A 57,384-nucleotide genomic window follows, 5' to 3' on the forward strand; every position below is an offset into this window, starting at 1 on the left:
TGCGGACGCTGGCCGGTGCTGAGGCGCTGCTCGCCACGTCCGATGACATCGCCACCCTTCGCTTCCTCCTGGGGCTGACGGCACGTCACGCCGAGGCGGCCATGATGCGCGCCCGGCTCGTGCTCGCCCGGACCAAGGAAGGGGACGGCTGATGCCTGCCTCTCTGGTGGTCTGGGTCCTGACGGCGCTGCTCCTAGTCGGCGTGATGACACAGCGCTGGTGGGAACCGCGTCTTGCGACTCGGGGCATCCCGGTGCGGCGCTGGCCGTGGCGGTGGTGGCTGGTCGGCTACCCCGGCACCGCGCTGCGGATCTTCACGACCTGGCGGCGACTGACCCACCTCAACGGGTTGTCGGTGAGCACTGCGCCGGACCGCCGGATCGTCGGCCGTGATCTCGTGGTGCAGGGACAGGCGCTGCGGCCCAAGCCTCCTCGGCTGTCCTGGCCGGTGCCGACGAAAACCGGGCTGACGCTGCGGGTGCTCCTACATCCGGGGCAGACCCCGGCGGCCTACTTCACGGCGGCCCGTGCCATGGAACACGCCTGGCACGTGCACCGTGTGCGGGTCACCTCCCCGCGTCGGGGACAGGTCCTCATCCATGTCACGGCCCTGGACCCGTTGACCGGTGACCTTGCGTCGGTCCGTTCGCCGGCTGCGGAGCTGCTGTCGGCCAACGTGGGCCGGATCGAGGACGGCGACCCGTGGGTGATCGACCTGCGGCGCGTGCCGCACTGGCTGATCACGGGGGCGACACAGTCCGGGAAGTCGTCGTTGCTAGCGGCGCTGGTGCTTGCGCTGGCACCTCAGCGGGTCGCCCTGGTCGGCATCGACTGCAAGGGCGGCATGGAACTGGGCCTGTTCGGCGGTCGCCTCTCGGCGCTCGCCACCGACCGGACACAGGCGGCTCACCTGCTGTCCGGCGTGGTGGAAGAGATTCAGGCACGCATAAGCCGTTGCCGCTCGTGGGGCAAGCGGTCCGTCTGGGAACTGCCCGAGGAACAGCGGCCAGTGCCCCTGGTCGTGCTCGTGGATGAGCTGGCAGAGCTGTACCTCACCGATGGCTCTCGGGCCTCGAAGGACGAAGCGGAGCAGTGCGGAACGCTGCTGCTGCGGGTCGCCCAGCTCGGCGCGGCGCTCGGCGTTCACCTGGTCATCGCCGGACAGCGGGTCGGCTCCGACATCGGCACCCGCGTCACCGCGCTGCGGGCCCAGCTCGGCGGACGCGTCGCCCACCGCGCGCACGACGAGGCGTCAGCAGAGATGACCTTGGGCGACATCAACCCGGACGCCGTTATCACAGCCCTGAGCATCACCGAGGACGAACAGGGCGTGGCCGTGGTCGCCATGGGCGGCCGGTGGATGCGCGCCCGCTCCCGCCTCGTCACGACCGCCGATGCAGCCGGAATCGCCCGGATGGACCCCCCGGCGGACCCGTTCCTGACCCAGCCCGACCCCGTGACCTTCGAGAAAGGAGGAGAAGCAACATGACACAGACACATATATGGGTCATCGACTCATTCCTGTTCCTGTACGTGGTCCTTACCGCACGGTCACGGGAAATTAAATGGTATCAGGCAACCCTGATTTCCCTGTTCGGATTCCTGCTGGCAGGAACGCCGTTCTCATATCCCGTGTGGTCAATCGTCCAAGCCATCGGAAGCCTCTTTTTCGGCTGACGAACCCTGAATCAAGAAGGAGAACAAGAATGAACATCACTACGCGCATCGTGGGTGCCGCTGCCTCGACCGCCCTTCTCATCGGAGGCGCCCTGGTCGCTGCCCCGACCGCTTCGGCAGCGTCCCAGAGCGCTTCGGTGTCGTCCCTTCCCAAGGCATGCGACTGGGAATGGGCTTACCCGCAGAAGGAGGACACCACCACGGCCGTGAACCTGCGCAGTGGTCCGGGAACAAAATACAAGTCCCTCGGAACCCTGTATAAGGGCGTGCACTTCACCGAGTACTGCAACAAGAAATTCGACTGGGGATACGGCAAAGTCACCAGCGGACCGAACAAGGGACGGTGGGGTTGGGTGAACCGCTCCTATCTCTGGCCCTGATGGCATCGGTCGTGTCGCACTGCCTACGGGCCCCTCAAAACACACAACACACTTCACAGATAATCAAGCAGAGCTGAAGCCATAGCCCGAGTAGAGACAAAGGCGGAGCCAATCCATGAACGCCGCGCCTATTCCTCGTGAAAGGGGGCCTCCGAATGTCTGTGATGTCGGATGAGGCGCGGCGCTCAGTTCTCAATGAGGCTGAGCGTCTGCGCCTTCTTTCTTCTACCGAGCGTGACCTTATCCGGCTCGTGCATGAACCCGGATTCTCGCGCTGGCTCGATCAGATCAAGTCCATTGGCGGGTGCGCTCACCCGATCTACCTTGCCGGGCACACTACGACCCGTGATGCGGTCACGGGGGAAGTGTTGCGGCACTACGACACCAGCAACGAACCCGGCGGCCGGATGCCGGTACGGTGCCGCAACCGGCGCGAGACGCGCTGTGAGCCCTGCTCGTACCTGCACGCGGGCGACACCTTCCACCTGGTCCGCTCCGGCCTGCTCGGCGGCAAGGGCGTCACGGACGGCGTTCGGCATCACCCCCGGCTCTTCGTCACCCTGACGGCTCCCTCGTTCGGCGCTGTGCACCGTGCTGGCGACGGGCAGGTCTGCCGTCCTCGTCGGGACGGCGGAGTCTGCGAACACGGGCGGTCTCTGGGCTGCGGGCAACGGCACTCGGATGCTGACCCGATAGTGGGCCAACCCTTGTGCCGGGACTGCTACGACTACCCCGGACACGTCCTCTGGCACGCCTTGGCCGGCAAGCTATGGAATCGCTATTGCCACATGCTCAGGCGGCATTTGGCGACGACGGCAGGAATCACGCAAACCCGCCTGCGCGAACACCTGACCCTCTCCTTTGCCAAAGTCGCCGAATACCAGGATCGGGGCGCAGTTCACTTCCATGCGGTGATCCGGCTCGACGGGCCCGACGGTCCCTCGTCGCCCCCGCCCCTCTGGGCTACAACTGACTTGCTGTCAGATGCCGTGCGGTCGGCTGCGGATCAAGTCGAGGTACACACTCCGTATTCCCCTGCCACCGGTGAGCGGGTCATCAAGTGGGGCAAACAGCGCGACGTACACGCGATCCGCAGCGACGCATTCACGGAATCGGCCGTGACCGATAGCGCAGTTGCGGCCTATGTAGCGAAATACGTTTCCAAGAGCGTCGGCGACTCGGGTGGCATCGACTACCGGATACAGGACTTCGACAGCATCCGGCTTGCCCCTGTGAATGCCCACCTGCGGGCGCTCATGGCCACCTGCTGGCGTCTGGGCGGCCTGCCAGAGCTGGAGGCGTTGAACCTGCGGGCCTGGGCTCACACGCTCGGCTACCGGGGCCACGTGCTCACCAAATCACGCCAGTACTCCACCACTTATGGGGCGCTGCGCGCAGTGCGGGCGGACTATCAGGGCGGCGGCGTGCTCGCCCTGGAGGACCGAGAGACCGTCACGGAATCGGCCTGGCGCTACGTCGGCTCGGGACACTCGCCGGCAGAGGCAGAAATCGCATACGGCATAGCCGAAGATATCGCAGCACTGAGAGATATCAAAAGGGAACTGACTGGTGAGGGGTGGGACTATGCTGCGTAAGGAATACGCAGGTTACTTCCACTCGGACCTCATATTCAATGGTCGAACAGAGGCACTGCACGCATGGCGCGTGACGACAGGTTGTCGAGACGTAGCGCAGGTAACCTCTCGCAAACTGGGCGGTGAGGTGAGGGGCAGTAAGGATTTGCCGGAGGGCCGATGGGAAGTGCTGACCAAATCTCCTGCCGTTGAGATCCTGGTGAGGGAGGTTACCGGCGATGGAATAGCTTTCACCCTGCCTGGAGAAACCGCGATAGGAGAATTCTTCTTCAGGTCTGAGATGTGGAATCCTGAAGATATAGCCAAGGTGTCAGCCGATGGTGATTTGCGTTATAGGCCCTGCCAATTGAAGCTAGAGCCTGTGGAATTCAAGACGCGAACGGGCTTGACAATCCTCTACGTTCTGCCGTCGATCCAATTGACCGCTTCGGGCGTTTAGGCTCTAAGGCTGCAAGTGAGCCCCGGCAAGTCCGTATCCTTGCCGGGGCTCACTTGTGCGGCGCTAGGCGGCCTGAGAGCGGATGTCGGCGCCTGTAATCAGAACGCGTTTTTCAGCGCTCGTGGGGAAAATCTCCACGCGTACCTCAAAACCATTCAAGAGTTCGCGCCGGGCTACGTTATCCTTGGCGTTATTCCATTCATCCGCGACTGTCTTTCCCGTGGGTACCAAGCGCATGCTTGCTGGCCGTTCAGGAAGCTTCTTCAATTCGGATATTTCCCGCCCCATTCGTGCGTACTCCTGCCGGTACCATTCCGCGTCGTCTTCGGCGTCGTACAGGCCTGCTGACCGGTCGTCTCGGAGACGCTTACGGTCCGCCTCTAGCCCTGCGATGCGAGCGGCGTACCCGGTGCCAGGATCGTATTGACGCTTCATGAGCTGCCCGCTGCCGTACCTGGAAAGAAACCAATTGGTGACCTCCTGGTCGAGCCGCTCGCAAGTAATTACAGGCGCAGGCTTGCAATCCTTTGAGGCAGGCACTCCGCGAAGACGAGCATTGCAGCAGTATGCACTTTTCTGCATGCTTTGCTTGGTCCTCCTAATGTGGGCTTTCTCGCCGCAATTTCCGCAGAATGTAATCCCTGTAAGGAGGTATGTTCCTTTCGGAGTTCGAGGCTTATCCTGTTTGGGGGTGGTCTTCTTGATCAATGCATCGCGAGTTGCGCGATCCCATAGAGGGGGAGCGAGTCGCGTAGGATGCCCGTCAGGTCCGATTACGGGGCGTCCTTTATGCATCAGGTAACCGAGAGATCCCTCTCCTGTCAGCAACTCCTTTAGTGTGTCCGTACTCCATGGGCTTCCTTTTACTTCACGACCGTTGGCTTTGTTGCGGTAATCCGCCGGCGACAGAATTCCCTCACGGCTCAGTCGTCCGGCTTCCGTGTGCACGGTTATCGTTCCGGTTTCGTCGGCCAAGATCCTTTCTGCGACCTTCCGGAGAATCTTGGCCGGAATGGGGTCGATTTCTACGCGATCAACCTTTCCGGTCGGAGTCAGGCGCACGAAGCGATATCCGTAGCGGTTCTTTTGCTTGGGCTGCCCAGCGGCGCGAGCCCGTACGGTCTCCTCGCGGTTTCTCTTCTGGATGGCCCGCAACTCCATTTGCGCGCCAAATGACTCCATGGAAAGACGCATCTCGTCGTTGGTGTCGTCGAGGTTCCACGGGCCATCGTGGCCGTAGGTGACGAGCAGGCGGCCAGACTCGTGAATCGCGTACGCGGTGTTGAGTACGTCTCGCTGATTGCGGCCGATCCGGTCGACTGCTGCTCCGACGATGCCCGAGTAAGGGCCAGCCTCGCCACGGAGCCAGGGGCCAAGTCCTGGCCTCGTGAAGGGGTCGGTAGCGCCGGATACTTCCCAGTCATCCGCCCATGCGATGACGTGACCACCCACAGCCTCTGTGGCCTTGAGGACCTGCTCTAACTGCTTCTCAGGGCTGTTAGACGCGTCTGACTTCCGCGAGAGCCGGCGCACACCCACCAGGCACCGCCCGCAACCGTCGTACTCCGTGGTGATCACTCGATCCATGATGTCGGGTTCCTCCGCGAATCGCACGTGTGTTTTGGTCTGCTTGCTGGACGGGACCCGGCTGCACGCGGTGCTGCCCCCGGTGGCCGTCGGCTGCACCTGCCTTTCCCTGCGGGTGGTACGGCCCCGGGCGTTCACGCTGGGCGAACTGGTCGCCGCGGGCACGGTGCCGCCCGGCGGGGACCGGATCCTGCGGGCACTGCTGCGGGCGCGGCTGTCCTTCCTCGTCAGCGGCGGCACGGGCAGCGGCAAGACGACCCTGCTGAGCGCACTGCTCGGGCTGGTCGGACCGGAGGAGCGGATCGTGCTCGCCGAGGACTCCGCGGAGCTGCGCCCCGACCACCCGCACGTCGTCCGGCTGGAGACCAGACCCGCCAACCAGGAGGGCGCGGGCCTGGTCACCCTCGAGGACCTGGTGCGGCAGGCACTGCGGATGCGTCCCGACCGGCTGGTCGTGGGCGAGGTGCGGGGCCCCGAGGTCGTGCACCTGCTGGCCGCGCTCAACACCGGCCACGAGGGCGGCTGCGGCACCGTGCACGCCAACGCCGCGGCGGACGTCCCCGCCCGCCTGGAGGCGCTGGGCACGGCCGCCGGGCTCGACCGGGCCGCGCTGCACAGCCAGTTGGCGGCCGCGCTGTCCGTGGTGCTGCACCTGGTGCGCGACCGGACCGGCCGGCGCCGCATCTCCGAGGTGCACGTGCTGGAGCGGGATCCCTCGGGGCTGGTGCGCACGGTGCCGGCGCTGCGCTGGGGCCCGGAGGCGTTCGCGCGGGAGCGGGGGTGGGAGCGGCTGCGGGGGCTGCTGCGGAGTGAGGCCGGTGGCGAGGCGAGTGGCGACAGCGGTGAAGGAGGCCGGTGCGATGGGTGAGGTGTCGATGGGAGCTGTGCCGACGGCGCAGATGTCGATGGGTGCGGCCCTGGCCTGCGTCGGCGCGGCGGTGTGGCTGACCGGAGGGCGGCACCGCGGGGCGCGGCGGGCGCGGCTGCTGCTCGCGGGCGGCGGGGTGGTGGGGACCGGACCGCCCTCCGTCCCGCAGGTCGTCGGTGAACTGCGGCGCCTGTGCGGCCGGTTGGAGGGCGAGTGGTGGTCGCTGGCCGCCGGGCTGGTGCTGGCGCTGCTGGGCGCCTCGGTCGTTCCGGTCGTCGCGGGGGCGGCCGGGGTGCCGGTGCTGCGACGGCTGCGGCTGGCCCGGGAGGCGCGGCGGGCACGTGAGCGGCGCGGGGACGCGGTGATCGCGTTGTGCGGGGTGCTCGCGGGCGAGGTGCGTGCCGGACGGCAGCCGGGTGAGGCGCTGTTGTGCGCCGCGCGGGACTCCGGCGGGCTCGGTGAGGCCCAGGCGGCCGTGCTCGCCGCGGCGAGGTTCGGCGGGGACGTGCCGGGCGCGCTCGCCGGGGCGGCCCGGCTACCGGGCGCCGAGGGGCTGCTGGGGCTCGCGGCCTGCTGGCGGGTGGCCGTGGACCAGGGCGCCGGGCTCGTGGCCGGCCTCGACCGGCTCGACGCGGCCCTGCGCGCCGAGCGGGACCAACGAGCCGACCTGCGTGCCCAGCTGGCGGGGGCGCGGGCCACGACGGTGATGCTCGCCGCCCTGCCGGTTCTGGGGCTCCTCCTCGGTACGGCCATGGGTGCCGACCCGCTGCACGTACTGCTGCACACCGGGGCGGGGCTGGGCTGTCTGCTGGTCAGCGGGCTGCTGGAGGCCGCCGGGCTGTGGTGGTCGGCGCGGATCGTGCGCGGGGCGGAGGCGGTATGAGCACCGATGTCGTCCACAGGCTGGGGATGACCGTCGCGGCGGTCCTGGCTCTCGGATGGCCGGCCTGGCGCATCGACGTGGCCCGGCGCAACCGCCGGGCGCGGCACCGGCTGGCCGAACTGCTGGCCCGGGAGGCCGCGGCACCCCGGCCGTCCGTCGAGGTACGGGGTCTCATGCGGCGGTGGCTGCCCCTCACCGGCGTGGTGGCCGCCGGGTGGGTGCTGGTCGGCGGAGTCACCGGCGTCGCGGTGGGTCTGGGCGCCGCCGTGGGGCTGTGGCGATGGCGGCGCCGGCAGGGGGACGACCCGGGCAGGACGGCGCAGTCCGACGCCGCGCTGGCCGCCCGCCAACTCCCTCTCGCCGCCGACCTCCTGGCCGCCTGCATCGCGGCCGGGGCCGGACCGGTGGTCGCCGCCCAGGCCGTCGGAGAGTCCCTCGGTGGACCCGTCGGGGAGGGACTCGCACGGGGCGCTGCGGAGGTGCGGCTGGGCGGCGAACCGGCCGACGCGTGGCGCCGGTTGGCCTTGCTGCCGGGCGCCGGTGCCCTGGCCCGGCTGCTGGAGCGGGCGGACGAGTCGGGGCTCCCGGCGGCCGCGCCGGTCGCCCGGCTCGCGGCGGACGCGCGCGCGGACTGGGCGCGGAGCGCGACGGCGCGGGCCCGGCGGGCGGCCGTCCTGGTCAGCGCGCCGGTGGGGCTGTGCTTCCTGCCCGCCTTCATCGTGGTCGGTGTCCTGCCCGTGGTGATCGGGCTGGCGAGCGGAGTGGTGGCAGGAGGTGGTGGGTGACGGAGGCGGCCGAATGGATGAAACCGGCGAAGTGATCAGCCGAGCGATCAGACGAGCGACCAGTGGAAGTAGTCGCACGAACAGACCAACGAACCAGAACCTGACAGGGGTTGGGATGAGCAGGAAACTGAAGCACGCAAGGCGACGGCTGCGGGCCCGGTGGGGCCGGGACGCGGGCATGGTCACCTCGGAGTACGCCATGGGCATCGTCGCGGCGGTGGGGTTCGCCTTGCTGCTCTACGAGGTCGTGACGAGCGGGCAGGTCCGGGCGGAACTGCAGGCCATCGTGAAGCGAGCCCTCAGTGCGCGGATGTGAGCGCGTCCGGGGACGGGCGGCGGACCGGGGGTTCGTGACCGCGGAGGCCGCCGTGGTGCTACCGGTGCTGGTGGCGTTCACCATGACGCTGGTCTGGGGGCTGTTCGTGGTGGCCGCGCAGATCCAGTGTGTGGACGCCGCGCGCACCGGCGCCCGGGCGGCGGCCCGCCAGGACGCCCCCGACGCCGTCGTGGCGGTGACCCGCGAGGCGGCACCGCACGGCGCCGGGGTCACCGTCGCCCGCGAGGGAGACCACGTGCGCGTGACGGTCGTGGCGAAGCCGCCGGTGCTGACCGGCCTGCCCTTCGAGGTGCGGGAGGAGGCCGTGGCCGCGGCGGAGGAGACGGTGGGCGCCGGGGCGACGGCCTCGCCCGCAGGGCAGGGAGCGGGGGCGGGGCCATGAGAGGCCGCTTCCCGGGTCCCTTCCGCGGCCGCTTCCCAGACCGCCGCTCCGACCGGGGATCCGCCACCGTCTGGAGCGTCGTCGCGATCGCCGTGCTGTGCGTGGTCTTCGCCGTCGTCCTCGCCCTGGGCCAGGCCGTGGTCGCCCGGCACCGCGCGGCGGGCGGCGCCGACCTCGCGGCGCTCGCCGCGGCGGACCACTGGGCCGACGGCACCACGGCGGCCTGTGCCAGGGCCGACCGGGTGGCGCGGGCCCAGGGGGCGCGGCTGGTGCGGTGCGCGATCGTGGGCGAGACGTCGGACGTGACGGCGGCGTCGGGCCGGGGGCCGTTCGCGGCGGAGGTCAGATCGCGGGCGGGTCCTGCGGAGCCGGCGGGGACGGGTCCTCCACAGAGTCTCCCGTCCCCCCTTCGGCCGGCTTCTCCTGTGGCGCCCCCCGCAACAGCACGGTGAGCAGCCGCACCGCCCCCCGCTTGTGCAGCGGATCATTGCCGTTGCCGCACTTGGGGGACTGGATGCAGGACGGGCAGCCGGCGTCGCACTCGCAGGAGGCGATGGCCTCGCGGGTGGCGGTGAGCCACTCGCGGGCGGTGTGGAAGGCGCGCTCCGCGAAGCCCGCGCCGCCGGGGTGGCCGTCGTACACGAAGACCGTGGGCAGCAGCGTGTCGGGGTGCAGCGGGACCGACACGCCGCCGATGTCCCAGCGGTCGCAGGTCGCGAAGAGCGGCAGCATGCCGATCGAGGCGTGCTCGGCGGCGTGCAGGGCGCCGCCGAGGATCTCCGGGCTGATCCGGGCCTCGTCCAGCTGGTCCTCGGTAACCGTCCACCACACCGCGCGCGTACGCAACGTACGAGGAGGGAGGTCGAGCTTCGTCTCACCCAGCACTTCACCGGTGATGACACGCCGGCGCAGATACGAGACCACCTGGTTGGTGACCTCCACCGAGCCGTAGCACAGCCGTCCCGCGCCCCAGGGGACCTCGATGTCCGTCTCCAGAACGGAGATCGACGTCGTGTCGCGGGCGATCGTCGAGTACGGCGGGTCGGCCTGCTCGACCAGGGCGACGGAGTCCTCCAGGTCGAGGGCGCGCACCAGGTACGTACGGCCCTGGTGCAGGTGCACCGCGCCCTCGTGCACCGTCGAGTGCGCGGCGGAGGCGTCCACCGTGCCGAGGAGGCGTCCGGTGGCGGCCTCGACGACCTGCACCGGGCGGCCGCCCTCGCCGCGGATGTCGGTCAGGTCGGCCGCCCGTTCCCGGCGGGTCCAGTGCCAGGCCTTCGTACGGCGGCGCAGCAGCTTCGCGGCCTCCAGCTGCGGCAGCAGCTCCGCGCAGGCGGGGCCGAACAGCTCGAGGTCGTCCTCCGTCAGCGGGATCTCCGCGGCGGCCGCGCACAGGTGCGGGGCGAGGACGTAGGGGTTGTCGGGGTCGAGGACGGTGGATTCCACCGGCCGGTCGAACAGGGCCTCGGGATGATGGACCAGGAAGGTGTCCAGCGGGTCGTCGCGGGCGACCAGCACCGCCAGGGCACCCTGGCCGGACCGGCCCGCCCGGCCCGCCTGCTGCCACAGGGACGCGCGCGTGCCCGGGTACCCGGCGATCACCACGGCGTCCAGTCCGGAGACATCCACGCCGAGCTCAAGGGCCGTGGTGGCGGCCAGGCCCAGGAGTTCGCCGGAGTGCAGGGCGCGCTCCAGGGCGCGGCGCTCCTCGGGAAGGTAGCCGCCGCGGTAGGCGGCGACACGCCGGGCCAGGGAGCGGTCCACCTCGGCCAGGCGTTCCTGGGCGATCACCGAGATCAGCTCGGCGCCGCGCCGGGAGCGGACGAAGGCGACCGAGCGGACGCCCTGGACGGTGAGGTCGGTGAGCAGGTCGGCCGTCTCGGCGGTGGCGGTACGGCGGACGGGGGCGCCCTTCTCGCCGTGCAGTTCGGTCAGCGGGGGCTCCCAGAGGGCGAAGACGAGCTCCCCGCGCGGGGAGGCGTCGTCGGCGACCTCGACCACCGGCAGGCCGGTGAGCCGGCGGGCGGCCACGGACGGCTCGGCGGCGGTCGCGGAGGCCAGCAGGAACACCGGCGACGCGCCGTAGCGGGCGCACAGGCGGCGCAGCCTGCGCAGGACCTGGGCGACGTGGGAGCCGAAGACCCCACGGTAGGTGTGGCACTCGTCGATGACGACGTACTTGAGCGTCTTCAGGAAGGAGGCCCAGCGGGGGTGGGAGGGCAGGATGCCGCGGTGCAGCATGTCGGGGTTGGTGAGGACGTAGTTGGCGTACTGGCGGATCCATTCCCGTTCCTCGAACGGAGTGTCGCCGTCGTACACGGCCGGGCGAATCGCGGTGCCCAGAGGTTGTGAAAGTTCCTTCACCGAGCGGCACTGGTCGGCCGCGAGGGCCTTGGTGGGGGCCAGGTACAGGGCGGTGGCCCCTCGGCCGTTCGCCGCCTCGGCGCCGTCCAGAAGGGTGGACAGGACGGGGACGAGGTAGGCCAGGGACTTGCCGGAGGCCGTGCCCGTGGCGACGACCACCGAGTCGCCGTCCAGGGCGTGCTCGGCGGCGAGTGCCTGGTGGGCCCAGGGATGCTCGATGCCGCACGCCCGCACGGCCGCGATCACTTCCGAGCGAATTCGATCAGGCCAAACGGCATGGCGACCCGCGCGCGGGGGCAAGTGCTCCGTATGAGTGATGCGCGAAGCCCGGCTCGGTCCCGAGGCGAGCCGGTCCAGGACCGTGCCCGGCGAGAACCGGGATGCGGGCTGCGCCGGGGGTCGATCGGATCGGTGATTCTTGGCCATCGGCACCGAGTGTGTCACTGGCGTGACGGACAATGGAGCCAAGGCGTCGTGCACGCCTGCCGGTAAGTGATTGAATGCCATCGCGGCTGGCGATACGTCCCAGGGGCTTCAAGCCGAGGTGCCTAAGGGACGACCGCTCGATAGCAAGGTGCTGGAGGATCCGTGGACCTGTCCCTGTCGACCCGTACCGTCGGCGATCGTACGGTCGTCGAGGTCGGTGGCGAAATCGACGTATATACCGCGCCCAAGCTGCGCGAGCAGCTGGTCGAGCTGGTGAACGACGGGAATTTCCACCTCGTCGTCGACATGGAGGGCGTGGACTTCCTCGACTCCACCGGTCTCGGCGTGCTGGTCGGCGGCCTCAAGCGGGTGCGCGCCCATGAGGGCTCGCTGCGCCTGGTCTGCAACCAGGAGCGCATTCTGAAGATCTTCCGAATCACCGGCCTCACCAAGGTGTTCCCGATCCACACCTCGGTCGAGGAAGCGGTGGCGGCCACCGACTGACTCGGGCCACCCGGCTGACCTCGGTCACCGACCGATCCCGGGCCGCCGACGCGCTCCGGTCTCGCTGAGGCGAGCTCCGGGGTGGCGGAGGCGACCCCGGCTGCCGACCGGCCCGTGCCGTCGAGGCGAACCCCGGCCGTCGACCGGCGGCCCGGTCGTCCGGTCGGCCCGTGTCCCGGGCGTCGATCGTCCGGGCGGAAGAATTTCATCAGGGGGCCCGGGTTCGGCGGCCCGGCCCCCGACCGCACGCCCGTAGTTCCGAGGGGGATGCATGGCCACCGTTGAACTCCGCTTCAGCGCGCTGCCCGAGCACGTCAGGACCGCCCGGCTGGTGGCGGCAGCGGTGGCGCGCAGGGCCGGAGTGGACGAGGCCGTACTCGACGAGGTCCGGCTCGCCGTGGGTGAGGCCTGCTCCCGTGCCGTCGGACTGCACCAGAGCGTCGGCATCACGGCGCCGGTGAAGGTGTCGCTGATCGAGGAGGAGAAACAGTTCTCCATCGAGGTCGGCGACGAGGCGCCGCACGCGGTCCCAGGCGCTGCCGCGGCCGGCGGAGCCGCCCCGGACGCCGATGTGGAGGCCGAGGAGGACGAGATGGGCCTCGCTGTCATCAGCGGCCTGGTGGACGATGTGGAGGTCACCACCGGGGAACATGGTGGGTTGATCCGCATGACCTGGCCGACCACACCCCCTGCCACCGCACTCGCCTGAACCTGCACCCACCCTCTGCTTCACCCAAAGGGCCCTGCCCAGCAGGGCCCTTTGTCTTATTGTCCGCACGCCCGCAGAATTCGTGAAGGAATTCACGATCGATCACCCGATAATTTGATCAAGCGTCAATGCCTTTGAGGCATTACCGCTTTCGGGTTCAGTGGCGTGACGTCGATCATTTGCTGAAGAGCACGTGAAGGCCGATTCCGTTTACCGCGCTCTGTTTAGATCACGTTCCGGTACCTAGAATCCGTCCACATCTTGAGCTCAGCCCAAGCGTCAAGGAGGACGAATGGCGGGGCTTTCTACCCCTCATCAGTTGGGCCAACCCACAACCTTCGCAGCCGCAGTACTGACCCACGACAATCGGATCATCGTGGCGGCCATCGCGGCCGTCGCGGTGGCCGCGCTCGTGGTCGCAGGCGTCCTGGTGCGCCAGGTGCTGGCGGCGGGCGAGGGCACCGACAGCATGAAAAAGATCGCGGAGGCGGTCCAGGAAGGAGCCAAGGCCTATCTGGGCCGGCAGCTGCGCACGCTCGGCGTATTCGCCGTCCTGGTGTTCTTCCTGCTCATGCTGCTGCCCGCGGACGACTGGAATCAGCGTGCCGGACGGTCCGTGTTCTTCCTGATCGGAGCGGCGTTCTCGGCGGCCACCGGCTATATCGGCATGTGGCTCGCCGTGCGCAGCAATGTGCGCGTCGCCGCGGCGGCCCGGGAAGCGACTCCGGCGGAGGGTGAGCCGGAAAAGGATCTCACCACCGTCTCGCACAAAGCCATGAAGATCGCTTTTCGCACGGGCGGCGTCGTCGGCATGTTCACGGTGGGGCTCGGCCTGCTGGGCGCCTCCTGTGTGGTGCTGGTGTACGCGGCCGACGCGCCGAAGGTGCTCGAGGGCTTCGGCCTCGGCGCCGCCCTCATCGCCATGTTCATGCGTGTGGGCGGCGGCATCTTCACCAAGGCCGCCGACGTCGGCGCCGACCTGGTCGGCAAGGTGGAACAGGGCATTCCGGAGGACGACCCGCGCAATGCCGCGACCATCGCCGACAACGTGGGCGACAACGTCGGCGACTGCGCGGGCATGGCGGCCGACCTTTTCGAGTCGTACGCCGTGACCCTGGTCGCCGCGCTGATCCTCGGCAAGGCGGCCTTCGGCGACTCCGGGCTCGCCTTCCCGTTGCTGGTGCCCGCGATCGGCGTGATCACCGCGATGATCGGCATCTTCGCGGTCGCCCCGCGCCGCAACGACCGCAGCGGCATGACCGCGATCAACCGTGGCTTCTTCATCTCCGCGGTGATCTCGCTCGCGCTGGTGGCGGCGGCCGTCTTCATCTACCTGCCCGGAAAGTACGCCGACCTCGACGGCGTCACCGACACGGCGATCACGGGCAAGAGCGGTGACCCGCGGATCCTCGCACTGGTCGCGGTCGCCATCGGCATCGTGCTCGCCGCCGTGATCCAGCAACTGACCGGCTACTTCACCGAGACCACCCGCCGTCCGGTCCGTGACATCGGCAAGACCTCCCTCACGGGTCCGGCCACCGTCGTCCTCGCCGGTATCTCGGTCGGCCTCGAATCAGCCGTCTACACCGCTCTGTTGATCGGCCTCGGCGTCTACGGGGCGTTCCTGCTCGGCGGTACGTCGATCATGCTGGCCCTGTTCGCGGTCGCGCTGGCCGGCACCGGCCTGCTCACCACGGTGGGTGTCATCGTCGCCATGGACACCTTCGGGCCGGTCTCCGACAACGCGCAGGGCATCGCCGAGATGTCCGGCGACGTCCAGGGTGCGGGTGCGCAGGTGCTCACCAACCTGGACGCGGTCGGCAACACCACCAAGGCGATCACCAAGGGCATCGCCATCGCCACCGCCGTCCTCGCGGCCTCGGCGCTCTTCGGGTCGTACCGCGACGCGATCACCACCGGAGCGCAGGACGTCGGCGAGAAGCTCTCCGGCAAGGGTGCGCCGATGACCCTGATCATGGACATCTCGCAGCCCAACAACCTCGTCGGCCTCATCGCGGGCGCGGCGGTCGTCTTCCTCTTCTCGGGGCTGGCGATCAACGCGGTGTCGCGGTCGGCGGGTTCGGTGGTCTTCGAGGTGCGGCGGCAGTTCCGCGAGCATCCCGGGATCATGGACTACACCGAGAAGCCGGAGTACGGGCGCGTCGTCGACATCTGCACCAAGGACGCCCTGCGCGAGCTCGCCACGCCCGGTCTGCTCGCCGTGATGGCGCCGATCTTCATCGGGTTCACGCTCGGCGTCGGTGCTCTCGGCGCGTACCTGGCGGGCGCGATCGGCGCGGGCACGCTGATGGCGGTGTTCCTCGCGAACTCCGGCGGTGCCTGGGACAACGCCAAGAAGCTCGTGGAGGACGGCCACCACGGCGGCAAGGGCAGCGAGGCCCATGCGGCCACGGTGATCGGCGACACGGTCGGCGACCCCTTCAAGGACACCGCCGGCCCCGCGATCAACCCCCTGCTGAAGGTCATGAACCTGGTGTCGCTGCTCATCGCGCCCGCGGTCATCCGGTTCTCCTACGGCGACGACAAGAACATCGGCGTTCGGATCGTGATCGCGGTCCTCGCGCTCGTCGTGATCGTCGGTGCGGTGTACGTCTCCAAGCGGCGCGGCATCGCCGTGGGGGACGAGGAGGGAAACGCGGAACGGGTGTCCAAGTCGGCTGATCCTGCGGTGGTTTCGTAGGCGGTCGCAGGGATGCCCTGTTCAAGGGGCGGGCGGGTGGCGCGCGTTGACGTGCTCCCGCCCGCTTTCGCGTGCGGGTGCCGCCTCATCGTGAGCCTTCTCTCGCATGGTTCAAATGGTGTCAATACTGCTCTTAACGGATGTTATGCCTGGGGTGTACTCCGTACTGCGTGTAGATTCCGGGGGCCGAGAGCCATGGAAGGGACCAAACCGGTGAACAAGAAGCTCGCGGCCGCGCTGTCCGGCGGTGCGGTACTGGCAGTGGCGCTGACGGGATGCAGCAGCGGCGACAAGGGCAACCCCAAGCTGGATGCCTGGGCCAAGCAGGTCTGCGACGCGGTGCCGGCACAGGACGCCAAGATCAAGGCTGCCAACGCCGCCATCACGAAGACGGCCTCGGACACCACCAACCCGCCGGAGACCATCCAGAAAACGGACTCACAGGCGTTCCAGGACATGTCCGACGGCTACAAGGCGCTCGCCACGGCCATCAACAACGCCGGGGCGCCGCCCGGCGTGGACGACGGCGCCAAGCGGCAGAAGGACGCCGTCAAGAACCTCAACGACCTCTCCGCGGCCTACGCCGACCTGAAGAAGAAGGTCGACCGTCTGGACACGAAGAACCAGGGGAAGTTCGCCACCGGTCTGCACGACATCGCCACCCAGATGACGGACCTGCAGAAGCAGAGCCAGAGCGGCACCGCCGCCCTGAAGAACCTGGAGCAGGGCGACGTCAAGGAGGCGATCGCCAAGCAGGCCAGCTGCAAGAAGGTGTCCACCTCGGCGTCGGCGTCGGCTTCGGCGACAAGCAGCTGAGCCCGGCTCGCGGGTCACAATGGGGGGCGTGAGTAACGCCACTCTGCCCTCCCTTCCGTCCGCCGACCGCCCCGACGTCGCCGCCCGGCTGCGCGACGCCCTGCTCGGCGCCTCCTTCACCGCCGACGGGCTGCTGGAGCTGCTCGGCGCGCCCGCGTACGCGGCGCTGGCCCGCAGCGAGACCGTGCCCGCGCTCCGGGCGACCCGCGGCGACACACCCCTGGAGGCGCTCGTACGGCTCTTCCTGCTCCAGCAGCCCGTGCCGCACGCGCACGTGGCCGAGGTTCTGCCCGTCGAGGAGTGCCTCCAGAGCGGCTGGCTGGTGCGCACGGGCGGTGACGAGGTCGCCGCGACCGTGGACGTACGGCCGTACGGCGGGCCCGGGGGCGAGGACTGGTTCATCGTGTCCGACCTCGGGTGCGCGGTCGGCGGCGCGGGTGGCATCGGCAGCCGGGACGAGGGGGTCGTCCTGGGCGTGGGCGGGGCATCCACGACCCTCGCGGGCATCACCGTCCGTACGCCCGTCGCCTCAGCGCTCGACCTCGGCACCGGCTCCGGCATCCAGGCGCTGCACGCCTCACGGCACGCCACGCGCGTGACGGCGACCGACCTCAACCCGCGCGCGCTGCACATCACCGCGCTGACCCTCGCGCTGTCCGGCGCCCCGGCCGCCGACCTGCGCCAGGGGTCGCTGTTCGAGCCCGTCAAGGAGGGGGAGACGTACGACCTGATCGTGTCCAACCCCCCCTTCGTGATCTCGCCTGGCGCCCGGCTGACGTACCGCGACGGCGGGATGGGCGGGGACGATCTGTGCCGCTCGCTCGTTCAGGGAGCGGGGGAACGGCTGAACGTGGGCGGGTTCGCGCAGTTCCTCGCCAACTGGCAGCACGTGGAAGGGGAGGACTGGCAGGACAGGCTCAGGTCGTGGGTGCCGCGCGGGTGCGATGCCTGGATCGTGCAGCGCGAGGTGCAGGACGTCACGCAGTACGCCGAACTGTGGCTCAGGGACGCGGGCGACCACCGCGGTGACCCGGCCGAGTACCAGGCGCGGTACGACGCCTGGCTGGAGGAGTTCGAGGCGCGGAAGGTCAAGGGGGTGGGCTTCGGCTGGATCACACTGCGCAGGACCGATGCCGCCGAGCCCTCGGTCACCGTGGAGGAGTGGCCGCATTCGATCGAACAGCCGCTCGGTGACACGGTCCGGGCCCACTTCGAACGCCTCGACTACCTGCGGGAGCACGACGACGCGGCCCTGCTCACCGGGCACTTCAGGCTCGCCGCCGAGGTGGTCCAGGAGCAGGTCGGGCTGCCCGGCGCCGAGGACCCGGAGCACGTGGTGCTGCGCCAGCACCGCGGGATGCGCCGGGCCACCAAGGTCGACACCGTCGGCGCCGGTTTCGCGGGCGTCTGCGACGGCACGCTCAGCGCGGGCCGCATCCTGGACGCCATCGCCCAGCTGCTGGGCGAGGACCCGGTGGTGCTCCGCGACCGCACACCGGCGCAGATCCGGCTGCTGGTGGAACAGGGATTCCTGGAACCGGTGGACTGAGGCGCGCAGGGGCGGGGGCCGTCGGCCCAGGGCTGTCGGGACGAGGCCACGTGGTCGGGCGCCGGCCTCGGAGCGCCGGGAGGAGGTCACCCGGGGCCGTGTGCCGGGCCGAGGCCGCCGGGCTCGGGTTCACACCGGGTCCGGGTGGTCGGGCTGGGGTTACGGGGCCGGCGGCTGGGGTGAGGCCGCCCGGGCTGAGTTCTGTGGGGCTGGGTCCCCGGCCGAAGTCGTCGGACTGGACCGTCGGGCCGGGGGCCAGCAGGCCTGGGTTCGCAGGCCGGGGTCGGCAGGCCTGAGTTCGCCGGGCCGGGCCACCCGGCTGAGGGGCGCCAGGTCCGGCGGTGGCCGGATCGAGGGTACGGACCGTGCCGTCGGCGTGCGGGCACCGGGCTGAAGCCCGTTGTCCGAGGGGCGCCTGGCCGGGGCGACCGGGCTGAAGCCCGACGGCTCACGGCCACCCGGCCGGGCCGCTCGGTTCGGGCCGGTAGCCCGCCACGCACCGGCGACCGCCCGCCCGCCCACCACCGCGTCCGCAGGCGTCGGAAACCGGCCAAGAAGCGCGGGAACCGGATGCGCACGCCCGTCGGACGCGCCGATCGCAAGAAATCGACCGGAAAAATACCGGGACCCCACCGATCACCCGGGGGCGCTCGAAGGGGCGTGCGCAGGGGTGCCGGCCCGGCGTTCACCTCGGGTTCGCCCGCCCGCCGCCCGCGCGTGTCAGTCTCCCCGCGCTGGGGACTCGCGGACGGCGGAAAAGGGGCACAAAGGATCATGGAGAGCGGACCGGCGATCTTCGCGGGAGCGGTGTTCGCCCTGCTCGGGGCCGCACTGCTGGTGTGGACCGCCACCCGGGTCCGGCGCGGCGAGCCGGTCGCTCTCGGTGTGAACCAGGTCGCATCGGCGACCCTGGCGGGGCTCGCCGCGGTGATCGCGCTGAGCCTCGGAACGTACTGCCTGACCCGCATCTGAAGGCGGCGCGCGCCATACCGGCGAGTAAGGGGAGCGTCACGCTCCGGACAGGGGCGGACGGGTGGCTGAGGACTCCGGGCGGCAGGAAGGGCGGTAGTCGGGTTACCGTTCGAGTGGCCGTTGCGGGCTTTTCCCGTTTGACACGGGGGCGGGATGTACCGTCACACTCCGCAGCGTCACCAGTACCTCACCCCGGGAGCAAGGCCTGGGGAGGCCCCAGCGTCGACCGGAGAGAAGAGCGAAGTTGTCCCCGACCAGCGAGACCGCACAGGGCGGCCGCCGACTCGTCATCGTCGAGTCGCCTGCCAAGGCGAAGACGATCAAGGGCTATCTCGGCCCCGGCTACGTCGTCGAAGCGAGCGTCGGGCACATCCGCGACCTCCCCAACGGCGCCGCGGAGGTGCCCGAGAAGTACACCGGCGAGGTCCGCCGCCTCGGCGTGGACGTCGACCACGACTTCGAGCCGATCTATGTCGTCAACGCCGACAAGAAGGCCCAGGTCAAGAAGCTCAAGGACCTGCTGAAGGACTCCGACGAGCTCTTCCTCGCCACCGATGAGGACCGCGAGGGCGAGGCCATCGCGTGGCACCTCCTGGAGGTCCTCAAGCCCAAGGTCCCGGTCAAGCGGATGGTCTTCCACGAGATCACCAAGGACGCCATCCGCGAGGCCGTCGCCAATCCGCGCGACCTCAACCAGCGCATGGTCGACGCCCAGGAGACCCGCCGCATCCTCGACCGCCTCTACGGCTACGAGGTCTCGCCGGTCCTGTGGAAGAAGGTCATGCCGCGCCTGTCGGCGGGCCGTGTCCAGTCCGTCGCCACCCGTCTCGTCGTGGAGCGGGAACGCGAGCGCATCGCGTTTCGTTCCGCTGAGTACTGGGACCTGACGGGCGCCTTCGCGACCGGCCGCGCGGGGGACCCGTCGGACCCGTCGTCGCTGGTCGCCCGTCTGCAGACCGTCGACGGCAGGCGGGTCGCGCAGGGCCGCGACTTCGACTCCCTGGGACAACTCAAGAGCGACAGCACCCTGCACCTCGACGAGGCCAACGCCCGCGCCCTCGCCGCCGCCCTGGAGAACACCAGCTTCTCCGTGCGGTCCGTCGAGTCCAAGCCGTACCGCCGCTCGCCGTACGCCCCGTTCCGTACGACGACGCTGCAGCAGGAGGCCAGCCGCAAGCTCGGCTTCGGCGCGAAGGCGACCATGCAGATCGCGCAGAAGCTGTACGAGAACGGCTACATCACGTACATGCGTACGGACTCCACGACCCTGAGCGACACGGCCATCTCCGCCGCCCGCGCCCAGGTCACGCAGCTGTACGGCGCCCAGTACCTGCCGGACTCGCCCCGCACGTACGCCGCGAAGGTCAAGAACGCGCAGGAGGCGCACGAGGCGATCCGCCCCTCGGGTGATCGTTTCCGCACCCCCGCGGAGACCGGCCTGACCGGCGACCAGTTCAAGCTCTACGAGCTGATCTGGAAGCGGACCGTCGCCTCCCAGATGAAGGACGCGACCGGCAACAGCGTGACCGTGAAGATCGGCGGCACCGCGGCCGACGGCCGGGACGTCGAGTTCAGCGCGTCCGGCAAGACGATCACCTTCCACGGCTTCCTGAAGGCCTACGTCGAGGGCGCCGACGACCCGAACGCCGAGCTCGACGACCGCGAGCGCCGGCTTCCGCAGGTCTCCCGGGGCGACGCACTGCGCGCCGAGGAGATCACGGTCGACGGGCACGCCACCAAGCCCCCGGCCCGCTACACCGAGGCCTCGCTGGTCAAGGAGCTGGAAGAGCGCGAGATCGGCCGCCCCTCGACGTACGCGTCGATCATCGGCACGATCCTCGACCGCGGCTATGTGTTCAAGAAGGGCACGGCCCTGGTGCCGTCCTTCCTGTCCTTCGCCGTGGTCAACCTCCTGGAGAAGCACTTCGGGCGGCTCGTGGACTACGACTTCACCGCCAAGATGGAGGACGACCTCGACCGCATCGCGCGCGGCGAGGCACAGGCCGTGCCGTGGCTGAAGCGGTTCTACTTCGGTGAGGGCACGGCCGCGGGCGAGGCCGCCGACGCCGGCAACGGCGACGGGGACCACCTCGGCGGCCTCAAGGAACTGGTGACCGACCTGGGCGCGATCGACGCCCGCGAGGTGTCCTCGTTCCCCGTGGGCGACGGCATCGTGCTGCGCGTCGGCCGGTACGGTCCGTACATCGAGCGCGGCGAGAAGGACACCGAGCAGCACCAGCGCGCCGACATCCCGGAGGACCTGGCGCCGGACGAGCTGACCGTCGAGCTGGCCGAGGAGCTGCTGGCCAAGCCGAGCGGCGACTTCGAACTGGGCACCGACCCGGAGACCGGCCACCAGATCATCGCCAAGGACGGCCGCTACGGCCCGTACGTCACCGAGGTGCTCCCCGAGGGCACCCCGAAGACCGGCAAGAACGCCGTCAAGCCGCGTACGGCCTCGCTGTTCAAGTCGATGTCGCTGGACACGGTCACGCTTCAGGACGCGCTCAAGCTGATGTCGCTGCCGCGTGTCGTCGGCACGGACGCGGACGGCGTGGAGATCACCGCGCAGAACGGCCGCTACGGCCCGTACCTGAAGAAGGGCACGGACTCGCGCTCGCTGCAGTCCGAGGACCAGATCTTCACGATCACGCTGGAGGAGGCGCAGGCGATCTACGCCCAGCCCAAGCAGCGTGGGCGTGCCGCCGCCAAGCCGCCGCTGAAGGAGCTGGGCGAGGACCCGGTCAGCGGAAAGCCGGTCGTCGTCAAGGACGGTCGCTTCGGGCCGTACGTCACCGACGGGGAGACCAACGCGACGCTGCGCTCCGGCGACAGCGTCGAGACGATCACCCCGGAGCGCGGCTTCGAACTGCTCGCCGAGAAGCGGGCGAAGGCGCCCGCCAAGAAGACGGCGAAGAAGGCGACCGCGAAGAAGGCCGCCCCGGCGAAGAAGACCGCTGCCAAGAAGACGGCCGCGAAGAAGACGACGACGGCAGCGAAGAAGACCACCGCCAAGAAGACCACCGCGAAGAAGGCGACGGCTTCCAAGGCGGCGGAGGACTGAGCGGGGCTGAGGACCGAGGATCCGGCACCCGCTGATCCTTCACGTCGGCTTCGCGAAACGCACGCCCCGGCATCACTTTGGTGTCGGGGTGTGCGCACGTTCGGACGGTCGCGTCGGGCTGTCAGCCGCTGCCGATAGGCTGAAAGCATGACGCGAGCCGAGCAGCCCACGGCCCACAACCCGGCCCCCGACGACGCCCTGGTGGCGGACTCCCGTGAGCGCGCCGTCCGTGCGCTGTTGCGACGGCCGCGGCTGAGGCGGCTGTGGAGCGCGCAGCTCGTGAGCGGTGTCGGCGACACCCTCGCCCTCCTCGTCCTGGTCGTGCTCGCCCTCCAGGCGGCGATCGCCGAGGGCTCCTTCGGCGGCGGCTACCGGGGCGTGGCGTTCGCAGTGGCGACCGTCTTCGCGGCGCGCATCCTGGCGACCCTGCTCTTCGGCGCCGTCCTCCTCGGACCGCTCACCTCGCTCACCTCCCCGGACGGCCCGCTCGACCGACGCTGGACCATGGTCGGCGCCGACGGACTGCGCGCCGCGCTGCTGATCGTCGCCCCGCTGTGGATCGACTGGACCCCGGCCGACGCGCTGGCGGTCCTGTTGGTCACCGCCTTCGTCACCGGGGTCGCCGAGCGCTTCTGGACCGTGTGCCGGGAGAGCGCCGCCCCCGCACTGCTCCCCCCGCCGCCCCCGGAGGGCGCGACGGTACGGCCGCTGCCCGACCACATGGACGCCCTGCGCCGCCTGTCACTGCGGACCGGCTTCCTGGCGATCCCCCTCGCGGCCGCCGCCCTCGTCGTCGCGGCGCTGCTCAACAACCTGCTGGGCGCCGGGATCGCCTGGTTCGCCCAGCACCAGGCGGCCCTCGGGTCGTACGTGGCGGCCGGGATGTTCGCCGCATCCCTGTCCGTGCTGACCTCCCTGGAGCTGCCCGCCACCCGCACCCCCCGCGCGCGGTCCCCGCTCGAGGGACTGCGCCGCCCCAGGACCGGCACGGTTGTCGACAAGGGCCGTACGGGGGCGCTTCCGCTGCTCGTCCTGGCCTGCGCCGCCGTCGCCGCGGCGGTCTCCGCCGCCGTGGCCGTGGCCGTGCTGCACGCCAAGGACCTGGGCGGCGGCCCGGTGCTGTACGGGCTGCTGGTGCTCGCGCTGACCGGCGGAGTCGTCCTCGGCATCCGTACGGCGCCCGCCGTCCTGCCCTCCCTCTCCCGCCGCAGGCTGCTGGCGCTGGCGATCGCCTTCGCCGGTATCGCGCTGCTCGCCGCCGGTCTCGTCCCGGACGTCACCACCGTGCTGCTGATCGCCGCGCTGGCTGGCGTCGGCGCGGGCGTCGCCGCCAACACCGGGCACACGCTGCTCGACCAGGAGGCCGAGGACTACCGCCGGCCGCGCACCACCGAGCACCTGCACGCGGTCGTACGGGTCTTCGTGGCGCTCGGCGCGCTCATCGCGCCCCTGGTGGCGGCGCTCATCGGCCCGCACCGCCTGGAGAACGGCAAGTTCGTCTTCGCGCACGGCGGCGCCGCCTTCACACTGATGCTGGTCGGCGCGCTGCTGCTGCCGGTGGCCGCGCTGGTGCTGGCCAAGGTCGACGACCGCTCCGGCGTGCCGCTGCGGCACGACCTGCGGGACGCGCTGCTCGGCGGCGACGACCCCGCGACGGTCCCCGCGGACAAGGGTTTCTTCATCGCCCTGGAGGGCGGCGACGGCGCCGGCAAGTCCACCCAGGCCGAGGCCCTCGCCGAGTGGATCAGGGCCAAGGGCCACGAGGTCGTGCTCACGCGCGAGCCCGGGGCGACGCCGGTGGGCAAACGGCTGCGCTCCATCCTGCTGGACGTGTCGTCGGCGGGCCTGTCGCACCGCGCGGAGGCGCTGCTGTACGCCGCCGACCGGGCGGAACACGTCGACACCGTCGTACGGCCCGCCCTGGAGCGGGGGGCCGTCGTCATCTCCGACCGGTACATCGACTCGTCGGTGGCCTACCAGGGAGCGGGCCGCGACCTGTCCCCGACCGAGATCGCCCGCATCAACCGCTGGGCGACCAACGGACTGGTCCCGCACCTGACCGTCCTGCTGGACGTCTCCCCGGAGGCCGCCCGGGAGCGGTTCACGGAGGCGCCGGACCGGCTGGAGTCGGAGCCCGCCGAGTTCCACGCGCGCGTGCGGGCCGGTTTCCTCACCCTCGCCGCCTCCGACCCGGGCCGCTACCTGGTCGTGGACGCGGGGCAGGAGCCCGAGGCCGTCACGACCGTGATCCGGCACCGGCTCGACACCGTCCTGCCGCTGTCCGAGGCGGAGATCAAGGCCCGGGAGGAGGCGCGGAAGAAGGCCGAGGAGGAGGCCCGCCGCAAGGCCGAGGAAGAGGCCGCCCGCAAGGCCGAGGAGGAGCGCCTGGAGCGTGAGCGCCAGGAGCAGCTGGCCCGGCTGCGCGCCGAGGAGGAGGAGCGCAAGCGGCGCGAGCTGGAGGAGGCGCAGCGGCGCGAGGCCGAACGGCAGGCGGAAGAGGCCCGGCAGCGGGCCGAGGAAGCCCGCAGGCGTGCCGAGGAGGAGCGGGCCCGGCTCCTCGCCGAGGAGAAGGCCCGCGCCGAGGAGGAGGCCCGCCGCAAGGCCGAGGAGGAGCGCCGGCGCCGGCAGGCCGAGGAGGAGGCCCGGCTGCGCGCCGAGGCCGAGGCGCTGCGCCTGGAGAAGCAGCGCAAGGCCGAGGAGGCGCTGCTGCGCGCCGAGGAGGCCCGCAGAGCGGCCGAGCGGGCAGCGGCAGAGGCACAGGCCGGGCCGCGTCCGGGGGTGCCCGACGCCGCCGCGGTCCCGCCGGAGGCGGCGACCGTTCCCACGCCCGTGGTGACGCCGACGAACGCCTCGGGCGGACCGGTGGAGGAGACGGCCGTACTGCGGCCCGTCCGGGACGGGGACGCCGCGGGCGGACCCGGCTCCGGCCCCGACGCCGAGGTGACGGCGGAACTGCCGCAGCCGCCGGTCACCCCCGGCGCGGCGGACGAGACGGCGGTGCTGCCGCCGGTGCCGCCCGGCGCGGCGGATGAGACGGCCGCACTGCCACCGGTGGCTCCAGGCGCGGCGGACGAGACCGCCGTACTCCCCCCGGTGCGGGGCGACGATCCCGCGAACCGGGTGCCGCCGGGGTTCTTCCGGGACGAGCGGGCGGCGGGGCCCGATGGTTCCGAGGGCCGTACGCGGGAGCTGCCGCAGGTCGACGAGGACGGGGCGCCCCGGCGGCGGGAGCGGCCCGACTGGGCCGAGGAGACACCGCTGGACGACCTGCCGACGCTGGCGGACGAACTGCTCGGACCGCACGGGAACGACGAGGAGCCCGGCGAGGGGCGTTGGCAGGGCCGGGGGCGCTGAGCCCCCTTCGCCCGCCGGCCCGGCCGTTGTCAGTGCCGCCCCGCACAATGGATTGCGCAAGGTGAACGTGACGGAAGGGCGGCGTGACCCATGACCGTGTGGGACGACCTCGTCGGGCAGGAGAAGGTCGCCGAGCTGCTCGACGGCGCGGCTCGGGACGCCGACGCCCTCGTCACCGCGGCCGCCGCCGACACGCCCGTGCCGGAGACCTCGCGGATGACGCACGCCTGGCTGTTCACGGGCCCGCCCGGCGCGGGCCGCAACCAGGCGGCGCGCGCCTTCGCCGCCGCGCTGCAGTGCGTGAGCCCCGACCGCGCCCTCGGCGGAGCCCCCGGCTGCGGCTTCTGCGACGGCTGCCACACGGCGCTGGTCGGCACCCACGCGGACGTCACCACGGTCGCCGCGGTCGGCGCCGAGATCCTGGTCAAGGACATGCGGGACACCGTCCGCAAGTCGTTCACCGCGCCGGCGAACGGCCGCTGGCAGATCATCCTCGTCGAGGACGCCGAGCGGCTGAACGAGAAGTCGGCCAACGCCGTCCTCAAGGCCGTGGAGGAGCCCGCCCCTCGCACGGTCTGGCTCCTGTGCGCACCCTCGCTCGAGGACGTCCTGCCCACCATCCGCTCCCGCTGCCGCCACCTCACGTTGCGTACGCCGGCGGTTGACGCCGTCGCCGGCATGCTCGTACGACGCGAGGGCGTCGAGCCCGACGTGGCCGTCGCCGCGGCTCGCGCCACACAGGGCCATGTCGACCGGGCCCGCCGCCTGGCCACCGACCCGGCCGCCCGTGAGCGCCGCGCCGCCGTGCTGCAGCTGCCGCTGCGGCTGGACGAGGTCGGCGCCTGCCTCAAGGCCGCCCAGGAGCTCGTCGACGCCGCGGCGGAGGACGCCAAGCAGCTCGCCGAGGAGATGGACGGCAAGGAGACCGAGGAGCTGAAGGCGGCCCTCGGCGCGCCCCAGGGCGGGCGGCTGCCGCGCGGCACGGCGGGCGTGATGAAGGACCTGGAGGAGATGCAGAAGCGGCGCAGAACGCGTACACAGCGCGACAGCCTGGATGTCGCCCTGGGCGACCTCACCGCCTTCTACCGCGACGTCCTCGCCCTCCAGCTCGGCTCCCGCGTGGCCATCGCCAACGCGGACGCCGAGGACACCCTGGAGCGGATCGCCCGGGGCAGCTCACCGGAGGCCACGCTCCGCCGCATCGAGGCGATCGCCGCCTGCCGGGAGGCCCTCGACCGCAACGTGGCGCCGCTGCTGGCGGTGGAGGCGATGACGATGGCCCTGAGAGCGGGGTGAACCAGCGCACACAGGTTGACGGGCCTCACACGTAAGAGGCACGGCGCACACATAGGGCATTCGAACCATGACACAGCGTTACGATCGCCTGATGCACCTCAGGCGAATCCTCCGCCCGACCGCCCGAACCACGACCTGGGCCCGGCCCCGAAGGGTGGCCGTACCCCTCCTCGCGGCCGCCGCGCTGCTCGTCTCCGCCTGCTCCTCCGGTAGCGCGTCGAGTGCGGCCGAGGCGGCGCTCGCCGCGCTGCCCCGCTCCACCCCCTCCTCCCTCGCGCCGTACTACGCGCAGAAGCTGGCCTGGCGCAGCTGCGGTGTCCCCGGTTTCCAGTGCGCGACCCTGAAAGCCCCGCTGGACTTCGCAAAGCCCGCCTCGGGTGACATCCGGCTCGCCGTCGCCCGCAAGAAGGCCACCGGCAAGGGAAAGCCCCTCGGCTCGCTCCTGGTCAACCCGGGCGGGCCGGGCGGTTCGGCGGTCGCCTACCTGCAGCAGTACGCCGGCGTCGGCTACCCGGCCGGGGTCCGCGCCCGCTACGACATGGTCGCGATGGACCCGCGCGGCGTCGCCCGCAGCGAACCCGTCGAATGCCTCAGCGGGCGGCAGATGGACGCGTACACCCAGACGGACGTCACCCCCGACGACCAGAAGGAGACGAACGCCCTGGTCAAGGAGTACCGGAAGTTCGCCGAGGGCTGCGGGGCGCACGAGCCTGCACTGCTGCGCCACGTCTCCACGGTGGAGGCGGCCCGGGACATGGACATCCTGCGGGCCGTGCTGGGCGACCGGAAGCTGAACTACGTAGGGGCGTCGTACGGGACATTCCTCGGGGCGACGTACGCGGGCCTGTTCCCGGAGCGTGTGGGCCGGATGGTCCTGGACGGCGCGATGGACCCCTCCCTCTCCGCGCGCCGCCTGAACCTGGACCAGACGGCGGGTTTCGACACGGCCTTCCAGGCCTTCGCCAAGGACTGCGTCCGTCACAGCGACTGCCCGCTCGGCCACAAGGGCACGACGCCCGCCCAGGTCGGCGACCACCTCAAGGCCTTCTTCCACAAGCTCGACGGCCACCCCGTCCCGACCGGCGACCGGGACGGCCGCAAGCTCGGCGAGGCCCTCGCCACGACCGGGGTGATCGCCGCGATGTACGACGAGGAGGCCTGGCCCCAGCTGCGGGCGGCGCTCACCTCGGCGATGAAGGGCAACGACGGCTCGGGCCTGCTGGCACTCTCCGACAGCTACTACGAGCGCGACTCCGGCGGCCGCTACACCAACCTGATGTTCGCCAACGCCGCCGTGAACTGCCTGGACCTGCCGGCCGCGTTCTCCACACCCGAGCAGGTGAAGGAAGCCCTCCCCGCCTTCGAGAAGGCGTCTCCGGTCTTCGGTGAAGGCCTGGCCTGGGCCTCCCTGAACTGCGCGTACTGGCCGGTGAAGCCCACGGGCGAACCCCACCGCATCCAGGCCAAGGGCGCGGCCCCGATCGTCGTGGTCGGCACCACCCGCGACCCGGCCACCCCCTACCGCTGGGCCCAGTCCCTCTCCCGCCAGCTCACCTCGGCCCGCCTGCTCACCTACGTCGGCGACGGCCACACCGCCTACGGCCGGGGCAGCGCCTGCATCGACTCCGCGATCAACACCTACCTCCTCCACGGCACACCCCCCGCCCCGGGCAAGCGCTGCACATAACCGGCCCACCGCCCCGGCGCACGCCCCGGAGTCCCCGCTCCGGGGCGTGTACGAAGCACCCCGGGAAACTGTGTAGACTTACCGACGTTGCTGATCGCACCATGGTGCGGACAGCGCGCCGCTTTAGCTCAGATGGCCAGAGCAACGCACTCGTAATGCGTAGGTCTCGGGTTCGAATCCCGAAAGCGGCTCAGTCGAGGACCAGGTCAGAGACTATCTGACCTGGTCCTTTTTGCTTTTCTTAACCTTTCGCGTCACCTTACGGAGGCGCTGGAGTGCAGGCTCGGCCTCGGGTGAGGTCGAGGCGTGGCCATCAGTGCCGATTGCACTGCACCCGTGCGGCCAAGCCCCGGCGATCCTCGGGCAAGTGGTCTGCGGTGGGACTGTAGGACTCTGATAAAGGTGTCACCGCGTGGAGGTTGAGCCGTGCCTGACCCGGCTCAACCTCCACGCGGACTTATCTCTTCGGCGGTCTTGTGGGCGCCGCGGCGGGTGGCGTTCTTGGGGATCTCCTCCAGCGTCGTGACCACGACCGCCTCCACCTGATCAACGCTGATGGTGGGCGGCCGGCCCGGCCGGGGCTCGTCGACCAGGCCGTCCAGCCGCTCCGCCGAAACCGGCGCCGCCACTTGCGGACGGTGTCGGCGGCCACCCGCAACTCGCGGGCGACCACGACGACCGGTGGTACCTCCGGACCCGCGCACGCCAGCACGATCCGCCCGCGCAGGGCCAGCGCCTGGGCCGACGACGCCCGCCGCGTCCACCGCTCCAACACCGCCCGCTCGCCATCAGACAGCAGCAACGGCTCCAGCTTCGGGCCCGACGAGGAATTGGCGCACAGCAGCAGAAGTCACACAAGTACTAACGATCAACTACTGGCGCAGGACACTAGGAGCTCGTGGCCACGGGTTCCGGCTCCCGCTCGCGGGCCGGCTGCGGGAGGTCGACCGGCTTTGCGTAGACGCGGGACAGCAGCGGCCCGGTCATCACCGTCGTCACCACGGCCATCACGACCATCAGCGAGTAGAGCGAGCCGTCCAGCAGCCCGAGTTGGAGTCCGACACCGAGGATCACCAGCTCGGTCAGCCCGCGGGTGTTCATCAGCACGGCGAGCGCCGAGGCCGGCCGGGGCGGCAGGCCCTGGCTACGGGAGCCGAGGTAGGTGCCGCCGAACTTACCGACGAGCGCGACCAGGAGGATCACGCCCAGCTGGGCGAACTCTCCGGAGCCGAGCCCGCCCAGGTCGACCTTGAGGCCGGCCACCACGAAGTACACCGGCAGCAGCAGCGAGGTGACCTGGCCCGTCCGGCCGTGGATCTCGGTGCGGATGGCGTCCGCGCCGGCCCGGGGCATCACCACGCCGAACAGGAACGCGCCGAAGATGAAGTGCATCCCCATCGCCTCGGTGGCCGCCGCGGACAGCAGCGCACCGATCAGCACCACGGCGAACTTCTGCGGGCCGAGCGGAACGGCCTGTCCGCCCGGGGCCAGCAGAGCGCGCAGCAGCGGGCGCACCACCAGCAGCATCACCGCGAGGAACGGCACGGTGAGCACCACCAGCCAGTGCTCCGAGCCGCCGCCGACCGCCGCCTGCACGCCGGCCAGCGCCGTCCAGGCGACCACGTCGACCGCGGCGGCTACGGCCAGCGCGAGGCTGCCGACCGCGGTGTTGCCCAGACCCCGGTCGGTGAGGATCCGGGCGAGCACCGGGAACGCCGTCACCGAGACGGACAGTCCGATGAAGACGACGAACGCCGCGTGGTTGTGGCTGCCGTGGCCGTGCAGCAGGTAGAACGCCAGCGGGATGCCGAGCGCGAAGGGTACGAGGGTGGAGCCGAGCACCGCTCCGGCGGCGACCCGGCCCCGGCCCCGCAGCTTGCCGCTCTCCAGCTCGAGCCCGACCCCGAACATGAACAGGGCGACCCCGACGTCGGCCATCCCGGTGAGCAGCGGGCGGATGCCGACCGGGAAGAGCGCGTCCGACACCGCCCCGTGCAGCAGGGTGGGGCCGAGCAGCACGCCCGCGAGGATCTCGCCCACCACGGCCGGCTGCTGGATCCGGACCGCCAGATGGCCGAGGCCGCGGGCCAGGAAGAGGATCAGCGCGATGTCGACGAACAGCAACTGCACCTGATGACTGGTCATATCCCGTATGCCTCGCTCAGATAATCCGACTAGGGCTCACCGTCATGGTCGAACTGGCGGTCCGGCGCATCGCGGACCTCGCCACCTCGGGGACCCCGCAGATGGAGACCGTGACAAGCGGCTACCGCTTCGCCTTCGTGACCGCCGCGATCGTGCTGCTGGTCGGTGCGCTGGGGCGCGGCTGCTGATGCAGCGCACCCGAGTGCCGTCGAACGAGCAGGGCGCCGACGGGCAGCCGACCGACCTCGGATTGGAGATCCCGTGAACCCTTACCGTGGCTACTGGCTCGGCCTCCTCCCGCAGCTGCCCCCGGCCCCCGCGCTGCCTTCCGCGCCCAGGCCAGCGGGCGCGGAGGGCAACTGGTCAATCGAGAAGCAGGTTTACGTGCCGGCGTCGGAGCGCCGCCGGCGGCTGGAGGAGCGCGAGCGGGCCGCCGGCGCGGATCGGTCGATCACCGCGCCGAACCCCTCGCCCACCGGTGGCCGACTACGGGAGCACCGACGCCGCTTCGTGACCCTGCTCCTGGGAAGTCACGGCCCGAATCCCCAGCCGCGGCTGCATGACCAGATGCAGGCCGCTCACGGCGTCATAGAGGTCATTGGCGTCGATGACCCCCGGTGCCGCGGTGAGACGCGCGCCGGGCGCGGTGTCACCCTGCGCCCGTGCCTGCGCCACCGCCGCGGCGATGAGCAACTGCTGCACCGGTGAGGGCTCTCCGGTCGTCGCCTTCTCGATGATCTCATGGATCGGTCGCCCGCCTCGGCCCGCTGCGTCCGCCGCCTCACGCATGTCGGTCAGGCCCGCGGTGATCTCACCGAACGACTGCGCTGAGGAGTGCCAGTGCTCCGGCTCCTGCCGGGCCAGGGTCTCGGCCAGCGCGAAGTAGCGGTCCTTGCCGGCGTGCTTCTGGTAGAACCCGGCGACAAGAGTGAAGAGTCGCTGGTACGCGTTGCGGAACAACGACTCGTAGAAAGCAAGCGCCTCGCGCTCGCTGACCTCGCCGTCGGCGATTGCCACGACCGAGGCCGCCGCGAGCAACCCGCTGTACATGCCGAGGTGAACACCGGTGGAGAGCAGCGGATCGAGGAAACACGCCGCGTCTCCCAGCAGGAAGTGACCGGGGCCACAGAAGCTGTCGGCGACATACGAAAAGTCCTGTTCCACCCGGGCTCCGGGCTGGAAGGTGCCCTTGGCCAGTATCTCTCGTACGGCGGGCGACTCGTCGACCATCTTCAGGAGCATCTCGTCGAGCGAGCCGAACTCCTTGCGGCGCTCGACGAAAATCGACTTGTGTGCGACGAACCCGACACTGAAGCGGTTGTCCCGCAGCGGGATGACCCAGTACCAGCCCTCGGGTGAGGAGATGACATTGATACCGCCGGACGGGCTGCCGGGCAGCAGTTCACCGCCCTCCCAGTACCCCCAGATCGCCACATTGCGGAAGATCTCTTGGGGTTGCCGGTTGTTGAAGTGCTGAGCGCTGATGAGGCCGGCCCGGCCCGAGGCATCGAGGACGAAGTCGGCCCGCGAGATTTGTTTGGCCTTGTCGCCAGGCGCTGTCCACTCCACACCGGTCGCGCGGTCGCCCTCGAAGACGACCCGGTGGACATGCGCCCCCTGCACGACCTGGGCGCCGCTTTCACTCGCGTGATCCAGCAGCACGGTGTCGAAATCGTCGCGGTCGACCTGCCAGGACCGAATGTCGGGGCCGAACTGTTCGGTCCAGTCGATGGCCCAATCCTTCTCTTGCCCCCATCGCACCAGCAGACCCGTCTTCGACGTATAGCCTCGGGCGTCGACCTTTTCGAGTGCCCCGAGATAGTCGAGAATCACGCGGCAGGAGGTCGAGAAGGATTCCCCGATATGATAACGCGGGAATGTAGCCCGCTCCAGCAGGGTGACCGATATTCCTGCCCTGGCCAGCAGCGCGGCAGCGGTCGAACCAGCCGGACCGCCGCCGACCACGATTACCTGAGTCACAAACTCACCCTTCATTTATCCAAGTGGCGTCCTGGTGTGACCGGCGCTGGGCAAGCAGCGTTCAAGCCGAGTACGGGCCGCTCCTACTTGCCTGGCGTGGGGGCGGCCGATCCGCCGACTGCCGGGCACCTGCCGCCGCCTTGCCTGACTACCGCGGTGTTCCTCATCTTGTTCACGACCACTTCACCGGATGTCATCCAACAGCTTCTTCGTAACTCCAGCGAAGTTCAAGCCGCAGAATTCTACGTTTTCACTAGGTTGCAGCGCGCAAACGCTAACTCCGAATAGCCTCGATTCGTCAGTGGGGTTTGGTTGCTGAGCGGCTCGGCGGTTCGCCCGTTGTGTCCCCTGGCAGTTCGGGTGGGCCGTCGCGTGACGCTGCGGGTCCGCCGGGTTCCACGGGCCCGGAGTGCACCAGCGACGCGGACCGGTCACCCAGATGCCCGGGCACGTACGCCCGCACCTCGTCCAGCAGCGCGTCCGCCGACCACGAGGCCGCATTGAGGAACTAAGGCATCGGGGACATTACGGGCGAACCGCCGGGGCGATTACCGAGCTCAGGCGGATGACGGATCGAGGATGACTGCTTGTCATAATCTAGCGAAAAATTAGAGGATCGCTGCTTGTGCTCTGCGGTAACTCCTAAGAAGCTGTTGCGTAATATCCGGTGAGCTGAGTCTCGGCTGGATGGACGACAACGGGGAGTTGCTTGATGAGCCACAGTGTTCGGCGTATCGCCCTGGTGACGGGCGGCTCGCGCGGAATTGGCCGAGCCGTGGTACTGCGGTTGGTCCGCGATGGATTCGATGTAGCGTTCTGTTATCAGCGTGAATCGGAGGCGGTCACCGACCTGGAGAAAGCCGTGACTGAACTCGGCGGGCGCGTGTCGCACCGTCGGGTGAATGTAGCAGACGCGGCGCTGGTACGGGAATGGGTGCTCGACGTCGAGAACTCATTCGGGCCGATCGACGTGGTGGTGACCTCCGCCGGAATCGTGCGCGACGGGCCGCTGGTTATGATGCAGGACAAGGATTGGCAGGACGTCATCGATGTCAATCTCAACGGCACATTCAACGTCTGTCGGGCCGCGGTTTTCGGAATGCTGAAGCGCAAATCCGGATGCATTGTCAACATATCTTCGGTGGCGGGCGTCCACGGAAATTCGACCCAGGCGAACTACTCCGCCTCGAAGGCCGGAATCATTGGATTCACGAAGGCCCTCTCAAAAGAGGTCGGCCGATATGCGATCCGTGTCAACGCGGTGGCGCCCGGGTTCATCGAGACCGATATGGTCGCCGGGATTTCCGACGGATTGCTGAGCAAAGCCGTGGCCGGCGTCTCACTGGGCCGGATGGGACAACCCGACGAGGTGGCCGACGCAGTCGCGTACCTGGTGACGGCGGAATACGTCACAGGCTCGGTGCTCCAGATCGATGGCGGCCTTTCGATCTGACGTCCTTACACGAGGAGTACAGGTATGAGCCCCACCAAGACACTGCGCACAGAGCGCTCCGCCAGCGAGTCCGTGGACAGTGGCCGCCGTTTCACGAGGTCGGCGTCCCTTCTCGATTCCACGGTGACCTCGAACGACGTCTTCGATCGCTGGTTCGCCGACCAGCGGGTTCGCAACCGGTTCGAGGTCAACCGCATACCGTTCAAGGACCTGCGTGGCTGGCAGTTCCACCCGGAGACCGGAAACCTGGGCCACACCAGTGGTCGGTTCTTCACCGTCGAGGGCCTCCGTGTCGAGACGAACTGGGGTCATCACCCCTCGTGGGCGCAGCCGATCATCAATCAGCCCGAGATCGGCATCCTTGGAATCGTGGTCAAGGAATTCGACGGTGTTCTGCACTGCCTGATGCAGGCGAAGATGGAACCCGGGAATCTCAACACCATCCAGCTCTCACCGACGGTGCAGGCCACTCGCAGCAATTTCACCGGAGTGCACGGCGGACGCGGGATCACCTTCATCGAGTACTTCAGGGACCCGGAGCGCGGTCGGGTAATCGTCGACTCGCTGCAGTCCGAGCAGGCCTCCTGGTTCCTGCGCAAGCGCAACCGGAACATGATCGTCGAGGTCACCGAGGAGGTTCCGCCGCACGAGGACTTCGTCTGGCTGACCCTCGGTCAGATCCATCAGCTCCTCTCCCAGGACAACATCGTCAACATGGACGCCCGGACTGTGCTGTCCTGCATCCCGTTCGACGCACCCAACGGTCCTGCCCGGTGGGGCTCGGCCAGCCCGTTTCGGGAGGGTCTGGTGCGGTCAATGTCGGCCGACCAGGGCTCCTTGCACAGTACGGGCGAGATCCTGAGCTGGCTGACCGACCTCAAGACCCGGCACGCGCTGGTCCAGCGCAGCGTGCCGCTTCACGAGGTCGAACACTGGCATGTATCGGCCGACGAGATCGGCCATGAGACGGGGAAGTACTTCACCATCATCGCGGCCGATGTCCGGGCCCCCAACCGGGAGGTCACCAGCTGGACTCAGCCACTCCTGGCTCCCGTCGAGTGCGGCCGGGTCGCGATGATCGTCCGGCGGATCGACGGAGTACTGCACCTACTGCTCCGGGCCCGACTGGAAGCTGGAGTGCTCAATGTCGCGGAGCTCGGCCCGACGGTGCAGTGCCTGCCGGGCAACTTCCGCGACCTCCCGGAGGAGCAACGCCCGCCCTACCTCGACCGGGTGTTGACGGCCGAACCGGGACAGCTGCGCTACGACGTGGTGCAGTCCGAGGAGGGCGGTCGCTTCTACCACGCCGAGAACCGCTACCAGATCATCGAGGTCGGAGAGGAGTTCGAGCTCGAAGAAGCGCCGGGATATCGATGGATGACAGTGGATCAGGTGACCCGGCTGCTGCCGCACAGCAATTACCTGAACATCCAGACCCGCAGCCTACTGGCCGGCCTGCACACCATCTGGTGACCGCTACACCGCGCCGGCCGACGCGTACGTCGGCGCGAGGGACTGGCTGGCGGTTCCGATGCGGTCACGCGGTCCGAGGCGAGGCCCTGGAGGGCGCCCACTGGCTCCGGTCGATGGGAGCACCTCCCGGCCGAGATCAGGGGAACTTCACTCCCCCATCTCTTCCCTCTGTGACGGCGTGGCGCGAAACATCCCGCTTTGTCGGGTTAGGGGCACGACAGGAGTCCGCCTCGTATGACCAGTAAGAACGCGCCCGACCTCGATCCGGCCGCGCAGCCGAAGCGCCGCACCTTCAGCCCCGAGTCCAAGCTGCGGATCGTGGCTGCGTGTGATGCCGCGCCCAAGGGCGAGAAGGGCACCGTGCTACACCACGAGCGGCTGCCTGACTCGCACATCAAGGAGTGGCGCGCGGCCCGGGGCGTCGGCGCGCCGGCCGCCAGGTCGACCGCCGGAGCTCCCCGGCCCGGCCGGAGAAGTCACCCCAGCCCTCGGAGCTCGAACGGCTCCAGCGCAAGGTCGCCCACCTCGAGAAGGAGGTGGCCTAGCGGGACACGGCGCTTGAGGTGCTGGGAAAAACACGCGCGCTCTTGGAGATGCTCTCCGAGAGAGCGGACTGAAGCCTGCGGACGACCATCTGGCCTCCGGTGTCGACGCGTTGGCCCCGAAATTGGGGATCGTGGAGGCTTGCCGACCTGAGAGGCCGGTCCTGGGTCACCCACCTGCACCCCGCGCCCCCGGCCTAAGACGCCCCGTCCCGCCGGGAACTCCCCGGTGCGGGCAGTCTCGCGCGTGTGCCATTTCGCCCTGAGCCGTGCATGTTCCACGCATTCTCCTTCGCAGGGGCCGGCGACGGCCGTTCCGGACCTGTCAGGACTTGAGAGAGGTACCTCCATGCGCATTCTCGTTACCGGTGCTGCCGGATTCATCGGCTCCAACTATGTACGAAAACTGCTGTCCGCCGCTTATCCCTCCATGCGCGGTGTTCAGGTCACGGTACTCGACAAGCTGACGTACGCAGGCAATCCGGACAACCTCGCGCCCGTGCGGTCGCACCCCGGCCTGACATTCGTCCGGGGCGACATCTGCGACGCCGCGCTGCTCGCCGAGGTGCTGCCCGGCCACGACGCGGTGGTCAACTTCGCAGCGGAGACGCACGTCGACCGCTCGATCGATGGATCCGCCGACTTCGTGCACACCAACGTCATGGGGACGTACGTCCTACTGGAGGCGGTGAGGGCGGCGCGCGTCCCGCGCGTGGTTCATGTCTCCACGGACGAGGTCTACGGCTCGATCGACGAGGGGTCGTGGACCGAGGACAGCCCGCTGCGGCCCAACTCCCCCTACGCCGCATCCAAAGCCGGTGGCGACCTGCTGGTCCGGGCGTTCGCGCGCACGCACGGGCTCGACGTCAGCGTCACCCGGTGCAGCAACAACTACGGGCCCTACCAGTACCCGGAGAAGGTCATCCCGCTGTTCGTGACGAACCTTCTCGACGGTGGGACGGTCCCGTTGTACGGGGACGGTCTCAACGTCCGGGACTGGCTGCACGTGGACGACCACTGCCGCGGTATCCAGCTGGTACTGGACAAGGGCCTCCCTGGCGAGGTCTACAACATCGGCGGTGGCGAGGAACTGACGAACCATCAGCTGACCGGGCTGCTGCTGGAGGCCTGCGGAGCCGGGCCCGAGCAGGTACGCATGGTCGCCGACCGGCTCGGTCACGACCGCCGCTACTCCCTCGACGACAGCAGGCTGCGCGCTCTGGGCTACGTCCCCGAGGTCCCGTTCAGGGAGGGTCTTGAGCAGACCGTCGCCTGGTACCGCGACAACCCGCAGTGGTGGCGCCCGCTGCGCGGGGCCGACGCCGTGGCCAGGTCGTGACCGGCCGCAGCTGCCGGACGCCCCACCAGCAGGGTCCCACCCGTACACCAGTGACGAGGAGTAGCACATGCGTGGAATCATTCTGGCCGGGGGAACGGGCAGCCGGCTGCAGCCGATCACGACCGTCTCGTCCAAGCAGCTACTCCCGGTCTACGACAAGCCGATGATCTACTACCCGCTGTCCGTCCTGATGCTGGCCGGGATCCGCGAGATCCTGATCATCAGCAATCCCGAGCACCTGGAGAGCTACCGGCTTCTCCTGGGCGACGGCGGACAGCTGGGAATCGACATCACGTACGCTGCCCAGGACCAGCCGCGCGGGCTCGCCGACGCGCTCAGAGTGGGGCGGGAGTTCATCGGCGACGAGCAGATCGCCCTGATCCTCGGCGACAACATCTTCTACTGCCACGCACTCACCGAGATTCTTCGCCGGGAGCGAGCCCGGCTCGACGGGTGCACCCTGTTCGGCTTCCCGGTCTCGGACCCCGAGCGCTACGGCGTCGCCACCGTGGACGGGGCGGGACGGATCACCTCGCTGGAGGAGAAGCCGGCCCGTCCCCGGTCCAATCTCGCCGTCACCGGCCTCTACCTCTACGACAACGAGGCGGCGGACCTGGCGGCCGGCCTGGAACCGTCGGCGCGCGGCGAACTGGAGATCACCGATCTGAACCGGATCTTTGTCGACCAGGGCAGGGCCCGGCTGATCGACCTTGGCCGCGGCAGCGCCTGGTTCGACACCGGTACGCACGACAGCCTGATGGACGCGGGCCTGTTCGTGCAGATCCTCGCCAAGCGGCAGGGCATCCGCCTCGCCTGCGTGGAGGAGGTCGCCTTCCGGATGGGCTTCATCGACGCCGGCCAGCTGGTGGTGCTCGGCAAGGCCTTCGTCGCCTCGTCGGCGTCCGACTACGGGATGTACCTGCAGGAACTGGCGGGGGTCTGACCGCACGAGCCGCCGCGCGCCGGCGGCCGGGTACGGTGGGGCTCCCGCCGCGCCCGTCCGTCTGCTAAGGATCACAAGAAGAAGATCGCCGCCGAGGAGAATCTGGACGGCAAGTACCTGCTGCGGAGGCCGACGCCGCCGATCGCCGCGAACATGCCCCCGGGTACACCACCAAGACTGACCCGTTACTGTCCGACATGGTCGCCAAGCTCCGCCGGGTGATCAACCGCCGCCCGATTCCTGCCAACCCGCCCCGGCCGGCTCACCGATCGGGAAATCCCCAGCGTCCATCGGGCGTGGGCCGCCGCCAGCCCCGACTACGGGCACTTGCTGCTTGCCTTTGGCCGTCGCAGGACCGCGCCCGATGCGTTGATCTGCGGGCTGTGGCCGGTCAGGCGAGGCGGGCGAGACTGGCCGCGATGCTGTCCAGCACCCGGGCGAGGCCGTACTGGAAGCGTGCGTCCGGCTCCATGTGCGGAGTCATGGTCTCGGTGAGTACCCGGGTGAACATCGGGTACTTGCCGGTGGCGACCAGCTGCTTCGCATACGGCTTGCTCTGTCGCATCCACTCCTTCATGTCCATCTTGGTCCTGCGCGCTTCCTCCAGCCATCCGACTTCGTTGCGTACGAAGCTCTCGACATAGCTGTTGTACAGGCCGATAAGGCTGAGCAGTTCGTCGACCTGAAGGTCGAACTCGGCGAGCGCGCCGAGCACGAACTCCTGCTGACGCAGCGAGTTGGGCCCCCAGATCGGGTGGCCGTGCGTCCAGGCGGTGGCGAGCCAGGGGTGGCGGAGCCACAGGGCGCGCTTCTCGTTGGCTGCTGCCGCCAGCGAGGCCCGCCAATCGGGGCCGGGTTGTTCCGGGAGCTGGGTCTCGCCGATCACCTCGTCGACCATCAGCTCGATGAGGTCTTCCTTGCTGGGGACGTAGTAGTAGAGGGACATCGCGCCGGCGCCGATCTCGGCCGCGATCCGGCGCATCGAGGCCGCCTCCAGGCCCTCCGAATCGGCGATCTTGATGGCCGCTCGCACGATCTGGTCGCGGCTGAGCGTCCGCTGTGCCCGCGCGGTCCGCCGGTCCGCCGGCTCCGGACGCATCCAGATGCTCACGGGTTTGTTCTCGTTCATCGCACGCTCCACTCCCTATCTGTCGTACAGCGTACCAACTATGCTACGCTCGACTTCGTACGGTGTACGAAGATGCTGGGATCAAGGATGTGAGGCGCCATGTCAGACGGAGATGTCGTTGCGATCGGGGCTCCCGCCATGGCGTCAGCCAGGCCGGTGCCGAAGCACCGCGGTTTCGGCGTGCTGGCGGTGCTGATCGGCCTGACGCTCTCGATGCTGGATCAGGTCATCGTGGGCACGGCGCTGCCGACGATCGTCGGTGAACTCGGGGGACTCAACGAGCTGTCCTGGGTGGTGACGGCCTATCTGGTGGCCAGCGCGGCGGTGATCCCGATCTGGGGCAAGCTGAGTGACCTCTACGGTCGTCGAGGCACCTTCATCACCGCGATCGTGGTCTTCCTGGTCGGTTCTCTGCTCTCGGGCCTGGCGCAGAGCATGACCCAGATCATCGTCTTCCGTGCGCTGCAAGGTTTGGGCTCGGCCGGCCTGATGGTCGGTACCTTCACGCTCATCGGTCATCTGGCGACCGGTCCGGCTGACCGGATCCGGATGCAGACCATGATCGGCATCGTCATGCCGCTTGCCATGGGCACCGGGCCGATGCTCGGCGGCCTGCTCACCGAACACGTCGGCTGGCGCTGGTCGTTCTTCATCAACGTTCCGCTGTGCCTGGTCGCGCTCGCGGCCAGCGCTGTGGGCATCCCGCGCAGCCCTCGCCGTCCGAAGGTCAGGATCGACCTGCTCGGCAGTGTGCAACTCACCGGCGGCGTCGTGGCGCTGACCCTGCTGCTCAGCTGGGCGGGTACCCGGTACTCGTGGGACTCGGCCCCGATCATCGGGTTGGGCGTGGCCGCCGCCGTGCTGCTGGCCACGCTGCCGCTGGTCGAGCGCCGGGCCGTGGAGCCGATCCTGCCGTCCCGGCTCTTCCATACCCGCGACTTCACGCTCTCCCAGGTGTTGGGTCTGCTGGTGGGCGCCGGCTTGCTCGGTGCCCTGGTGTACTTTCCGCAGTACTTGCAGCAGGTACTGGACGTCTCACCCACCACCAGTGGACTGCTGCTGCTGCCGTTCCTGATCGGCATGATCATCATGGAGCTGGTCGTCGCCCGACTGGTCGTCCGGACCGGTCCGCTGAGGCTCTATCCGGTCGTCGGCGCCATCGTTGCGGCGGCCGGCGTCCTGTTGCTGCTGTTGCTGGGTACGGGGACCGGCCTCGTCACCGCCACTCTGCTGCCTCTGCTGGCCGGGCTCGGCATCGGTGTGTTGATGCAGAGTTCGCTGATCATCTCGTTCGCCTGCCAGACGGATCAGCGCGACCTCGGAGCGGCGAGCGGAATGATCAACCTGTTCCGTGCGGTCGGCGGATCGCTGGGCGTCGCCCTGCTCGGTTCGCTCTACACGAACCGACTGGAGCACGTCCTCACCAGCCGACTCGGTGCCAAGGCCGGCCACGCGCTCGCCGCGGCCAGCGGTCAGAGCACTCCCGCCGAGATCCGTGCCCTGCCCGCGCGCACCCGCGAGGCGTTCCAGGCTGCCGTCGTGGCGGGCCTGCACAGCGTGGCCATCGGGATGACCGTGATCGGAGTGCTGGCCCTGGTGACGTCGTTCTTCTTCCGTCGCCGCCTGAACACGCCCGGCCAGCCCGGTGGAAGCCGTGACCGGAATGATGCGCCGTCCGCGCCCGATGCCGGATAGCCGTTGGCGCGCCAAGCCGAGCACGTACTCCCGTCGTAGATCGATCTACGACGGGAGTACGTGCTTCTTGCGGAGGGCGACGCCGCGGGGCCCGGCCCGGCCCGGTCTGCCCCGGCGCCGACGAGGGCTGTCGGCCGGTCCGGGACGGACGCCTGCGGCCGGCCACCGCCGGGCCGGCCGACTGAATAGCGGAGATTTAGCGAAAGCTTAGTCAACGAGTGCTTGAGTTCTTTCGCATATTCGAAGAGGCTGCTCTGCAGGGTGCGCCGAATCTTTGTTTGAATTTGCCGCATAATCCGGGCGTCGGGCAATTCAAGGAGATTCGGTTCCGGCCACTGCGGGAGCGGATCGCAGCTGACCGCATAGGCGTACTCGTCTATGAACGGAGAATATATGAGCACTCGGGTGCGGCTGCGTGAAGCATGGACGATCACATCGGGTAAAGCGCGGGACGCCGTCGTACAGTGCGGCTCGACCGACACGATGTACGTCGAGCGCTATGTGGCGGTTGCGTTTTTCTTCGAGCGAACCGTGAATGAAGAGCGCCTGGCGGACGGGCTTCGCCGTGCGCTCGACCTGGTGCCGGTCTTCGGGGGTCGGCTCCGAGCCGGCGGCGACGCGCTCGAGATCGTCTGCTCCGATGCCGGAGTGCCCATGACGGTCCTCGATGTCGATGCGTCCCTCGGTGACGCCATCCGGGAGGCGACGCATCCGGACTGGGGTCTGACCGACCGGGTCGATGTCATGAGCGAACCCCTGGAAATGCGCCCGCTCCTGACGGTGCGGGTGTGCCGGTTGGCCGACGGTGCCACAACTCTGGGGTGCACGTGGAACCACTCAGTGGGCGACATGCGCAGCTTCATGCAGTTCATTCGCGTCTGGTCGGCACTCGTCGAAGGGACAACACCCCCAGAGGTACTCACAGTTGATGACCGGGAAGGCTATCTGGACCGCGTCCTGCCGCAGGAGGACTCCGGACAGCCGATCTGTCAGCCGCTGAGTCGGGACGAGTCGGCGGGGCAGGTACGCAGGATGCCCTCCATGCGGGAGGCCAACGGAACCGTTCAGATCTACTTCGGCGATGACGAGGTGCGCCGGATGCGGCAGTTGTTCGGCGGCGAGTCCTCGCGACCCCTCTCAACGAACGACGTGCTCTGCGCGCACCTGGTGACCGCGTTCCGGGGTATGGAGGCGCATCCCGTCCCTTGGAACCTGTCGATACCCGTCGACCTCCGTCCTCGTCTCGGCGTTCCGACTGGGTTTCTGGGCAATCTCGTCCAGTCCATGTTCCTCCCGTGTCCGCCGACGGGAACGGCCGGCGTACTCGCGGCCCACATTCGGTCCGGGCTGGATGATTTCATGCAGTCACATCTCTGCATGCGTTCCGATCGCGCCTTTGTCGGACCCGTCGGGCGTTCCCGCTTCCACCGCTGTGCTCCGGTGGCCTTCGACCCTGCGCACCGGACATTCATTGTGACGAACTGGACCCGCATGGGCGTGTACGACGTCGCATTCGACGGGCAGTACCCGGCCGTCTTCAGCCCGGTCGTCAGCTCCCGGGCTCCGCTGTCGTGGTTGGGCTTCCTCAACAGAGGGTTCGGTGATACGGGGTTCCTGCTCACCGCAGTGGTCCCGGCACGGCTCGCCGAACACCTGCGGAGTCCGGAGGGCCGGGCGGCGATCCACCGCTTCGGCGATCCGGCAGCGGAACGTCCGGCCCGTGCCGTGCTCGCGCCAGATGTCATCTGACGGCGAGCGACAGCCGGATTTAGCGTTCGCGCGCTGCAAGCTAGTGAAAACATAGAATTCTTCAGCTTGAACTTTGCTGGAGTTCCGAAGAAGCTGTCGGATGACATCCGGTGAAGTGGTTTCAGTGATTAGAACTGGAGGCGGGCATGGCGGTTGTGACGCCAGACGAAAAGCAGCTCATCAAGGGGATCGTCTGCGATATTCTGGAGCTCGAGGGCGATGAGATCGCTGATGACAGTCTGTTCGTCGAGGACCACGACGCCGATTCGATGAGGCTTATCGAGATTCTCTCCTCTCTCGAACTGAACCTCAGGGTGACCATCGAGCAGTCGGAACTCTCCCGAATGGTGAACCTCCAGGGGGTCTACGAGGTCATCGGGAACATCGATCGATGAGCAAGGTCGATTCGGCGGGTTCCGGCCTCGCCATCATCGGGTGGGCGGTGACCTCGCCCTTCGGCATCGGTCGGTCGGTATTCTCCGAAGGACTGGCCGCCGGGCGTTTCACGGAGCGGGCGATCGAGCAGGGGCAGGGGCCGACCGAGACGGCCTGCCTGGTTCCGGATTTCGACTCGCGGGCCGTCCTGGGAAAGAAGGGCACCCGGATGATGAACCGGGTTACCGGGATGGCGGTCTCGACCATTGGGGATCTGCTCCGGGAATTGAACAGCGACCGGCTTGATCCGGACACGACCGGACTGGTCGTCGGGACGACGGTCGGGAGTGCGCAGAGCACCATCGACTTCACGCGTGGCTCGCTCACCGGCGAGCGGCCTTTCCATGTCGAGCCGGGCCTCATCCCGTACGCGGTGATGAATGGGGCGGCCGGACAGTGTGCCATCTGGCACGGGGTCAAGGGGCCGAACGCCACGCTGGCCGCCGGTCGGTCGGCCGGCCTGCTCGCGCTCAACTACGCCCGCCGACTCCTGCTCACCGGCCGGGCGGGAACTGTACTGTGCGGTGCCGCCGAGGAGTATTCGGCGGCCCGTGCCTGGATCGCCGAGCGCAGTGCCGGAAACGATGCCCCCGGCGCTGTGCTCGGTGAAGGTTGCGCGATGTTCGCGCTGACCGGTGAGCCCACGGACGAGCCGCCGCTCGCCACCTTGCTCGCGGTGAAGGCGATGACCTGCAGTGACGGGGACTGGTATGCGACCGTCCGCCGATGCACCGAGCTGGCGATGGCGGCGGCCGGCGTGCAGCCCTCTGACGTGTGGATGGCCAGCCCGTCCGGCGCCGTCGGTGCGGGTGGGCAGGCCGAGCGTGCCGCGCTAGGTGATCTCTTCGAGGTCGGTGATCGGCTGGTCTCCCTCACCGAGCTGATCGGAGAGACTCACGCCGCGTCGGGGGCTCTGCAGCTCGCGGCCGTGCTCAGCCTGGCCGAGCAGAACCCGGAATCTGCCCAGCGGCTGGCTGTGGTCACCTCGACCGACGAGAGCGGCACTGTGGTGGTTTGCCTGGTGAGGCTGTCCTGAGCTGTTCCTGTGCCGGTGGCCGGGTCCTGCAGCGGTGTCCTGTTGTATCGCGTAGTTCAGATGCCCAAGGGCCCTGCTCGGGGCAGGCATTGGAGGGTTGGAACGGACATGGGTGATGTGCTTGCCGCGCATTCGCGGCCTGCCAGTGACCGGGTGGTGATTACCGGGCTCGGCGTGTTCTCCAGTATCGGTATCGGTGTGGAGGAATTCGCCGCAGGGCTGCGGGAGGGCCGCAACGGCGTCTCGTCGATCTCGGTGTTCGACACGGCCGGGTTTGCGCATGCCAACGGCTGTGAGGTGCCCGGCTTCAAGCCGGAGGAGTGGCTCGAGCGATGCTCCGTGGACGAACTCGGGCGGACCAGTCAGTTCGCTGTTGCGGCGGCCCGGATGGCGGTGCGCGACGCCGGGCTCACGGACGACGGTCTGCGCGAGCGGCGGGTGCAGATCTCGATCGGCACCACCGATGGAGAGTCGCAGGACCTGGACCACTTGGCTCAGACCTGGGTGGAGTCCGGGCCGCAGGATTGGGATCCGGAGGTGACGCGACGGGTCGGAGCCGGACGGCTGTCGGCTGCGGTCGCCAGGGAGTTGGGGCTGTCCGACGCCGAGGCGCTGACCCTGGCCACGGCTTGTTCGGCGGGCAACTACGCGATTGGCATGGGCTTTGACGCGATCCGGGTCGGTGACGCGGACATCGCACTGTGCGGTGGGGCTGATGCGATGTGCCGAAAGTCCTTCACCGCCTTCTACCGACTGGGCACCATCGCACCGGACTTCTGTCGACCGTTCGACCGGGATCGTCAGGGAATCCTGACCGGCGAGGGTGCCGGCGTGCTGGTGCTGGAGCGTCTGGACTCCGCCCTCGCCCGGGGGGCGCGGATCTATGCCGAAGTACTGGGATACGGCCTGAGCTGCGATGCCTACCACCCGGTGCAGCCTGAGCAGTCGAGTATCGCGCGCTGCATGCGCTCGGCCCTTTCGGACGCCGGTGTGCGGCCCGAGGAGGTGGACCTCGTCTCCGCCCATGGCACCGGAACGAAGACCAATGACGTGACCGAGTCCCGGGCGATACGCGAAGTATTCTCCGGGATGCCGCCGCGCACCGTCTCGCTGAAGTCCATGCTCGGCCACACCATGGGAGCAGCCAGCGCGCTGGGGGCGATCGCCTGCTCATTGGCCATCACCCATGGATTCATCCCGCCGACGATCAACCACCGGGAGACCGATCCCGAGTGCGAGATCGACTGCGTGCCCAACGAGTCCGTCCCCGCCGATCTGCGGGTCGTGCAGAACAACGGCCTGGCCTTCGCGGGCAACAATGCGGTTGTCGTGCTGGGCAAGCATCAGCCTTCGGCGTGATGTCCGCCGACGAGTTTCCGGTCGACTGGTAGAGAAGGACATGCCCGATGAAGTATTTCGTACTGGGGAAGACCGGTCTGAGGGTCTCCGAACTCTGTTTCGGCGCCGGCACCTTCGGCGCCGGCGACTGGGGAACGTCGAAGGAGGTTGCCGGCCGACTGATCGATCTGTACGCCGAAGCGGGCGGTAATTTCCTGGACACTGCCAATGTGTACGGGGGCGGTCAGTCAGAGGCGTACCTCGGCGAATTGCTGGCCGGGCGCCGGCATGAGTTCGTGCTGGCAACGAAGTACAACGCGATGACCCGACCGGGAGATGTGAACTCGGCAGGCAACCACCGGAAGAACCTGGTCAACTCGATCGAGGCGAGCTTGCGTCGGCTGAAGACCGACCATGTGGACCTGCTGTGGCTGCACGCGCGTGACGGCTTCACACCGGTCGAGGAGGTCATGCGGGCCCTGGACGACCAGGTGAAAGCCGGAAAGGTGCTGTACGTCGGCGCCTCGAACTGGCCGGCCTGGGAGATCTCCAGGGCCAACATGCTGGCCGACCTCCGCGGCTGGTCGGCTTTCGCGGCTCTCCAGATCCGGTACAACCTGCTCGAGCGCACCCCGGAGCGTGAGCTCCTTCCGATGGCGCGAAGCTGTGAGGTCAGCTCGCTCGCCTGGGGGCCCTTGGCGGAAGGACGGCTGACCGGCAAGTATCTGCGAGGCGAGGCCGGCCGCCTCAGCGCGGAGAACTGGGCAGGAGAGGCCCAGCGCGACGAGGAGATCGTCCGCGAGGTGGTCAAGATCGCTGCCGAGGGAGGGTGGAAGCCCGCCCAGGTCGCTCTCGCCTGGCTGCGCAGTCGTCCCGGAGCGGTGCATCCGATCCTTGGCGCGACCACCGAGGACCAGTTGCGTGACAACCTCGCGTGCTTGGAAGTACGGCTGGGCGAGGCGGAACTTGCCCGCCTCGACGAGATGAGCCGGATCGACCTCGGCGCCCCTCACGAACAGCTGCGCCTCCCCAAGTTCACGACGTCCTGCTACAGCGATCGCTGGCAGGACATCGCCGATCTGCATGGCCGGGGGCTGGCAGATATCCGCTGAGGAGCAGAACGCGAAAGCCGCTCCGGCGGGACGAGCTCCACGGAATCAGGAGTACTGATGCGCATCCTCTTCGTTGCCGCCGGCAGCCTCGCCACCGCGTTCGCGCTCGCCCCGGTCGCGACGGCCGGGCGCAACGCGGGCCATGCCGTCATCATGGCCGCCAACGACGATGTCATACCGGCGATCACGGGCGTGGGCCTGCCCGCGTTCTCGGTCTCGTCGCTGCCGATCGGCCACTTCGTCAACACGGACAGGTCGGGCCGGCCGGCGGAGATCCCCACGGTGCCGGAGGAGCAGATCCCCTTCACGGGACGCTGGTTCGGACGGATGGCTGCCGCCTGGCTGGATCCGCTCAGCGAGCTGGCCCGTGCCTGGCGGCCCGATGTCATCGTAGGCGGCACGATGTCGTACGCCGCCGGCCTCCTCGCCGCTCGGCTCGGCATCCCGTACGTACGCCACGCCTGGGACGCGATCGAGGCAACCGCGATCGACCGCGGAGCGGTTGAGGAACTGGAGCCGGAGCTGGCCGGATTGGGGTTGGAGTGGCTGCCAGAGCCGGAGTTGTTCATCGACGTCTGTCCGCCGAGTCTGCGGCCTCCGGAGTCCCATCCGGCGAAGCGCACCATGGGGATACGGTGGGTCCCCGTCAACGGGCAGCGACGGCTGGAGCCTTGGATGCTCGCCCGGTCCGAAAGGCCGCGGCTGTGCCTGACCACCGGCAGCCGGGTGGCGCACGACGTGGGCGACCACGACATCCGGCGCCGCTCGTACGAATTCCTGCGCTCCCAGGCGGTCGCCCTCAAGGAGCTGGACATCGACCTGGTGGTGGCCGCGCCAGACAAGGTCGGTGCGGCCCTGCGGGCGGAGGTCCCGGGCGTGCGGGCCGGATGGGTACCGCTCGATGTGCTGGCACCTACATGTGACGTGATCGTGCACCACGGAGGGGGCACCACGAGCCTGACGGCGATGACCGCCGCTGTGCCGCAGGTCGCCATTCCCCAGGGCGCCGTGCAGAATCTGGGCGCGCAACGGCTGTCCCGATACGGGGCCGCCATCACTCTCTTCGGCACTGACGGATCACCAGAAGCGATCGTCGACGCGTGCCGGGAGATCCTGGGCGATCCCTCGTACGCCGACCGCGCCCGCGCACTCTCACGGGAGATCGCCGGACTCGCCCCGCCCTCCCAAGCGGTGGACGCCATAGCCGAGTTGGTCTAGGAGATAGCAATGGAGATCATCGGCCGGGGATTCCTCGCCGGGCACCTTGCGCCGCTCGCCCACGAGCACGCCGACGCGGTGGCATTGGCCGCAGGGGTCTCATGGGCGAGCGGCACGTCCACCACCGACTTCGAACGCGAACGCGATCTGTTCCGCCAGGTGCTGGAGCGTTGCCGGGCGTCGGGCCGGACGCTGATCTTCTTCTCCACGGCCTCGGCCGGCGTCTACGGCGCCGATCGACCCGGCCGCGAGGACGACGTGGTCATGGCTCGTAGCGCCTACGGGGAGCACAAACTCGGCATGGAACGGGAGTTGCTCGACTCCGGGGTCGACTTCCTGGTACTGCGGCTGGGCCATCTCGTCGGCCCCGGCCAGCCCGCTCACCAGCTGCTTCCCACGCTGGTGAAGTCCCTCGACGCCGGGCGGATCGCGATTCAGCGCCGTGCTACCCGTGATGTGATCGACGTCGGACATGTGGTCGCCGTCATCGATCTGCTGCTGCGCCGCGGAATCCGGCGGGAGACTGTCAATGTGGCCACGGGCACGGCCGTGCCCGTGGAACACATCGTCGACCACCTGGAGTTCCGGCTCGGTCTCTCGGCCGACAGGCGGTACGAGGACACCGGGACGTCGCACCTCGTGTCGGTCGACAAGCTGCACTCACTGCTGCCCGAGGTCGGCGGGTTCGGCTTCGGCCCCGATTACTACCGGACAGTGCTCGACGGCTACCTGGCCGGGACGCGGGGCAGCGCGGAGCCGACCCCGTGACGTCACCGGTACGGATCGGGATCATGGGCTGTGCGGACATCGCCCGGCGACGGATGCTCCCGGCGATGGCGGCGGCGGACGACATCGAAGTCGTCGCGATCGCCAGCCGGACCGGCCCGACGGCGGAGGAGCTGGCGGGTGTGTACAGCTGCCGCCCGGTCACCGGGTACGACAGGCTGCTGGCGCTTCCCGAGGTGGACGCCGTGTACATTCCGCTGCCCCTGGCCCTGCACGCCCGATGGGTCGAGGCCGCCTTGCGCGCCGGGAAGCACGTCCTGGTGGAGAAACCGTTGACCGCGGATCCCCGGGAGACCCGTCGGCTGCTGGACCTGGCCTCCTCGCGAGGACTGGTCCTGATGGAGAATGTGATGTTCGTCCATCATCACCGGCACGACGCCGTCCGTCGCCTGCTGGAGCGTGGAGCCATCGGTGAACTGCGGTCGTTCCATGCCGACTTCACCATCCCACGACTCCCGGACCAGGACATCCGGTACCAGCCGGAGCTGGGCGGTGGGGCGCTGTGGGACGTCGGTCTCTACCCGGTCCGGGCTGCGATGTACTTCCTCGGCGACGACCTGGAGGTAGTCGGCGCGGTGCTCGGCGCAAGTCCGGGACGTCGGGTCGACACCTCGGGAGCCGTGTTGCTGCGGCGGCGGAACGGCGTCACGGCGCAGCTGACCTTCGGGCTTGAGCACGCCTATGCCTCCCGGTACCAGCTGTGCGGCAGCACTGGGCGCATCCAGGTGGATCGCGCTTTCACACCGCCCGCCGACCACATTCCGGTGATCCGGGTCGACAGCGGCACCGACAGCCGGGAGCTGCCACTCGCACCGGACGATCAGGTGCGCAACAGCCTCAAGGCGTTCACCGCGGCTGTGCGCACGAGGAAGGCGGACGACGCGGTGGTTCACAGCTGCATACGCCAGGCCGATCTGCTGGCACTGGTGAGTGAAGGAGGTTCTTGGAAATGATCACCCTGGAAGCAGTCGAATCCTTCTTCCCCGACCGCACGGTCACGGTGGAGGAGCGAGCGGCTGAACTCGGGCTCAACCCCGCGCAGGAGCACATGTTCCGCAGGATCCACGGGCTCGATCGGATGCACTACGACCCGGATCTGAGTCTGTACGACCTGGTGCTGCCGGCGGCCAGGAAGATCCTGGCGCAGACCGATCCTCGGTCCGTGCGATACCTGATCTACTGCCACGCGCTCCACGGCGGCCGCAGCGTGGGGCCGGAGACCGCACAGAACATCAAGCAGCTTCTGGGCCTGGAGAACGCAACCACGTTTGCACTGACCCAGCAGAACTGCGCCATCACACTCAGTGCGATCGATGTCGCCGGCGCCCTGCTCCAGGCGGACGGGGATCCCGAGGCCCGAGCGCTGGTGGTGACAGGCGACAAGCCCCGCCACCGGGCGGCGCAGCTGGTGATGAACACCTGCGTGGTCGGGGACGGATCCGCTTCCGCCCTGGTGGCCTGGAACGGCTCAGGAACGGCTGTCCGCTCCTTTGTGACGAGGACCAGGGGCGAGTTCTCGGACGGCATGATGAGTTCCCCCGCGCTGATCAGGGCCGAGTCCGAGATGCGGCCGCGCCTCATGCTCGAGGTGATGAGGGAGGCGGCGGATCGGGCGGACTGCACGCTGGACGACATCCAGGTCATCATCGCGCCCAATCCGAACACCACTCTGTGGCAGGACACGATCAAGGATGAGGCTCTGCGCAGCAAGTTCTTCTTCGACAACATCCCGCGCTACAGCCATTGCCTTGCCTCGGATGTCCTCATCAACTACGTCACTCTGGGGGAAGAGAAGCGTTTCGAACCGGACCGTCCCGCCATGTTCGTGGCGATCGGAGTCGGCATGACCTTCTCTGCCATGGTCTTCACACCGTCGTCGAACACGGGGGGACCCCGGTCATGACCTTGCGACTGCGCACCGCTGTGTCTGTGCTCAAGCCACCCGCCCCCGCGCCGGCGTCCCGCCCGGCGGCCTCCGACGGTGGGGAAGACGCCGTCGTCGCGGTCGGCGAGACACCGGACCACGAACCTGACGGGCAGCCTGCTCCGACAGGCCACACACGGCTGGTCGACCTGTTGGTCGATCAGGTACCCGAGACCGCGATGCGGCCGGACCTGGTGCTGCTCACCTACGCGCGGCCGGAGGCCAGCGGCTTCAAGACGGTGGCCTCGTATCTGAACCTGCGGACCGGCGGTGACGCGCACAGCTTCGCACTCTGCGGGCAGGACCTCGGCGCCCCCTTCAGCGCGATGCGGGTGGCCGGCGCGTACGAACGGACCGGACAGAACTCGAAGTCGCTGCTCGCGATCCTCGACTGCGCGCCGGCCGACGCGGCGGAGCAACTGGACGGTTCGCCCGCCGATTCCGGGGTCCTGCTGACCTTCGACACCAGCCCCGGACCTGGGACCGTCGACACCGTCGTCTCCGCCGGTTCCGTCGAACTAGCCGCCCGGCTCACCGAGTTGGTGCCGGACAGTGGGCGGCTCCTGGTGGTGCTTGGGCCGGGAGGCGATCCTGGCGCCGTCCCGGCGCAGGGCGCGGATCTGCACCGCGCCTCCTCGGAGGGCTACGGCACGGGCGTGTGGTCGGCGCTGGCACAGCACTGGACGCAGTGGGAGAGCGCCTATCCGGTGGTCGTCCTCTGCGACACCGAGCTCAGTTCCGATACGAGCCATCTGCTGGTGCTGCGTGCCGCGGCAGAGTAGCGAAGGAGGGGCCATGGAGTTCACCGATGCCCAGCTTGCCGAGCAACCGGTCGGCTACTGGACCGGGGCCGTCCGGACGGCGGTTGTCCAGTACATCAACGACAGGCTGGGGGAACTCGGTCTGACGCAGCCGCATTGGTGGGCGATCTACCAGCTGGGGGAGAGCCGCCGGCGGTTGACTCGCGATGAGCTGCTGACGCTGATCTCGCAGCAGCGGCCGTACGTGGATGTCTCCATGCTGGAGCCGGCCATCGACGATCTGCTCGGCTCTCAGCAGTTCGGTGTGGACGAAGCGGGACGGCTGGGCCTCACCGAGGCCGGCACCACCCTGCGGGACCGGGTACTCGTCCTGCTGCCCGAAGTGCGCGCGCGGATCCATGACGGTGTCAGCGAGGAGGACTACGTCTTCGTTGTCAAGGTGCTGCGGCGCATGCTCAGCAACATCGGCGGCGACACGGGCTTCGATCAGGCGGGATGAGGACGAGGCTGTATGACGATTCTGGTGACGGGAGTCCGTGGGAACGTCGGGAGCCGGGTGGCCCGAAAGCTCGTTGCCGCCGGCCTCCCGGTCAGGGGTACGGCGCGTGACCTGGCGTCGCCCGGACTGCCGGACGGCGTTGAGGTCGTGCACGCCGAACTGACCCGGCCGCAGACGCTCCAGGGCGCGCTCAAGGGCGTCGAGAAGGTGTTCCTGTACACCGTTCCCCAGGGCATCGACGGCTTCATCGACGCTGCCCGCGCTGCGGATGTCCGGCACGTGGTGCTGCTCTCGTCGATCGCCGTGACCTGGGCGGACCGGGACCGGAGCCCGATTGCCCGGATGCACCTCGGTGTTGAGGGGCCGCTCCGGGAGTCGGGGATCGGCTGGACGTTCATCCGGCCCGAGGCTCTCGCCATCAACGCGCTGGCCTGGGCGGCGGAGATCAGGGCTGATGGCGTCGTGCGCTGCCCCTATCCGGGCTCGTACACGGTCCCGATCCACGAGGAGGACATCGCCGATGTGGTGGTCAGGGTGCTCACCACAGACGGCCACCGATCTGCCGCCTACTCGCTGACCGGCCCGCAGACGCTGACCCAGCAGGATCAGGTGACGCTCATCGGGGAGGCGCTGGGCCGCGCTGTGCGGTGCGAGAGGATCCCGGTGGATGCGGCCCGAGCGGCGATGGAGGGCATCTATCCGGCCGATGTGGTGGAGACCATTCTGGCCGGTCAAGCGATGACCGACGGTCGGCCGGCCGCGGTGCTGGACACGGTCGAAGCCGTGACCGGCCGCCCCGCGCGGACGTTCGCGACCTGGGCGGCCGACCATGCCGCCGACTTCCGCTGACGGCAGGCCGGCGCGAATTTAGTGCGGACTGACGTCGACCTAGCGAAAGCTTAGAGAGTTCTCGCTTGTACTTATCCGCGCCCCCGAAGAAGCTGTTCATCAGCGTCCGCTGACGTGATTCCAGAGGCGTTCCGAATTTCGGCCGCTGGTGGGGGCCAACTGCCTGCGATGTCGTCCCTGAATTCCTGGTTCATGGCGATTCCGCATGCCCGCCGCCACCCGGGGACCTCGCTTGCTCGAACGATGGAAGGAAATGGGAATGGACGCGCAGGTCATAGTCGTAGGCGCCGGCCCCGCGGGGCTCATGCTCGCCGGTGAACTGCGACTCGCGGGAGTCGAGGTCGTCGTTCTCGAACGCCTGGCGGAACCCACCGGAGAGTCTCGCGGTCTCGGCTTCACGGCGCGCACCCTGGAGGTGTTCGACCAGCGCGGGCTGCTGTCCAGACTGGGTGACATCGAGATCACCGACTTGGGCCACTTCGGCGGACTGCCCGTGGACTTCAGCATTCTCGGCCCAGCGCACTCCGGCGGTGTCAAGGGTGTTCCCCAGGCGGTCACCGAGACCATGCTCGAGAAGTGGGTGGTCGAGCTCGGGGCGGACCTTCGCCGCGGCCACGAGCTGCTCTCCTTCGCCGACGAGGGCGAGTACGTCGAGGTCGAGGTCGGCTCCCCCGACGGTCCTCGGCGGCTGCGCGCGGCCTATCTCGTGGGCTGCGACGGCGGGCGGAGCACCGTCCGCAAGGCCGCGGGATTCGACTTCCCCGGTACCGACTCCACCATGGAGATGTTCCTGGCGGATGTGCGGGACTGCGACATCACCCCGCGCATGATCGGCGAGACCGTGCCCGGCGGGATGGTCATGGCCGGCCCGCTGGGGAACGGCCTGCACCGGATCATCGTGTGTGAGCGCGGGACCCCGCCGCGCCGGCGAGTCGAGCCGCCCTCCTGGGAAGAGGTCTCCTCGGCCTGGCAGCGGCTGACCGGCCAGGACATCAGCGGCGGCACCCCGGTCTGGACCAGCGCGTTCGGAAACGCTGCCCGGCTGGTGACGCAGTACCGTCGCGGACGCGTGCTGCTCGCCGGTGACGCCGCACACATCCACCTGCCCGCCGGTGGCCAGGGCATGAACACCAGCATCCAGGACTCCGTCAACCTCGGCTGGAAGCTCGCGGCGACGGTGAACGGAACCGCCCCCGAGGGTCTCCTGGACACCTACCACGCAGAGCGGCACCCGGTCGGTCGCCGACTGCTGATGAACACCCAGGCACAGGGCCTGCTGTTCCTCAGCGGAGCGGAGATGCAGCCGCTGCGGGACGTGATGAGCGAGCTGATCGCTTTCGACAACGTCAGTCGCCACCTGGCCGGGATGGTCAGCGGGCTGTCGATCAGGTATGAACTCGGCGACGGGGACCACCCGCTGCTGGGCCTTCGGATCCCCCACGTAGACCTGGTCGGCGAGTCTGGCAGGACCAGCACGACCGAGCTGCTCCACCCGGCACGAGGCGTCCTGCTGGACCTCGCCGACGACGCCGCCCTGCGGGCCGCAGCCGAACCGTGGTCGGACCGGGTGGACGTCGTCACGGCGGTCGTGCACGGGCCGGCGGACCGGAACCCGCTCGCATCGACCGGCGCGATCCTTGTCCGCCCCGATGGCCATATCGCGTGGACCGCCCCCGGATCTGTTCCGCCGGCCGAGGCACTGGCCCGGTCCTTCGGCGCTCCACGTTCGCGTTGACGAGCCTCAGCCCCGGCAACGCATCGGGGCCCAGCCAAGGAGACAACACTATGCACAGCACCCTGATCGTGGCTCGGATGAGCCCCGGCGACGGCAACGACGTCGCCCGGCTCTTCTCGGAATTCGACGCCACTGACATGCCCCACCTGATGGGCACTCGCCGCCGCCAGCTGTTCTCGTACCGGGGCCTGTACTTCCACCTGCAGGACTTCGACACCGAGGCCGGTAGTGAGGCGATCGAGGCGGCCAAGTCGCATCCGTCGTTCGTACAGATCAGTGCCGACCTCAAGCCCTTCATCCAGGCCTACGACCCCGACACCTGGCGCTCTCCGGCGGACGCGATGGCACAGCGCTTCTACCACTGGAGCGCGCAGTGAGGCGACGGGTCGTCATCACCGGCATCGGTGTCATGGCACCGGGCGGTATTGGCGTCAAGAATTTCTGGAGTCTGCTGAGCGAGGGTCGGACCGCCACCCGGGGGATCACCTTCTTCGATCCCGCTCCGTTCCGGTCCCGGGTCGCTGCGGAGATCGATTTCCACCCGGAGGATCACGGACTGACGCCGCAGGAGGTCCGCCGAATGGACCGGGCCGCGCAGCTCGTGGTGGCCGCCACGCGTGAGGCGGTGGCCGGCAGCGGGCTCGATCTGGCCGCTATGGACCCCCATCGGACCGGCGTCACCATCGGCAGCGCTGTCGGCGCGACCACGGGGCTCGACCAGGAGTACCGGGTCGTCAGCGACGACGGCCGGCTGGAGCTGGTCGACCACCGGTACGCGGTGCCACACCTGTACGGGCACTTCGTCCCCAGCTCCTTTGCCACCGAGGTCGCATGGGCGACCGGGGCGGAGGGGCCGAGTACGGTGGTCTCCACCGGCTGCACGTCCGGGCTGGACGCTGTCGGCCACGCCGTGGAACTGATCCGCGAGAACAGTGCCGACGTGATGATCGCCGGCGCGACGGATGCGCCCATCTCCCCGATCACGATGGCCTGCTTCGACGCGATCAAGGCCACCACGCCGTACAACGACGAACCCGGGCAGGCTTCCCGGCCCTTCGATCGGACCCGCAACGGGTTCGTCCTCGGCGAGGGTGCTGCGGTTCTCGTTCTGGAGGAACTCGGCCGGGCACAGCGGCGTGGGGCGCACATCTACGCGGAGATCGGCGGATACGCCTCCCGGTGCAACGCCTTCCACATGACGGGGCTGCGTCCCGATGGACTGGAGATGGCCGAGGCCATCAGGGCCACCCTGGACGAGGCCCGGTTGAACCCCTCGGACATCGACTACATCAACGCCCACGGATCCGGCACCAAGCAGAACGACCGACACGAGTCCGCGGCTTTCAAGCGCAGCCTCGGTGAGCACGCCTACCGCACTCCGGTCAGTTCGATCAAATCGATGATCGGGCACTCGCTCGGCGCCATCGGATCCCTCGAGATCGCGGCCTGCGCACTGGCCATGGCGGAGAACGTGATTCCCCCGACCGCCAACCTGCACAACCCCGACCCCGAGTGCGATCTCGACTACGTGCCGATATCCGCCCGGGAAGCGCAACTCGACCAAGTGCTCAGCGTCGGCAGCGGCTTCGGCGGCTTCCAGAGCGCCATGGTGCTCACCCGTCCCGAGAGGAATACGGCATGACCGCGTCCGCCGTCGTCACCGGACTCGGCATCGCCGCCCCCAACGGGCTGGGGGCGGCGGACTACTGGGCCGCCACCCGGGCGGGCCGCAGCGGCATCGGCCAGGTGACCCGATTCGACCCGACCACATATCCCGCCCGCCTGGCGGGCGAGGTGCCGGGATTCGTCGCAGCCGACCACCTGCCCGGTCGGCTGCTCCCCCAGACCGATCACATGACCCGGCTCGCCCTGGTGAGCGCCGACTGGGCCCTCCTGGACGCCGGGATCCGGCCGGACGATCTCCCGGAGTTCGCCGCGGGGGTGGTCACCGCGAGTTCGGCGGGTGGTTTCGAGTTCGGCCAGAACGAGCTGCGGGCGCTGTGGAGCAAGGGCAGCCAGTACGTCAGCGCATACCAGTCCTTCGCATGGTTCTACGCCGTCAACACCGGTCAGATATCGATCCGGCACGGACTGCGCGGGCCCAGCGGGGTTCTGGTCAGTGACCAGGCCGGAGGGCTGGACGCGATCGCGCAGGCACGGCGCCAGATCCGGCGCGGCAGCCAGGTGATCGTTTCCGGCGGCGTCGAAGCCGCCATCTGCCCCTGGGGCTGGGTGGCGCAGTTGACCAGTGGGCGGTTGAGCACCGACGACGACCCGGCCACGGCCTACCGGCCGTTCGACGCCGGGGCGAGTGGCCATGTGGCGGGCGAGGGCGGCGCGCTGCTCGTCCTGGAGGACGCACGGGCGGCCCGCGCACGCGGTGCCCGGGTCTACGGCCGGATCGCCGGTTACGGCACCACGTTCGACCCCAGGCCCGGAAGCGGCCGCGAGCCGGGACTGCGCCGAGCCATCGAGATCGCGCTCCGGGACGCCGAGCTGACACCTGGCGACATCGACGTGGTCTTCGCGGATGCCGCCGCAGTTCCCGAACTCGACGACATCGAGGCCCGGGCCCTCACGGAGGTCTTCGGTCCCCGGGGCGTACCGGTCACCGCGCCGAAGTCGATGACCGGGCGCCTGAACTCTGGGGCCGGCCCGCTGGACGTGGCAGCCGCGCTGCTGGCCATCCGGGACGGTGCGATCCCGCCGACCATCAACGTCTCGCCCCGCGCCGACTACGACCTCGACCTGGTCACCGGGGAGGAGCGGGTGACACCGCTGCGCTCGGCCCTGGTCGTGGCGCGCGGGTTCGGCGGCTTCAACTCGGCGCTGGTGGTAACGGACGCGCACTGAAGGACCGGACCTCAT

General features: G+C 69.1%; 48 protein-coding genes, 1 tRNA gene and 1 pseudogene. 44 read left to right on the plus strand and 6 right to left on the minus strand.

Annotated elements, in window-relative coordinates:
• Positions 1 to 151 precede the first annotated feature (151 nt).
• The 5 genes from ACIBBH_RS35420 (at position 152) to ACIBBH_RS35440 (ending at position 4,091) form a co-directional block, all read left to right on the plus strand.
• Positions 152 to 1,489 (plus strand): FtsK/SpoIIIE domain-containing protein, encoded by a 1,338-nt coding sequence (locus ACIBBH_RS35420; protein WP_399411893.1) that lies wholly within the window; start codon positions 152 to 154, stop codon positions 1,487 to 1,489.
• Positions 1,486 to 1,677 carry a hypothetical protein gene (locus tag ACIBBH_RS35425; protein WP_399411895.1) on the plus strand — a complete coding sequence of 64 codons (192 nt, stop codon included), beginning with the start codon at positions 1,486 to 1,488 and terminating at the stop codon, positions 1,675 to 1,677. Before ACIBBH_RS35420 ends, ACIBBH_RS35425 begins: the two co-directional genes overlap by 4 nt.
• A 29-nt stretch (positions 1,678 to 1,706) precedes the next feature.
• A complete protein-coding gene (locus tag ACIBBH_RS35430; protein ID WP_399411897.1) occupies positions 1,707 to 2,057 on the plus strand; it encodes an SH3 domain-containing protein in 351 nt (116 codons plus the stop codon).
• Positions 2,058 to 2,212: 155 nt separating this feature from the next.
• On the plus strand, positions 2,213 to 3,652 hold the full coding sequence (locus tag ACIBBH_RS35435) for a replication initiator (protein ID WP_399411899.1): 1,440 nt from the start codon (positions 2,213 to 2,215) through the stop codon (positions 3,650 to 3,652).
• On the plus strand, positions 3,642 to 4,091 hold the full coding sequence (locus ACIBBH_RS35440) for a hypothetical protein (protein ID WP_399411901.1): 450 nt from the start codon (positions 3,642 to 3,644) through the stop codon (positions 4,089 to 4,091). The genes ACIBBH_RS35435 and ACIBBH_RS35440 overlap by 11 nt, the downstream gene beginning before the upstream one ends.
• A gap of 63 nt (positions 4,092 to 4,154) precedes the next feature.
• On the opposite strand, the gene ACIBBH_RS35445 is transcribed toward ACIBBH_RS35440, so the two are convergent.
• Entirely contained in the window at positions 4,155 to 5,678 is a 1,524-nt protein-coding gene (locus tag ACIBBH_RS35445; protein WP_399411903.1) for a recombinase family protein, read from the minus strand.
• Positions 5,679 to 5,721: 43 nt separating this feature from the next.
• Here ACIBBH_RS35445 and ACIBBH_RS35450 point away from each other — a divergent pair.
• The 6 genes and pseudogenes from ACIBBH_RS35450 to ACIBBH_RS35475 form a co-directional block, all read left to right on the plus strand.
• A pseudogene (locus ACIBBH_RS35450) lies at positions 5,722 to 6,546 on the plus strand (ATPase, T2SS/T4P/T4SS family); the annotation flags it as partial.
• A complete protein-coding gene (locus ACIBBH_RS35455) occupies positions 6,539 to 7,429 on the plus strand; it encodes a type II secretion system F family protein (RefSeq protein WP_399411905.1) in 891 nt (296 codons plus the stop codon). The pseudogene ACIBBH_RS35450 and the gene ACIBBH_RS35455, both read left to right, overlap by 8 nt.
• Positions 7,426 to 8,214, plus strand: coding sequence for a type II secretion system F family protein (locus ACIBBH_RS35460; RefSeq protein WP_399411907.1), 789 nt, complete (start codon positions 7,426 to 7,428; stop codon positions 8,212 to 8,214). The genes ACIBBH_RS35455 and ACIBBH_RS35460 overlap by 4 nt, the downstream gene beginning before the upstream one ends.
• A 115-nt stretch (positions 8,215 to 8,329) precedes the next feature.
• A complete protein-coding gene (locus ACIBBH_RS35465; RefSeq protein ID WP_399411909.1) occupies positions 8,330 to 8,530 on the plus strand; it encodes a DUF4244 domain-containing protein in 201 nt (66 codons plus the stop codon).
• 34 nt (positions 8,531 to 8,564) lie between these two features.
• The gene (locus ACIBBH_RS35470) at positions 8,565 to 8,933 is read left to right on the plus strand and encodes a TadE family type IV pilus minor pilin (protein ID WP_399411911.1); all 369 of its coding nucleotides are present in this window, start codon (positions 8,565 to 8,567) and stop codon (positions 8,931 to 8,933) included.
• Positions 8,930 to 9,385, plus strand: a complete 456-nt coding sequence (locus ACIBBH_RS35475) for an Rv3654c family TadE-like protein (protein WP_399411913.1) — start codon at positions 8,930 to 8,932, stop codon at positions 9,383 to 9,385. The genes ACIBBH_RS35470 and ACIBBH_RS35475 overlap by 4 nt, the downstream gene beginning before the upstream one ends.
• Here the strand turns inward: ACIBBH_RS35475 and ACIBBH_RS35480 are convergent.
• A complete protein-coding gene (locus ACIBBH_RS35480) occupies positions 9,276 to 11,804 on the minus strand; it encodes a DEAD/DEAH box helicase (protein ID WP_399411915.1) in 2,529 nt (842 codons plus the stop codon). The two genes, ACIBBH_RS35475 and ACIBBH_RS35480, sit on opposite strands and share 110 nt — an antisense overlap.
• 81 nt (positions 11,805 to 11,885) lie before the next feature.
• Here ACIBBH_RS35480 and bldG point away from each other — a divergent pair, with 81 nt between their 5' ends.
• From bldG to ACIBBH_RS35535, 11 genes are all read left to right on the plus strand, one after another.
• Positions 11,886 to 12,227, plus strand: coding sequence for an anti-sigma factor antagonist BldG (bldG, locus tag ACIBBH_RS35485; RefSeq protein WP_010986038.1), 342 nt, complete (start codon positions 11,886 to 11,888; stop codon positions 12,225 to 12,227).
• A gap of 271 nt (positions 12,228 to 12,498) precedes the next feature.
• Complete coding sequence (locus ACIBBH_RS35490) at positions 12,499 to 12,936, plus strand: ATP-binding protein (protein ID WP_399411917.1); 438 nt, start codon at positions 12,499 to 12,501, stop codon at positions 12,934 to 12,936.
• A gap of 292 nt (positions 12,937 to 13,228) precedes the next feature.
• On the plus strand, positions 13,229 to 15,637 hold the full coding sequence (locus ACIBBH_RS35495; protein WP_399411919.1) for a sodium-translocating pyrophosphatase: 2,409 nt from the start codon (positions 13,229 to 13,231) through the stop codon (positions 15,635 to 15,637).
• Between the two features lie 195 nt (positions 15,638 to 15,832).
• Positions 15,833 to 16,453, plus strand: coding sequence for a small secreted protein (locus ACIBBH_RS35500; RefSeq protein ID WP_399411921.1), 621 nt, complete (start codon positions 15,833 to 15,835; stop codon positions 16,451 to 16,453).
• A gap of 19 nt (positions 16,454 to 16,472) precedes the next feature.
• Positions 16,473 to 18,002, plus strand: a complete 1,530-nt coding sequence (locus tag ACIBBH_RS35505; RefSeq protein WP_399411923.1) for a methyltransferase — start codon at positions 16,473 to 16,475, stop codon at positions 18,000 to 18,002.
• Between the two features lie 774 nt (positions 18,003 to 18,776).
• The gene (locus tag ACIBBH_RS35510) at positions 18,777 to 18,974 is read left to right on the plus strand and encodes a hypothetical protein (RefSeq protein ID WP_399411925.1); all 198 of its coding nucleotides are present in this window, start codon (positions 18,777 to 18,779) and stop codon (positions 18,972 to 18,974) included.
• A gap of 244 nt (positions 18,975 to 19,218) precedes the next feature.
• The gene (gene topA, locus ACIBBH_RS35515; RefSeq protein ID WP_399411927.1) at positions 19,219 to 22,038 is read left to right on the plus strand and encodes a type I DNA topoisomerase; all 2,820 of its coding nucleotides are present in this window, start codon (positions 19,219 to 19,221) and stop codon (positions 22,036 to 22,038) included.
• A 147-nt stretch (positions 22,039 to 22,185) separates the two neighbouring features.
• Positions 22,186 to 25,392, plus strand: a complete 3,207-nt coding sequence (gene tmk, locus ACIBBH_RS35520; RefSeq protein ID WP_399411929.1) for a dTMP kinase — start codon at positions 22,186 to 22,188, stop codon at positions 25,390 to 25,392.
• A gap of 90 nt (positions 25,393 to 25,482) precedes the next feature.
• Complete coding sequence (locus tag ACIBBH_RS35525; protein WP_399411931.1) at positions 25,483 to 26,688, plus strand: DNA polymerase III subunit delta'; 1,206 nt, start codon at positions 25,483 to 25,485, stop codon at positions 26,686 to 26,688.
• A gap of 91 nt (positions 26,689 to 26,779) precedes the next feature.
• Positions 26,780 to 28,375: an alpha/beta hydrolase gene (locus tag ACIBBH_RS35530; protein ID WP_399411933.1), complete on the plus strand. Its 1,596-nt coding sequence runs from the start codon at positions 26,780 to 26,782 to the stop codon at positions 28,373 to 28,375.
• A gap of 117 nt (positions 28,376 to 28,492) precedes the next feature.
• A tRNA-Thr gene (locus ACIBBH_RS35535) sits at positions 28,493 to 28,566 on the plus strand.
• 249 nt (positions 28,567 to 28,815) lie between these two features.
• Here ACIBBH_RS35535 and ACIBBH_RS35540 read toward each other — a convergent pair.
• Positions 28,816 to 29,004: a hypothetical protein gene (locus ACIBBH_RS35540; RefSeq protein WP_399411935.1), complete on the minus strand. Its 189-nt coding sequence runs from the start codon at positions 29,002 to 29,004 to the stop codon at positions 28,816 to 28,818.
• 259 nt (positions 29,005 to 29,263) lie between these two features.
• A complete protein-coding gene (locus ACIBBH_RS35545) occupies positions 29,264 to 30,520 on the minus strand; it encodes a cation:proton antiporter (protein ID WP_399411937.1) in 1,257 nt (418 codons plus the stop codon).
• A 44-nt stretch (positions 30,521 to 30,564) separates the two neighbouring features.
• Here ACIBBH_RS35545 and ACIBBH_RS35550 point away from each other — a divergent pair, with 44 nt between their 5' ends.
• A complete protein-coding gene (locus tag ACIBBH_RS35550; RefSeq protein WP_399411939.1) occupies positions 30,565 to 30,708 on the plus strand; it encodes a hypothetical protein in 144 nt (47 codons plus the stop codon).
• Positions 30,709 to 31,006: 298 nt separating this feature from the next.
• Here ACIBBH_RS35550 and ACIBBH_RS35555 read toward each other — a convergent pair whose 3' ends face one another.
• On the minus strand, positions 31,007 to 32,515 hold the full coding sequence (locus ACIBBH_RS35555) for an NAD(P)/FAD-dependent oxidoreductase (RefSeq protein WP_399411941.1): 1,509 nt from the start codon (positions 32,513 to 32,515) through the stop codon (positions 31,007 to 31,009).
• Positions 32,516 to 33,212: 697 nt separating this feature from the next.
• Between ACIBBH_RS35555 and fabG the strand changes: the two genes are divergently transcribed.
• From fabG to rfbA, 4 genes are all read left to right on the plus strand, one after another.
• Entirely contained in the window at positions 33,213 to 33,953 is a 741-nt protein-coding gene (gene fabG / locus ACIBBH_RS35560) for a 3-oxoacyl-ACP reductase FabG (RefSeq protein WP_399411942.1), read from the plus strand.
• 24 nt (positions 33,954 to 33,977) lie between these two features.
• Positions 33,978 to 35,426: an NDP-hexose 2,3-dehydratase family protein gene (locus ACIBBH_RS35565; protein WP_399411945.1), complete on the plus strand. Its 1,449-nt coding sequence runs from the start codon at positions 33,978 to 33,980 to the stop codon at positions 35,424 to 35,426.
• Between the two features lie 891 nt (positions 35,427 to 36,317).
• Positions 36,318 to 37,307 (plus strand): dTDP-glucose 4,6-dehydratase, encoded by a 990-nt coding sequence (gene rfbB, locus ACIBBH_RS35570; protein ID WP_399411947.1) that lies wholly within the window; start codon positions 36,318 to 36,320, stop codon positions 37,305 to 37,307.
• Between the two features lie 67 nt (positions 37,308 to 37,374).
• Entirely contained in the window at positions 37,375 to 38,250 is an 876-nt protein-coding gene (gene rfbA / locus ACIBBH_RS35575) for a glucose-1-phosphate thymidylyltransferase RfbA (protein ID WP_399411949.1), read from the plus strand.
• Between the two features lie 391 nt (positions 38,251 to 38,641).
• Here rfbA and ACIBBH_RS35580 read toward each other — a convergent pair whose 3' ends face one another.
• Positions 38,642 to 39,379: a TetR/AcrR family transcriptional regulator gene (locus tag ACIBBH_RS35580; protein WP_399411951.1), complete on the minus strand. Its 738-nt coding sequence runs from the start codon at positions 39,377 to 39,379 to the stop codon at positions 38,642 to 38,644.
• A 156-nt stretch (positions 39,380 to 39,535) separates the two neighbouring features.
• Between ACIBBH_RS35580 and ACIBBH_RS35585 the strand changes: the two genes are divergently transcribed.
• The 17 genes from ACIBBH_RS35585 to ACIBBH_RS35665 all read left to right on the plus strand — a co-directional run bounded on the left by ACIBBH_RS35585 (position 39,536) and on the right by ACIBBH_RS35665 (position 57,369).
• Positions 39,536 to 41,074, plus strand: a complete 1,539-nt coding sequence (locus ACIBBH_RS35585; RefSeq protein WP_399411953.1) for a DHA2 family efflux MFS transporter permease subunit — start codon at positions 39,536 to 39,538, stop codon at positions 41,072 to 41,074.
• A gap of 393 nt (positions 41,075 to 41,467) precedes the next feature.
• A complete protein-coding gene (locus ACIBBH_RS35590) occupies positions 41,468 to 42,823 on the plus strand; it encodes an acyltransferase (protein ID WP_399411955.1) in 1,356 nt (451 codons plus the stop codon).
• A gap of 146 nt (positions 42,824 to 42,969) precedes the next feature.
• Positions 42,970 to 43,218 (plus strand): acyl carrier protein, encoded by a 249-nt coding sequence (locus tag ACIBBH_RS35595; RefSeq protein ID WP_399411957.1) that lies wholly within the window; start codon positions 42,970 to 42,972, stop codon positions 43,216 to 43,218.
• Positions 43,215 to 44,294, plus strand: a complete 1,080-nt coding sequence (locus ACIBBH_RS35600; RefSeq protein ID WP_399411959.1) for a beta-ketoacyl synthase N-terminal-like domain-containing protein — start codon at positions 43,215 to 43,217, stop codon at positions 44,292 to 44,294. The genes ACIBBH_RS35595 and ACIBBH_RS35600 overlap by 4 nt, the downstream gene beginning before the upstream one ends.
• Positions 44,295 to 44,402: 108 nt before the next feature.
• Positions 44,403 to 45,653: a beta-ketoacyl-[acyl-carrier-protein] synthase family protein gene (locus tag ACIBBH_RS35605; RefSeq protein ID WP_399411961.1), complete on the plus strand. Its 1,251-nt coding sequence runs from the start codon at positions 44,403 to 44,405 to the stop codon at positions 45,651 to 45,653.
• 47 nt (positions 45,654 to 45,700) lie between these two features.
• Positions 45,701 to 46,744, plus strand: coding sequence for an aldo/keto reductase (locus tag ACIBBH_RS35610; RefSeq protein ID WP_399411963.1), 1,044 nt, complete (start codon positions 45,701 to 45,703; stop codon positions 46,742 to 46,744).
• Between the two features lie 57 nt (positions 46,745 to 46,801).
• Positions 46,802 to 47,962 (plus strand): nucleotide disphospho-sugar-binding domain-containing protein, encoded by a 1,161-nt coding sequence (locus tag ACIBBH_RS35615; RefSeq protein WP_399411964.1) that lies wholly within the window; start codon positions 46,802 to 46,804, stop codon positions 47,960 to 47,962.
• A 9-nt stretch (positions 47,963 to 47,971) separates the two neighbouring features.
• The gene (locus ACIBBH_RS35620) at positions 47,972 to 48,730 is read left to right on the plus strand and encodes an NAD-dependent epimerase/dehydratase family protein (RefSeq protein WP_399411966.1); all 759 of its coding nucleotides are present in this window, start codon (positions 47,972 to 47,974) and stop codon (positions 48,728 to 48,730) included.
• On the plus strand, positions 48,727 to 49,701 hold the full coding sequence (locus tag ACIBBH_RS35625; protein WP_399411968.1) for a Gfo/Idh/MocA family protein: 975 nt from the start codon (positions 48,727 to 48,729) through the stop codon (positions 49,699 to 49,701). Before ACIBBH_RS35620 ends, ACIBBH_RS35625 begins: the two co-directional genes overlap by 4 nt.
• Positions 49,698 to 50,651, plus strand: a complete 954-nt coding sequence (locus tag ACIBBH_RS35630) for a 3-oxoacyl-[acyl-carrier-protein] synthase III C-terminal domain-containing protein (RefSeq protein WP_399411970.1) — start codon at positions 49,698 to 49,700, stop codon at positions 50,649 to 50,651. Before ACIBBH_RS35625 ends, ACIBBH_RS35630 begins: the two co-directional genes overlap by 4 nt.
• Complete coding sequence (locus ACIBBH_RS35635) at positions 50,648 to 51,454, plus strand: hypothetical protein (RefSeq protein ID WP_399411972.1); 807 nt, start codon at positions 50,648 to 50,650, stop codon at positions 51,452 to 51,454. The genes ACIBBH_RS35630 and ACIBBH_RS35635 overlap by 4 nt, the downstream gene beginning before the upstream one ends.
• A gap of 13 nt (positions 51,455 to 51,467) precedes the next feature.
• Complete coding sequence (locus ACIBBH_RS35640; RefSeq protein ID WP_399411974.1) at positions 51,468 to 51,932, plus strand: hypothetical protein; 465 nt, start codon at positions 51,468 to 51,470, stop codon at positions 51,930 to 51,932.
• Positions 51,933 to 51,944: 12 nt separating this feature from the next.
• Positions 51,945 to 52,781, plus strand: coding sequence for an NAD(P)H-binding protein (locus ACIBBH_RS35645; protein WP_399411976.1), 837 nt, complete (start codon positions 51,945 to 51,947; stop codon positions 52,779 to 52,781).
• Positions 52,782 to 53,040: 259 nt separating this feature from the next.
• Entirely contained in the window at positions 53,041 to 54,516 is a 1,476-nt protein-coding gene (locus tag ACIBBH_RS35650) for an FAD-dependent monooxygenase (protein WP_399411978.1), read from the plus strand.
• Between the two features lie 50 nt (positions 54,517 to 54,566).
• Complete coding sequence (locus tag ACIBBH_RS35655) at positions 54,567 to 54,893, plus strand: TcmI family type II polyketide cyclase (protein WP_399411980.1); 327 nt, start codon at positions 54,567 to 54,569, stop codon at positions 54,891 to 54,893.
• Entirely contained in the window at positions 54,890 to 56,158 is a 1,269-nt protein-coding gene (locus ACIBBH_RS35660) for a beta-ketoacyl-[acyl-carrier-protein] synthase family protein (protein ID WP_399411982.1), read from the plus strand. Before ACIBBH_RS35655 ends, ACIBBH_RS35660 begins: the two co-directional genes overlap by 4 nt.
• On the plus strand, positions 56,155 to 57,369 hold the full coding sequence (locus ACIBBH_RS35665) for a ketosynthase chain-length factor (RefSeq protein WP_399411984.1): 1,215 nt from the start codon (positions 56,155 to 56,157) through the stop codon (positions 57,367 to 57,369). The genes ACIBBH_RS35660 and ACIBBH_RS35665 overlap by 4 nt, the downstream gene beginning before the upstream one ends.
• The last annotated feature ends 15 nt before the right edge of the window (positions 57,370 to 57,384 follow it).

This window comes from Streptomyces sp. NPDC051636, assembly GCF_044453765.1.
Classification (GTDB): Bacteria; Actinomycetota; Actinomycetes; order Streptomycetales; family Streptomycetaceae; genus Streptomyces.

Bases quoted from the DNA above. Each gene is read 5' to 3' on its own strand.
- ACIBBH_RS35420 (WP_399411893.1), top strand. From the start codon at position 152: ATGCCTGCCTCTCTGGTGGTCTGGGTCCTGACGGCGCTGCTCCTAGTC.
- ACIBBH_RS35425 (WP_399411895.1), top strand. From the start codon at position 1,486: ATGACACAGACACATATATGGGTCATCGACTCATTCCTGTTCCTGTAC.
- ACIBBH_RS35430 (WP_399411897.1), top strand. From the start codon at position 1,707: ATGAACATCACTACGCGCATCGTGGGTGCCGCTGCCTCGACCGCCCTT.
- ACIBBH_RS35435 (WP_399411899.1), top strand. From the start codon at position 2,213: ATGTCTGTGATGTCGGATGAGGCGCGGCGCTCAGTTCTCAATGAGGCT.
- ACIBBH_RS35440 (WP_399411901.1), top strand. From the start codon at position 3,642: ATGCTGCGTAAGGAATACGCAGGTTACTTCCACTCGGACCTCATATTC.
- ACIBBH_RS35445 (WP_399411903.1), bottom strand. From the start codon at position 5,678: ATGGATCGAGTGATCACCACGGAGTACGACGGTTGCGGGCGGTGCCTG.
- ACIBBH_RS35455 (WP_399411905.1), top strand. From the start codon at position 6,539: ATGGGTGAGGTGTCGATGGGAGCTGTGCCGACGGCGCAGATGTCGATG.
- ACIBBH_RS35460 (WP_399411907.1), top strand. From the start codon at position 7,426: ATGAGCACCGATGTCGTCCACAGGCTGGGGATGACCGTCGCGGCGGTC.
- ACIBBH_RS35465 (WP_399411909.1), top strand. From the start codon at position 8,330: ATGAGCAGGAAACTGAAGCACGCAAGGCGACGGCTGCGGGCCCGGTGG.
- ACIBBH_RS35475 (WP_399411913.1), top strand. From the start codon at position 8,930: ATGAGAGGCCGCTTCCCGGGTCCCTTCCGCGGCCGCTTCCCAGACCGC.
- ACIBBH_RS35480 (WP_399411915.1), bottom strand. From the start codon at position 11,804: ATGGCATTCAATCACTTACCGGCAGGCGTGCACGACGCCTTGGCTCCA.
- ACIBBH_RS35490 (WP_399411917.1), top strand. From the start codon at position 12,499: ATGGCCACCGTTGAACTCCGCTTCAGCGCGCTGCCCGAGCACGTCAGG.
- ACIBBH_RS35495 (WP_399411919.1), top strand. From the start codon at position 13,229: ATGGCGGGGCTTTCTACCCCTCATCAGTTGGGCCAACCCACAACCTTC.
- ACIBBH_RS35500 (WP_399411921.1), top strand. From the start codon at position 15,833: ATGGAAGGGACCAAACCGGTGAACAAGAAGCTCGCGGCCGCGCTGTCC.
- ACIBBH_RS35505 (WP_399411923.1), top strand. From the start codon at position 16,473: ATGGGGGGCGTGAGTAACGCCACTCTGCCCTCCCTTCCGTCCGCCGAC.
- ACIBBH_RS35510 (WP_399411925.1), top strand. From the start codon at position 18,777: ATGGAGAGCGGACCGGCGATCTTCGCGGGAGCGGTGTTCGCCCTGCTC.
- tmk (WP_399411929.1), top strand. From the start codon at position 22,186: ATGACGCGAGCCGAGCAGCCCACGGCCCACAACCCGGCCCCCGACGAC.
- ACIBBH_RS35525 (WP_399411931.1), top strand. From the start codon at position 25,483: ATGACCGTGTGGGACGACCTCGTCGGGCAGGAGAAGGTCGCCGAGCTG.
- ACIBBH_RS35530 (WP_399411933.1), top strand. From the start codon at position 26,780: ATGCACCTCAGGCGAATCCTCCGCCCGACCGCCCGAACCACGACCTGG.
- ACIBBH_RS35545 (WP_399411937.1), bottom strand. From the start codon at position 30,520: ATGACCAGTCATCAGGTGCAGTTGCTGTTCGTCGACATCGCGCTGATC.
- ACIBBH_RS35550 (WP_399411939.1), top strand. From the start codon at position 30,565: ATGGTCGAACTGGCGGTCCGGCGCATCGCGGACCTCGCCACCTCGGGG.
- ACIBBH_RS35555 (WP_399411941.1), bottom strand. From the start codon at position 32,515: ATGAAGGGTGAGTTTGTGACTCAGGTAATCGTGGTCGGCGGCGGTCCG.
- fabG (WP_399411942.1), top strand. From the start codon at position 33,213: ATGAGCCACAGTGTTCGGCGTATCGCCCTGGTGACGGGCGGCTCGCGC.
- ACIBBH_RS35565 (WP_399411945.1), top strand. From the start codon at position 33,978: ATGAGCCCCACCAAGACACTGCGCACAGAGCGCTCCGCCAGCGAGTCC.
- rfbB (WP_399411947.1), top strand. From the start codon at position 36,318: ATGCGCATTCTCGTTACCGGTGCTGCCGGATTCATCGGCTCCAACTAT.
- rfbA (WP_399411949.1), top strand. From the start codon at position 37,375: ATGCGTGGAATCATTCTGGCCGGGGGAACGGGCAGCCGGCTGCAGCCG.
- ACIBBH_RS35580 (WP_399411951.1), bottom strand. From the start codon at position 39,379: ATGAACGAGAACAAACCCGTGAGCATCTGGATGCGTCCGGAGCCGGCG.
- ACIBBH_RS35590 (WP_399411955.1), top strand. From the start codon at position 41,468: ATGAGCACTCGGGTGCGGCTGCGTGAAGCATGGACGATCACATCGGGT.
- ACIBBH_RS35595 (WP_399411957.1), top strand. From the start codon at position 42,970: ATGGCGGTTGTGACGCCAGACGAAAAGCAGCTCATCAAGGGGATCGTC.
- ACIBBH_RS35600 (WP_399411959.1), top strand. From the start codon at position 43,215: ATGAGCAAGGTCGATTCGGCGGGTTCCGGCCTCGCCATCATCGGGTGG.
- ACIBBH_RS35605 (WP_399411961.1), top strand. From the start codon at position 44,403: ATGGGTGATGTGCTTGCCGCGCATTCGCGGCCTGCCAGTGACCGGGTG.
- ACIBBH_RS35610 (WP_399411963.1), top strand. From the start codon at position 45,701: ATGAAGTATTTCGTACTGGGGAAGACCGGTCTGAGGGTCTCCGAACTC.
- ACIBBH_RS35615 (WP_399411964.1), top strand. From the start codon at position 46,802: ATGCGCATCCTCTTCGTTGCCGCCGGCAGCCTCGCCACCGCGTTCGCG.
- ACIBBH_RS35620 (WP_399411966.1), top strand. From the start codon at position 47,972: ATGGAGATCATCGGCCGGGGATTCCTCGCCGGGCACCTTGCGCCGCTC.
- ACIBBH_RS35630 (WP_399411970.1), top strand. From the start codon at position 49,698: ATGATCACCCTGGAAGCAGTCGAATCCTTCTTCCCCGACCGCACGGTC.
- ACIBBH_RS35635 (WP_399411972.1), top strand. From the start codon at position 50,648: ATGACCTTGCGACTGCGCACCGCTGTGTCTGTGCTCAAGCCACCCGCC.
- ACIBBH_RS35640 (WP_399411974.1), top strand. From the start codon at position 51,468: ATGGAGTTCACCGATGCCCAGCTTGCCGAGCAACCGGTCGGCTACTGG.
- ACIBBH_RS35645 (WP_399411976.1), top strand. From the start codon at position 51,945: ATGACGATTCTGGTGACGGGAGTCCGTGGGAACGTCGGGAGCCGGGTG.
- ACIBBH_RS35650 (WP_399411978.1), top strand. From the start codon at position 53,041: ATGGACGCGCAGGTCATAGTCGTAGGCGCCGGCCCCGCGGGGCTCATG.
- ACIBBH_RS35655 (WP_399411980.1), top strand. From the start codon at position 54,567: ATGCACAGCACCCTGATCGTGGCTCGGATGAGCCCCGGCGACGGCAAC.
- ACIBBH_RS35665 (WP_399411984.1), top strand. From the start codon at position 56,155: ATGACCGCGTCCGCCGTCGTCACCGGACTCGGCATCGCCGCCCCCAAC.